Genomic DNA, 57,671 nt, shown 5'->3' with positions numbered 1-57,671 from the left:
ACTGTTGAACATAGAGTTAGGAGAGAAGAGAATAATTTGATCCGCTTTTAGCCATTCGCGATATTTATATAGTAAGTAGGCGATTCGTTGCAGCGCAGCGGACGTTTTACCGCTACCAGCAGCTCCTTGCACGATAAGGAGTCGGCCTTCATCGTGACGGATAATTTCATTTTGCTCGCGCTGAATTGTAGCGACGATGCTTTGCATATGTTTGTTTGTTCCTTTACCGAGCGCTTGTTGCAGAATTTCATCGCCAATTGTAAGGCTCGTATCGAACATAGAATCAATTTCGCCATTTTGAATAATGTATTGTAATTTTTTCTCCACATTACCGTGAATTACGCCGCCTGGTGTACTGTATTCAGCTGGTCCTGGCGGATAATCGTAGTACACACTCGAAATAGGTGCGCGCCAGTCATATATAAGAAAGTTTTCTCCGCTAGCATCAGTAAGTGTAGCAACGCCAATATAAATTTGCTCTGCAGCAGATTCTCCTTCTTCTTTGAAATCAATTCGTCCGAAATAAGGTGCTTTATGCATGCGTTTTAGTGCGGCAAGTCGATTAAAGGTGTGCTTATGGGTAATTTGTGTGACAGCTAGTGACTGAGCTTGTTGTCTTAAGTTGATAACTGTTTCAAGATAATCATCAAAAGTATCAGTATTCACTTTCACGTCATCCCAGAAGTGTTTACGAATATGGATTACTTCTGCCCGGCGTCTGCCAGTTTCGTTTTCCAGTTTATCAATTTGCTGCGTAATCGTTTCGATTACGGTATCCAATCTTTTTTGCTCTAAATCAAGTTTTTTGTTCATACGGTAGCACTCCTTTAAAAGTGAAAAATAGAGGTTGACTGAAGAAAGAAACTATGGTATATTTGATATACGGATAAATATGTTTTATTTAATTTGCAAAACGTGTTTCTGTACTAATTTAACATAGTTTCTGAATTTAATCAATGATAATAAGATAAACCTTGGTTCCGTGTGTAATGGAATCAAGGTTTTTTTGTTGTAGAGTATAGTCTGTTTAAGTTAAATTTTTAGCATTTGTTAGTTGAAAAAAGGGATAACAAAAAATCAATTTTGCGGTGGAATATATTCACCTGTTGTTACATGAAAACCAGCTGCTTTCATCTTTGTCTGTTCTTTATTCCAACCTATTACTAGCATTAGGGGGATGTTCATCTCAGTGTCTTTTTTTAGCAGAAAATTATAACCTTTTGCCCAATCTTTACCGGGATAGATATCACCTGATTCTAATGCTTTTTTTAGTAACTGGGGAGAATCGTAGTTAATATCTTCTAATCTGATGAACTCTTCTTTAGGATAAGGCGAAGTACCTTTCCTGGTTACATCCTGTGCTTGAACAATTTTCCCCTCATAGATAGTAATTAAAAATATTTTATTAGTATCTGGCACTCCAAAATCAATATTCCAGTATTTTCTTTTACCGTTACTTCCAATTGCCTTCCCGGGCTTATCTTTGTCAATATTAACTGCCTGTAAAAATTGAGCATTTTTATCCCATTTAAGTGCAGGAGTAGATGCTAACTCAATAGCTTGTTTTAATGATAATTCTTGGTGTTCAAAGATTGCTAATGTATCTTCAATGGACTTTATTGAACGAGCAGATGTTTTTTCGGCAGTTCCGATAGAAAGTATCAAAAGTAAGACGATAAGGCTTATTTTTTTCATTTTCGTACACCTTTTTAGCGTATATTCTTGCCGAACTGTTTGAAATTATCCTACACGTTACCTATTTTTTAATTTAGATGTTCGTTCCCGTTGCATACCGATCTAAAGAGGGAGAGAGTCTTACTACCTAAAATAACTGGATTAATGCAAATTAAAAAAGCTTGGGGCTACCCAAGCTTTTTTCACTTCATTATTTCTTTTCGTCTTTCTTAGCGTCAGCTTTTTGCTCTTTGAAAAGATCTTTCAAATCTTTATCGTCAACTTTTACGTCAGCTTTTTTGATTTCTTTCATCATAAGGTCGTTCATGAATTCGCCATCTTGTGCTTTCTTTTGAACGATTTCTTTTTTGATGTCAGCTTTAGATTGTTCAAATGATTTTTCTGGCTCTTTAATGTCTGTTACTTTAATGATGTGGTAACCGAATTGTGATTTCACAGGTTCGCTTACTTCATCTTTTTTCAGCTTATAAGCAGCCTCTTCGAATTCTTTAACCATTTTGCCAGGTCCGAAGAATCCTAAGTCGCCACCTTTTTCTTTTGAACCAGTATCTTCAGAGTATTGTTTTGCTAACTCTTCGAAAGATTTACCTTGTCCAAGTTCTTCTTTAACCTTTTTAGCAGTTGCTTCATCTTTTACAAGAATGTGGCTTGCTTTAATTTCAGGCTTGTAATTATCTTTCAATTCTTTATCAGTGATTGTTTTCTCGATAGCTTTTTCTTGCGCTAGTTGAGCACGCACACCAGTTTTTAACGTTTCTTCTTTAATACCTTGTTGTTTTAATAGTGTATCGAATTGATCACCGTATTGTTTTTTCATTTCATCGAACTTTTTGTCTACTTCTTTGTCTTCAACTTTGTAGTTTTTAATAAGTACTTTTTCCATAACCATGTTATTTAGTACTTGTTTACCAGCTTGTGTCTTCATTTGCTCGTAGAATTCTTCTTTTGTAATGTCACCAGCTTTAGATGTAACGATTTTGTCTGATGATGATGTTCCACATGCTGATAATGCGATTACACTTGTTGCGGCTAAGGCAAGCATAGCTTTCTTCATTCGATAAACACTCCTACTATTATGTATTTTTAATTTATCCTACACCAATGAATTTTAGTTCATCAGAGCCCGGTTAAGTCTCACTGATACTTTTGCTTTTTATGTTGGTAAAGCGCACTTAACAGGGCTTACCGTGGCTTAAGGATAAAGTTAAGATGCGTGTCATTTATTTCATAGTATAAGCAATATGTACAGAATTTAATATATCATATTTCGACGTGTTTTCATATTGATAAAGAAAAATTAACCAGTACGTGTCAGATTTTGAAGGTGTGCCATATTGGGCGTATGCCGCATATACAGAAAAGAGGAGGGGATGGGGATGAATTCTCAACTTATTTTATTACTTGTACTGTTTATTTTATTGGTTATAGTAGGTATAATTTGCTTATAGAGGAAAAAAGTGAGGAAGGGGCTTTCCTTCCTCACTTTCCATGAAATATAATTTCTATATAACTAGAAATTAATAAAATTGTTATACATACATTAATAACCCGAAACACACCGGGTTGGCGGCTCGCAGATATTTGTTTTCGTTCACACAGTGTATGTGTCATGAAATTCGTGTAAAATATAACAAGAAGTGCGAATGCGACAAAAACAACTGTTATAAGTGTCATGAGGCGAGACCTCCTTTTGGCTAAAATACATATACTTTATATATTGTATCATACGATATTTTGTTCGTGTTATAAAATTCAGAAATAGAAGACTTTGTGTTAGAAAGTGAGGGAGAAAATGGACGTTGTTAGAAGATTAGAACAAGCTGAATACTACGTAGACCTACTATTTAAAATGATTGATGAAGAAAAGTGTCCATTTTATTCTTTGATCATAAAGAAAAAAGCTCGTAAAAAAGATGTTGAACGTATACTACATCTTTGTGAAAAACTGAACGAACAATATGTAGCGGAGAAAGCAGAAGGCCTTCTTTTGTTCGATGCGCTGTTAGATCAATTTGAAAAAGCGCTTCCACATCAGCTCGAAGTACACGAAACTGCGGAAGCGCTAGCAAAACAAGGTTTATTCAAACCGCTTATGAATGAATTCTTAAGCATGATTGCGAAAAAATAAATAGATTATTTCTTAACTAACTTCTGATCGGATTCTGTAAAGTTCTCTTCAATATCTTCTAATGATTTCTCAAAAATATCGATGAAGTCTTGTCCGTAAATGTTACGCAAGATAGCAATCAGTTCGATATTTTCTGGGAACTTCCCATAAAAATTACGAAGTGCAAGAGCCCCATTAAACACTGAATTATTTTCAGGGTCATACTCCTCCATTAAGCGAAGTAGTAATTCTTCCCCTTTGTCTGTAATTTCGATGTACGTATTTCGTTTATCATCTTCTTTTTTCGAGAATACAAGATAGCCGCGTTCTTCCAGCTTTTTCGAGAAGTTAAACGCCGTTGATACGTGCATAACTCCAAACTTAGCAATCTCAGAAATAGAAGCCCCTTTTAAATGATAAGCGATTGTTAAAATATGATGCTCATTAATGTTTAAATCATAAGGTTTAATCCACATCTGCCAATCTTTCTCTACACATTTCCATAACGCTTTCGATAATTGAGCAATGCGTTGGCTGAAAATCATCGCTTCTTTTACCGAGTAATCTTTTTCTCCACTTTTCATATACTCACCCACTTTAACATTCTTTTTCATTACTATCTATTATGCCAGTAAAATAAAAATTAATAAAGTCTTTTTGTGAGAATTGTGAAAATTTTTTAAAAAAATGACATTCTATACAAATCATGCATAACTATGGAAGCGGTTTATGAGTCGTGAATACATGTGTTGTCCATACATGTTAAGTGATAACATATATTGTAAATGCATAAAAACACGGCATATCTATGTGATATGCCGTGTTAAGGTCAATTTATATAAAAAATATTTGTTATATGCAAAAAACTAAGCAGGAATTTGTTTACGCTTTTTCCGGAACAGCTTCTTGTAGTTTCTCAATTGATTTTTGAATGTCCAAAATCTCTTTCTCAATATGTCGTTTGTTTTGAGAAATATCTTGCTTCCAGTTAGAAAGTGTATCGTGCATATCGTCTTTTAATTCTTGGAACACTTCTTTACCTTCTGAAGCAGTTTCAACGATTTGACGTTTTAATAATTTTGTATCAGCTGTAATATCAGCTAACGTCTTTTTAATATCATTTCCTTTTTCTTTTAACTTGCCGCGCATGTCTTTGCCAGAAGAAGGAGTAGAGAAAAGAACAGCTAGTCCAGCAACTGCTCCGCCGCAAATGACACCTGTAATAAAGGATTTAGCTTTTGACATAAAAGGAGACCTCCTTATTTTTTGTTCGTATTCATGATGTGAAAAAATATGCATATCTTTAAGACGAGGGAAAGAATAGTACCCAGTCCCCAGCATCTTAAGTGGAGAAACAAGCCGTGCCATATTTAATCACGTTAGGAAAGTGGCTTGTTATGTATGACTACTTATTATAGTGTCACTATTTCACACTATTTGCAATTGTACTTGCGATGTTTTGTAAATTTTCCATTGTATATTCATTTTGATGTGATTTCCAAACAGCACCGAAACCATCGTTTTCACCGTAGCGTGGAATTAAATGAAGGTGGAAGTGGAACACAGTTTGTCCAGCTTTTTCACCGTTATTGTTAAGGAGGTTAAAGCCAACTGGATTAAACTCTGCTTTAATCGCGTTTGCGATTTTCGGAACGACAGAAAAAATGTGTGATGCGATTTCTGGCGTTAACGCAAAAATGTCTTGTTTGTGAACTTTTGGAATAACAAGAGTATGTCCTTTTGTTACTTGACTAATATCTAAAAATGCAAGCACATGTTCATCTTCGTATACTTTTGAGCAAGGGATTTGCCCGTCAATGATTTTACAAAAAATACAATTATCTGCTGTATGATTCATCGATCTCATCCTTTCAAATATCCTTAGCCGTATTTTACCATAATTACATAAGAGAACAAACACGAAAAACAGGAAGCTGACTCAGCTTCCTGTTTTCTGAAGAGGGATTGAAAAAGCATTATCGTAATTTACGTTTCGCAGACACCTCATTTATTTTAAGAAATGCACGGTAAATCGGCTAAAGTTTCTGCCGTAGACACCCCATTTTCAAGTGAAATGAATTGCAATCTTTTTAAATGAAATTGTTTACTTTTTAAAACAGTATATGCTCTTTCGGAGACACCCCGTTTCGAAAATAAAACAAATAATCTGGTTATGTGTAAATTCCTTTGTCCAACTTGGACACCCCATTTCATGATGACTTCACTATGTTGTTGTACTCATCAATAGGTGGTCGCTTTTTCAATGTGTTCCTTCTTCCTTAATTATGATGTCCGCTTTCGGGAAAATATATGCGAACAAATTTAAATTTTTTTGAATGCATCGATACTATGTAGTACAGCGTAATTTTTGGTAAGATGAATATAGAACGAATATAAATGAAGAAAGTGGTGTCGTATGAGCGAGTTATTGCGTGTAGAAAATGTTACAGGAGGATATACGAAACGACCTGTATTAAAAGATGTTTCGTTCTCTGTGAATAAAGGTGAACTTGTCGGCTTAATCGGTTTAAATGGAGCAGGTAAAAGTACGACGATTAAACATATTATCGGTTTAATGGAACCGAAAAAAGGAACTGTCACAATTAATGGGAAAACAATTCGTGATGATATGACAGCGTACCGTTCTAGTTTTTCGTTCATCCCAGAAACACCAGTATTATATGATGAGCTAACGCTAGAAGAACATTTGAAGTTAACAGCGATGGCTTACGGTGTTGATGAAAAACAATATGAAGAACGTGTAGGACAATTATTACAAGAATTCCGTATGAAAAATCGTTTGAAATGGTTTCCGTCTCATTTCTCAAAAGGGATGAAACAAAAAGTAATGATTATGAGTGCGTTTTTAGTAGAGCCATCTCTTTACATTGTGGACGAACCGTTCGTTGGGCTTGATCCGTTAGCAATCCAATCACTCCTTCAAATGATGGACCAAATGAAAAAGAGTGGTGCAGGTATTTTAATGAGTACACATATTTTAGCGACGGCAGAGCGTTATTGTGATTCGTTCATTATTTTGCATCAAGGCGAAGTGAGAGCGAAGGGAACATTATCTGAGCTGCAATCACAGTTTCATATGCCAGGTGCAACGTTAGATGATATTTATATTGCATTAACGAAGGAAGAAGATTATGAATAGCACAGCGTTATGGAAAGAACGATTTCGTTACTTTTTACAAGAAGTTCGTACATATAGTAAATACGTATTTAATGATCATTTAAAATTTATTTTCGTATTCATCATCGGCGCAGGAGCGTATTATTACCAACAATGGTTACAAACGTTAACACCTTCGTTTCCGACTGCGCTCGTTATGGCAGTGTTACTTGGATTCGTATTAACGGCCGGATCCATTCAAACGTTGTTAAAAGAAGCGGATCTCGTTTACTTACTGCCAGTGGAAGAAAAGTTAAAACCATACTTCACAAAGGCATTTCTTTTTACGTTTATGATTCAGTTATACATAATTGCAATCGTAGCAGCCGCGCTTGCTCCGTTATACTTCCAGCAAATGAAACAAACAGGAGCTGGTTACATATGGATCGTACTCGCATTTGTCATTGTAAAAGCGTGGAATTTATTTGTAGCGTGGGAAAAGTCATTTTTAACAGATCAAAATATACAAAGAGCCGATTGGTTCATTCGATTTATTTTAAACGCCTTATTTGTTTATTTCCTTGTAGAACGTACTTCCGTTATGTTTATTGCCGGAATCATCCTTCTGATGGTGTTATACCTCGCTATTCTGCATCAAATGGTGAAGGGGAAACCACTAAACTGGGAGTATTTAATTTCTGAAGAAGGTAAGAAGATGATGCTGCTGTACCGCATCGCGAACATGTTCGTTGATGTACCAGCATTAAAAGAGAGAGTAGCACGTAGAAAATGGCTTGATTTCATTCTTTCGATGATCGGTGAAAAGCGTACATATTTATACTTATATACGAGAACGTTCTTAAGATCTGGTAATTATTTTGGCTTATATGTGCGCCTGCTCGCTCTTGGCGGAGTTATTCTTTACTTCATTCCGTTTTTATATGGACGATTTATCGTAAGCCTTATCTTCCTATACTTAATCGGTTATCAGCTATTAACTTTATGGAAACATCACCGCATGAAAATTTGGCTTGATTTGTACCCAGTAGGCGGAGAAGAGAAGAAGAAAGATTTTCTTACTTTATTAAATGCAATTCTCATTATTGGTAGCGTTGTATTTACAATCATATTTGCACTTGCTACGAAAGATTTCATGATGACAGGAATTTTACTAGTCGTAAGCATAGTATTTAGTATCGGTTTCGTTTATCAATACGGGGCAAAACGTATTGAGCGTTTAAATTGAAGGGAATGAACCTATGATTACATATGAAGAAAAGGTTATAAAAGAACTGGAGCAGTGGAAAGCTACATTCATGAAAGATTCTTCTATGATGACACGGTTCTCAAAGAAAGTGCAGACGAAAGTACAGCAGCTTATTCCGGCGAAAGTGCAAAAAGTATTAACAGAAACGATTCGGATGATGGTGCAAACAATTAGTGCCGGATCAAACTTTATAAAGCCGAAATTAAAAGAGACGAACTGGTCATTGCAAAGACGAGATGATGAAGTACGTAAAAAAATGGATGAGTATAAAAAAATAGCAGCGGCAGAAGGAGCGGGGACGGGAGCAGGCGGTATTCTCCTTGGCCTTGCTGACTTTCCGCTGTTGCTCGGCATTAAAATTAAATTTTTATTCGACGCAGCAACATTGTACGGATTTGATACGAGCGATAAAGAAGAGCGCCTTTTTATTCTTCACGTTTTCCAACTTGCCTTTTCAAGTGACGACCACCGAAAAGAAATATGGAAAGCAATCGAAACGTGGGATACAGAAGAAGAAAATCATATGGACTGGGAAAAGTTCCAAACAGAGTACCGAGACTATATCGATTTAGCAAAAATGCTTCAGCTCGTACCAATAATCGGTGCCCCGGTCGGCGCATATGCAAACTATCAATTACTGCAAAGACTTGGAGAAGTAACGATGAATTGTTATCGTATGCGATTGTTGAATAAGGATTAAAAACAAGGCGTCCTACATGTGTAATGTAGGACGCCTTTTCTTAGAAGCCAAGTCCGATATAGCTAACTCCAACTATAATCAATACGACAAAAAGTACAATGAGTAATGAAAATCCACTTTTGCCAGCTTGTCCAGCTTCACCGCCGCCATTACCACCACTACCGCCTTTACCACCAAGTCCCATATGATATCCTCCTTATTGTTATATATTGCTTTTGTTTTATATTCTTCTCCATTTACCAATAAATTCCTCCTGGAGCGCTAACTAACTTGAAAATCATTTCGTTTCATTTTATAATTTACTTACCGACCGGTAAGTAAAAATAAGTGAGGTACAGTATGACAAAGAATTTACAAACATCGCAAAACATTGTAGAGGCTTCATTTAAACTTATGGCAGAGCACGGCATTGAGAAGATGAGCCTTTCCATGATTGCGAAAGAGGTAGGTATTTCAAAACCGGCCATTTATTATCATTTTTCTTCTAAAGAAGCGTTAGTCGATTTTTTATTTGAAGAAATTTTCTCTGGGTATCATTTCGTGAGTTATTTCGATAAAGAGCAATATACGAAAGAAAACTTTGCAGAAAAGTTAATCGCAGATGGTTTACATATGCTCTCTGAGTATGAAGGACAAGAAGGAATACTGCGCGTCATAAATGAATTTATCGTAACTGCGGCGCGAAATGAAAAGTATCAGAAACGCTTATTTGAAATACAAGAAGAGTTTTTAAATGGTTTCCACGAATTATTGAAGAAAGGCGCGAGACTGGGCGTTGTGTCACAAGATGCAACGGAAGAAAACGCTCATACGCTAGCGCTTGTAATTGATAATATGAGCAATTACATACTCATGGGATTTCAGTTAAAGTATAAGGAAATTTGGATTCGAAATGTGAAAAACGTCATGAAGGAGGAGTAAAGATGAAAATGCAAAAAAACTGGTGGCTCGGTTTTCTTGGATTCATTGGGGTATATAAAATTCCAGGCATGATAGAAGCTTTTCAAGCGGATGGAAATTGGATGAAGTTAATCGGTTTCATTTGGCTACTTTGGTTCGGATATTTTATTCCTGAGAAGAAAGAAGATTAAATTTCAATTTTATGTAAAGTTATGTAAAATATAGATTGAGACTATTCATATAGTAGATTACTAGATTTGGAGTGGTTACATGGATCCATTGAAAAATGAAATTCACCCTGACATGGTCAAGGTGTGGAAAGTTCGGGCTGTAATAGAAGAAGGGATCGGTATTCTTGTCATTTTAGCTTACCTTTTCCTCATGATAAAGTTTGATTGGTGGGCGTGGATTTTGTACGTGTTAATCGGTTTAACAGTTGCGTTAGCACCATTGGAGTACTTCGTATTCCCAAAACTACGTCAACGTTATTACAGCTACCAACTAAATGAAGAAGAACTTGAAATTCAACACGGTCTTTTCGTCGTAAAGCGCGTATTAGTACCGATGATTCGTGTACAGCACGTGACGATTGAACAAGGGCCGATTATGAGAAAATACAGTTTAGCAGAATTACACATTTCAACAGCAGCAACTTCTCACAGCATCCCAGGCTTAACGATGTATGAAGCGGAAATGTTGAAAACGAAAATCGCAGAATTAGCGAAAGTGAGTGATGAGGATGTATAAGAGGCAGCATCCAATCACGATGTTACTGGAATTAAAAATAACAGATTTTATACCACTCTTTATTTTCATGTTTAGCTTAAATGGAAAATTCCCGTTTTGGTATTTAATTCCCGCTGCATTCGGTTTACTCACCGTTTTTTCAGCGTTTGAAAAATGGTATTACACAACATACTGGGTTGAAAATAACGTATTACATGTAAAACAAGGCCTCTTTGTGAAGAAGGAGAGCTACTTAAATAAAGAACGTGTTCAAACGATTAATACAAGTTCTAACGTGTTATATCAAATGCTTGGCTTAAAGAAAATCCAAATCGAAACAGCTGGTGGGGGCGATGATGCAGAAGTTAGCTTAGCTGGTATTACAGTAGAAGAGGCAACTGAGCTTATTGCTTTGCTAAACGAGCCAACTCCAGAAGTGAAAGCAGAAGAAACGTTAGACGAAGTAGTAGAACATACAGTAGAAAAAGAAATTGTTACAGAGGAAAAACAATCGACAGAATACAAGTTAACTTGGAAAGAGATTTTATTAGCTTCTGTTACATCTGGTCAGTTTGGACTATTATTCTCATTAATCTTTTTCGTGTACCACCAAGTAGATGAGTACATTCCGAAATGGATAGAGAATGGCGTAAAGTCGTATGTAATGGACCACGATATATATGGCTTGATTTTCATGATAGCCATTTTGATCGTCCTTTCATGGATTATATCGACAATCGGTTATGCGCTAAAACATGGAGATTTCACAGTGAATCGAAGAAATGATGAGGTCCGCATTTCACAAGGATTACTTGAGAAAAAAGAACTCGTCCTAAAATTGCACCGTATTCAAGGTATTACGATAAAAGAAAGTATTTTACGTCAGCCATTCGGCTATTGTGCTGTGCAAGTAGAAGTGATTCAAAGTAAGGGAACGGGTGACGAAAAAGAAAAAGTTACACTCCATCCAATCATTCGAAAAGACCGAGTACAACAGTTACTCGCACATTTACAATTACCATACGAACTGAATACAAATATTATTTCATTACCAAAAGCAGCATTACGCCGCTATCTCATTGATAGCTTCATTTTCTTCGCAATGATAGCTATCCCGCTTATTGGAATAAGTATATACTTTGAAAAGTACTTCATTATGTGGGCACTCATTCCGCTTGCGATCCTCATCTTTATACTTGGATACGCAACATTTAAAACAAATGGTTACAGTGTAAATGGAGAGCAAATTACGCTTGTATATCGTAGTGTTGGAAAATATACAGGACTTGTTAGAAGAAGACACGTCCAATCAATGGAAAAGACGCAATCCTATTTCCAGCGCCGCGCGGATTTATGTACGTATAAGTTTTCGAGCGCATCATCGAGTTATAAATTAGAGCATACGAGAGTAGAAGATGCGGAGAGAATGCAGGATTGGTATAAGAAGAGAATAAGTGAGAATTAAATGGAATGGCTCGTCTTTTGCGGAAGGCGGGCTGTTTTTTTGTGTAAAGCTGATGGAAAATAATTTTAATTTCATATTTTCATTTTATTAATTCTATTTATTTTAATAATGTTTCTTCAAATATACGATGGTAAGGAGAAATTTTTTTGTTTTTATGAATAGAGTTCGTTCCTAAAACATTTATTATAGGGACGTTAGTATTCTTTTAAAAGTATTCATATGATGGGGTATAGGTGGTTTATAAATCAGCAGTTTGTATTTATTACAACTTAGGATTAGAAAAGGCTGTATAATCACCCGTTAAATCGCTCATAAACGTGTCAATCGGAAGGTGGATGTGTTTCTTTTCTTAAATAAAATACTGGCAGTAAATCGATAAATATAAGTGAAAATAAGAAAAATGTCTGAAATACAGACAAGACAATACATATATTCGAGATTGTGGTAAAATAATTGTAGACCAACTTTATCCTAATTAGTAAAATTTTAGATTTCGTTTGTGATATATTTAAGCATTTGTTGTTAAATGTTGTTTTAATAATATATTTATAAGGTGGAATGGTCATGAAAAAGGAAGAATTTTTGTTGTATTCCGAAAATAGAATATTACCAACATTTATTGAATTAGAAGGAAGATATTATCCTGCATATGCTAGTAAATTACACCCTTTTTGTATAACTACTTTTGGAGAGCATAATATTACCATCACACTTTGTGAGGCGCTTAAAATTAAAAAAAAGAAAGAGCCGGTAGAAGAGTTTCTGTACAGCGAAATTAGCAATATAGAGATTTCTGTTGTTAAGAAGCTCACCGCTGTTCTTTTCCTTCCTGGGACTCGAATTAATTTAGACCTAATTCTCAATTTAAAAAATGGAAGACGACTACATTTAGAGTGCGAAACTATACGTGTTTTGCCACAAATCATAAATCTTTTTTCTAAAAAAAGTATAACGGTTAAAGATCCTTTGGATTTAGAACATATTTTTCTGTCTAAAGATTCTATTGAAGAAGTCTATGAATATTTAGAGAGTAATCTTGAAAACATGGCTAAGGAAAAAGGAATAAGTATATTTCGATTAAAGCAAACTGAAGATTAATTATACATTTTAATGGATTGGAGGATTTTTAGTGGTTGAGTTTATAGGAAACCGTTTGATTATTTATTTTGTAGTTTAAGACTGATAACACTAATATACATAAATAATAGGATTCCTTTTTGATAATCAAGTGAATTAAATACTATGTAAGAAAATAACGTTGCGAAAGTTTGGAAGCAAAACCAAATCATGTTTGGGTAGATGATTCTAAATCTCCATACTATAATACGCTGCAGGAAAAGCCTGTAAGAGGTAGATGGAAATCAGCTGAAAATATGTATATCCCAGCATATGATTATAGCTTCGTAATTAATTATAATACGGAATCACGTACACCATACAAAGGAAGCGCGATCTTCTTCCATGTTTCTACTTTATGGACAGAAGGATGTACAGATGTAGATAAACAAAATGTGATTGATATTTTAAGATGGATTGATCCAGGGAAAAAAACTGTTATTATTCAAACCCCTGAAAATGAACTGATAAATTATTAAGTTAATAACCTAAAAAAATTCAAGTCTACTTTCATTAGTAGGCTTTTTTGTTAAGTATGCAATTTTTGTTTTGTTGGTGTAATCAAATGCCCATAGAGCTAGCAAAATGGATTGCCCCTAAAATAATAAAAATGATATAAAATTTTCGTCCTTGGAGACAACTAATTATTAATTTGATGATTCAGCTGATTTTTTTATGTAGTTATTGAAAAACACCATAGTTTCTAGAGAGTGAACAGGGATTTTGAATTGATTCAAAGTTGACGGAACAAAATAAAACAAATTGAGCAAAAAAACTTGCAAAACTAAAAGAGGAGTTATATATTAATTGATGCATCAAATATTGATGTATCAATTAATGTTTCAATAAGTAAGAAGGAGGAATTTTCGAAAACGTGTTATTCAGACGATGTCGGATTTTTATATAAGCTATAAGATTAAAGCGAAGATAGAGGGGGCACAATACTATGGAAATAATCGCAGCTATTTTAGTCGGGATCGTAGCATTAGAACATTTATTTATCATGATCCTCGAAATGTTTTTTATGAATTCAAAAGTGGCAAAACGTGCTTTTCAATTACCCGAGCATTTAGAAGGAGATCGAAACGTAGCCATTATGTTTGCAAACCAAGGTTTATATAATGGATTTTTAGCCGTTGGTCTCATTTGGGGACTTATACTTGGTCTCAATTCAATTGGTTATATGGTTCAATTATTCTTTGTAATGTGTGTGGTCGTAGCAGCTCTGTTCGGCGGTTTCACATCTAATAAATCAATTATTGTAAAACAAGGACTTCCAGCTATATTAGCGTTGATTGCCCTTTTAATTGTGATATAGAACTAAAGCGTTTGTATAAAAGAACTCATTTTTGAAAAATACGTTATTCTTTCTTCCTATAGGCTCATAGGAAAGAATAGCGTATTTTTTCTTTTTAAGGGGGTATATCCTTCAATTTAATCAAAAATGTAAATTCTTTTTTTAGCGCGATTGTTATGAAAATACGTATTACATTAAGGATTAGAACCGGATTAACGCTTTAAAATATAGAAGGTGGGGAAAATAATGTAAAAAAACTATTGTATGTTTAAAAACCGTGTGTTACATTTGTGTTACAAAATAGTTACAAATTGTAACTTATATTACAGTTTGTTTTCTTTTTGTTTTTCGGTATGTTACAAATCGGAGTGTGTATCAAATCGTCAGAGGATATATGAAGTTCAAAAAGTTTTTCTATGTGTATAAGAGTGTGTGTAGTAAAGAGCTTGGTGAGAACTTTGCGCACATTATTAAAATTCCTTTCTGTCTTTAAAAGAAGAAAACCAACTATTTAGGAGTTTTAAGTAATGATAGTAAATGAAATGTACTTCCTTTCCCGCACATAAAGTACATATTTACGCTCAGTCTAATTACTACACAGACTTTTATACATATAAAGCTATTGTTTTAGGGGATATATAGGAGGAGAAAAAATGAAAAAGTTATTAATGGTAATTGGACTTACACTTTTAATGTTAGCTGGATGTAGTAATGGGAATTTTGACAAAGTAATGGATGAAGGAAAGACCGCGTTAACGAATAAAGAATATAAAAATGCCTTATCATCATTTGAAAAAGCACTAGATGAGAAAAAAGACGATTCAGATGCAAAGGTGCTTGTAGAACAAACAAAAGCAATGATTGAAGCTGTGAAGTTAAAAGAAGAAACAAAGGTAGAAGAATCAATCAAGTCATTTGAAAAAGTAGAGAACATGAAGGATGGAAATAGTACGTTAGTAAAACAAGCGAAGGAAGAACGAACAGCATTATTAGCTATCGTCGAACAAAAAAAGAAGTATAGCGAGCAACTAGTGAAAAGTGAAGAGTTAATAAATAAGAAAAATTACGCAGAAGCGAAAGATATATTAAATAAGCTAGTTTCAGAAACAAAAGATAACAAAAATCTTGAAGAATATAATAAAAAGGCTTCGGGATTAATTACTAAAATTGGTGAAGCAGAAAAGAATGCAACGGTAGCGAAGGCAGAAAAAACTAATGTAGCAACGAATCAAAAGGTAACAACAGAGAAGCCTCAAAAGGTAGAGACAGAAAAGAACCAAAAGGTAACGACAGAGAAGCCTCAAAAGGTAGAAGCAGAAAAGAACCAAAAGGTAACGGCAGAGAAGCCTCAAAAAGTAGAAACAGAAAAGAACCAGAAGGTAACGACAGAGAAGAACCAAAAGGTAGAAACAGGAAAGACTCAAGATGCATTTACTTTTGAGAAAGCGAAAGAATATATTAAAAATGAATATAAAGAAGACTATGATTATACGCTAGAAAATACGCAAGTAGAGAATGGAAAGAAATATTATCAAATTAGAGTGCGTACGACATATAAAATAGAAGGCGCAGCTGGATCAGGATTTACTGGCGTATTTAAAGTATTTGAAGATGGTACAATTGTTGAAGTGCACTAAATTAATGGAAAGGTATCCTCAAAGTGTTTGAGGATACCTTTTTAGCGTAAAAAAAGCATCTAGCAAAAGTACTAGATGCAAATAAAAACACAAGGGAAGACAAAATTCTTCCCTTTTCCCGTAAGTAATTATATCAAAAAATTTATAAAAAACTAGCTTTATTTTTAATATAATTGATGTGTGAAGCTATGAAAGTATAAGATTACACTATTTTTGTAGTGTTTTGCTGAAAAAGGAGCCACGTATATGATTAATTTTAAACCAGAAAATTTGAACCAACTATTAAAAGTAATGTTAATTAGTGCTAATAAGTCTTACGATGCGATTAAAGAGTATGAATGTACGGGAGAAGCAGTCGTATTCTGTGTAGACTTCGAATATATTGACGTTTCTCTTATGATTGTAGATATGTTAGGAAGATCAGCTTCTAAATTTAACATTTTGCCATTTGCTAAACTAGATACGAATGAGATAGATTACATTCAGTTTCAAGTGTATTCCATTAATGAAGGGAATTTTAAAGAAATAATCGATACGATGTAAAAACTATAATTTTACAAATATGTATATACCAACTAATATATAAGTAATAAATTCATATAATTGGAGTGATGAAATGCAGCCGTTAGAAAGGGAGATTCATTCTAATATGCTGAAAGTGTGGCGAATTCACGCTTTAATTGGGGCGGCAGTTATACTAGCAGTCGTAATTGCATATTTCTTTTTTATGATCAATTTTAATTGGTGGGGTTGGTTGTTTGGCTTGTTAGTAACAGGCGCTATTTTATTTATTCCGCTTGATTATTTTGTGTTTCCAAATTTACGTCAGCGCTATTATAGTTACAGATTAAATGAAGAAGAGATTGAGATTCAAAAGGGAATGTTCGTTGTAAAACGCGTGCTCATTCCGATGATTCGCGTGCAGCACGTAACGATTGAGCAGGGCCCGATTATGAGAAAGTACAATTTAGCAGAATTACATATTTCAACAGCAGCAACTTCTCATAGTATTCCAGGTTTAACGAAAGAAGAAGCAGAGCAGCTGAAAAGACAAATTGGAGAACTTGCGAAAGTGAGTGATGAGGATGTATAAGAGGCAACATCCGATCACAATATTGTTAGGTATTCGAATTGCAGGTTTACTGCCTTTTATTTTTCTCGTTCTATTTCGTTCAGATGGTGAAGTAGAACCTTGGTATTTCTTACATCTTGTCCTTTTGGCCGTATTATTTATTATGGCTATTTTCTCAGCTATAAAATGGTATTTTAAAGTGTACTGGGTTGAAAATAATATTTTACATATTAAACATGGCGTCTTTGTAAAGAAAGAAAGTTACTTAAATAAAGAACGTGTGCAAAATATTAGTACGTCTTCTAACATCATCTATCAAATATTTGGACTGACGAAATTAAATATTGAAGTAGCGGGCGGCGGTACTGAGCCAGAAGTGATGTTGGCAGGTATTAGAGAAGCAGAAGCGAAGGAACTCATTGCTTTATTACATAAAGAAAGAAGTGTTGTGAGTGAAGAAGGGCCTGCGGAAGAAGGAAGTAAGACGGTATATCAGTTAACAACGAAAGAGATTTTAGCAGCATCTATTACATCTGGTAGATTCGGATTAGTGTTTTCTATGTTAGTCATCCTTTACACAGAGTTTAATCAATTTCTACCAGAATGGCTTATCAATAAAGTAGAAGCGTATGTGATGGATAACGGTGTATATGAATTAATCGTTATGGCGGCGATTTTAATGGCAGTTTCGTGGGTCATTTCAACAGCGGGTTATGCATTAAAATATGCGAACTTTAAAATTGAGCGAAACGGAAATGAAGTTCGCATCGTGCAAGGTTTATTTGATAAGAAAGAGTTTGTTTTAAAATTACACCGTATTCAAGCGATTACGGTGAAAGAAGGCATTCTCCGCCAGCCTTTCGGATATTGCTCTGTCGAAGTAGAAGTCATTCAAAGTATAGAAGCGGCAGGAAATGAAGTGATGTTACATCCTTTTATGAAGAAAAAAGATGTGCAGCAGTTACTCGCATATTTACAGTTGCCGTATGAAATGGAAGCGGAAATCGTTCATTTACCGAAAGCAGCATTACGTCGTTATGTCATCATGGGATGGATTACAAGTGCCGTACTCGCTGTGCCAATCATAGGTGCGAGTATATATTTTAAACAAAATATTGCGTTATTCACTCTCATACCACTATGTATTATATTTACGTTACTTGCATACGCGCGGTATACAAGTAGTGGTTATATGATACGAGACAATCAGTTAGTCATGGTATACCGAGGACTCGCGAAATATACAGGAATCATGCGAAGAAGGCATGTGCAAGCAGTCGCATACAGTCAGTCGTATTTTCAAAAGAAAGACGAGCTATGTGCAGCTGTCGTATCAGTAGCGGGGCATCGTTATAAAGTGAAACATATGCAAAAAGAAGATGCGCTTCGTATATATAATTGGTATAAAGAAAAAGGAAACACCGGTGTGTAACGGTGTTTCCTTTTTGTGTCGTCATTTGTCGATAAGTCGATATATCTCAAAAATCGCTGATATAATTTGAGTTGCGCCGATATATTTTAAAAATCGCTGATATATTTCGAGTTGCGCCGATATATTCGAAAAATCGCCGATATAATTTCATGTACCGTATCCTTGGAGAAACCACGATACAAAAAAACTAAACTAACACATCAAAAGTAGTCACGAAAGACGGACGAGAGAAAATACTCTTTTGCTGTTCTGCATGTGGATGCGCCTGAGCTGGAGCTTGTCCTTCTGCTTGGGCAGGACGTTTTTTATGAGCGTTTTCGAATGAACGTGATTCTGTCCAGTCTTTAAAGTTTTGCTCTGTTTCCCACATCGTTAAGATGACATATGTATCGTTACTTAATGGGCGTAGAACGCGGATTGCTTGGAATCCTGGTTCGTTTTCAATAAGGCCTGCGCGATTTTTAAAACGGTTTTCAAATACTGGGCGACCTTCGTCTGTTACAGAAATGTTGTTACAAACGATGTAGCCAGGTTGTCCTTTAAATTCTCCAACAGCGTCTAGTACGTCATACTGAAGTGATCCTTCTACAGATTCTTCTGTATTTTCTTTATAAAACATATTTTTTTCATCATTTTTTGCAGTGAAATGTGCCTGTTCTAGAGGTGTTTCGTATGAAATAATAGCCTTCATTTTAATGCCCCCTTACTTATTTGTTTCTATTATATCAACTCTCTTAAAAAACTTCGAAGATTATATACATAAAGATACCTCTTTTTCAAATAATAAATGTACCATCATTTGGAAAGAAGGCCGATGTATGAAGAAAGTAAAGTGGACTTTATTAGGTGGGTTAGCAACGCTTGTATTAGCGATTGTCCTTTATAAACTAATTGTGTTAGCTGGTGGCTATATGATGGATGAAAAGCAGCTCGTTTTCCACTCTTCATCACGTATCGTTGACCAGAAGGGGAAAGAAATTACGAAATTATACGTAGAAAATAGAGACTTGGTGCCAATCGAGCAAATTCCGAAATATGTGCAGCAGGCGTTCGTTGCGGTGGAAGATTCTCGTTTTTATGAGCATCAAGGAATTGATTACCCGTCTATATTTCGTGCTCTTTATAAAGACACGTTAGCTGGAGAGAAGGTCGAAGGCGGTAGCACGATTACGCAGCAACTTGCTAAAAACGTTTTTTTAACTCGTGAAAAAACATTTACGCGTAAGTTGAAGGAAGTCGCAATTTCCCTTCAATTAGAGCAAAAATATACGAAGCAACAAATTCTTGAAATGTATATGAATCATATTTATTTTGGCCATGGAGCTTACGGTATTCAAGCAGCAGCAAAGTTATATTTTAATAAAAATGTAGAAGATTTAACAGTAGAAGAAGGAGCAATGCTTGCAGGTCTTCCGAAGTCGCCAAACGGTTATTCACCTTATTTTTCTCCAGAGAAGAGTAAAGAACGCCGCGATCTCGTATTGTCACTTATGCATAAACAAGGCTATTTGACTGCCGAAGAAAGCGTACGTTATCAAGGAAAGACAATCGCTCTCTATAAAAACTTAGATGAGAATGAGCTCGCATATATGCCGTATATTGATATGGTCATAGATGAAGCAGCACGTTTATACGGATTGTCTCATCAAGAAGTGCTTCGCGGAGGGTATACGTTTGTTGTACCGATGGATGAAAAGATTCAAAAGGTAGCATATAACCAGTTTCAAGATGCAAGGAATTTCCCTGGGAAAGAAGAGGGAGCGCAAGGTGCTTTTTTATTAATGGATAATCGTACGGGCGGCATTAAAGCGGCGATTGGCGGAAGAAAGTACGTTCCGAGAGGGTTCAATCGTGTTTTTGCAAAAAGACAGCCCGGTTCTGTGCTAAAACCACTTATCGTTTATGCGCCAGCACTCGAAACGAAAAAGTATAATCCGTATTCTTTATTAAAGAATGAAAGACATTCTTTTGAAGGTTATGAACCTCGAAATTATAACCATGAGTATTCGAAAGAAATGACGATGTACGATGCGATTGTAGAGTCAGCAAATGTACCAGCAGTTTCTTTATTAAATGAGTTAGGGGTAGAAGAAGGAAAGCAATATTTAGAGAAAGGAAATGTTCACATTGCCGATGCTGGTTTAAGCACAGCGCTTGGCGGATTGAAAAATGGTGTTTCAACATTTGATCTTGTGAAAATGTACCGTGCGTTTTTAGCAAATGGTGATATTATTGAGCCGCACGTTATTGATAAAGTGTTAAATAGACACGGCGCAGTCATTGGAGAGTCGCCAAAAGTAGAAACGAAAATTTTCTCGAAACAAACGGCTTGGTATATGACGAAAATGTTAGAAGGAGTTGTAAAGGAAGGGACAGCGAAAGCCGGTGTATATAACGGAGCGTTAGCTGGGAAAACAGGTACAACTTCCTTACCAAATGACGATAATGGGGCGAGGGATATGTGGTTCGTTGGCTATACGCCAAATTTAGTAGGCGCTGTTTGGATTGGTTATGACCGCATAGATGAAGAGCATAAGTTGCAAGGAGAAAGTGCGTCAGCAACAAAATTGTTTAAGAAAATTTTAACGAAAGCAAATGTAGAACAGAAAGAGCAGTTTAGGAAACCAGAAGGTGTGGAAACAATCGGTGCTCCGATTCGGCTGCGCAAGATTGAAGATGTGAAAATGAAATTAGCATTTAGCCCTTTCGGTTTATTTAAAGCGAAATTAAGCTGGACACCACTTCCAGATGAAAGAATTATGTATCGTATTTATAGAGTGGAAAATGGAATTCATACGCATGTAGGTACTGTAAATGGTGCCGGGGAATATGAGGAAAAGTTCGTTAACATCTTTTCAAAACCGAGTTTTTACGTTGTACCATATAACACACAAACGAATCGCGAAGGAGAAAAGTCAAAAGTAGCTAAACCATAGTTTTTCTCTGTGTTATAATAAGAATGTTGTGAAAATAGTAAGCGTTTTTAAGAATGTTTGTGTCAATTTAATGAACAACGTACATAATATTATGCATTTTGTTTTTACAAGCTGTATAGTAAAAAAAGATAAATATCGAACGTATTCGAAGCATTGTGGTAAGGAAGGGAGCTAGGGTCTTGGTAAGAACTATAAATGAGACATTTTTAAAAGCATGTAGGGGGGAACGTACTGATTATGTACCAGCATGGTATATGCGTCAAGCAGGTCGTTCGCAGCCGGAATATAGAAAGATAAAAGAAAAGTATTCTTTATTTGAAATTACACATAATCCAGAGTTATGTGCTTACGTTACAAAACTGCCAGTTGATCAGTATAACGTAGACGCAGCAATTCTTTATAAAGATATTATGTCACCACTACCTGCAATTGGTGTGGATGTAGAAATTAAATCAGGTATTGGCCCAGTTATTGATAATCCAATCCGTTCTTTACAAGACGTAGAAAAACTAGGGGAAATCAATCCAGAAGATGACGTACCGTACATATTAGATACAATTCGTTTATTAACGACTGAAATGCTAGACGTACCGTTAATCGGTTTTTCAGGAGCTCCATTTACATTAGCGAGCTATATGATTGAAGGCGGTCCATCTCGTAACTACCATAATACGAAAGCGTTCATGTATGCAGAGCCAAAAGCTTGGTTCGCTTTAATGGATAAGCTAGCAGATATGGTTATTACATATTTAAAAGCGCAAATTAACGCAGGGGCAAAAGCAGTTCAAATTTTCGATTCTTGGGTTGGAACAGTAAACGTAGCAGATTACCGCGTATTTATTAAACCAGCAATGGAGCGTATTTTTGCAGAAGTTCGCACGATGGGTGTACCGATGATTATGCACGGCGTAGGAGCTGCACATTTAGTAAATGAATGGCACGACTTACCGCTTGATGTAGTCGGTTTAGACTGGCGTTTACCAATTGAAGAAGCACGTGCACGCGGCGTTCACAAGGCGGTACAAGGTAATATGGATCCTTCGTTCTTACTTGCGCCATGGTCTGTTATTGAAGAACATGTAAAAGGTATTTTAGATCAAGGGATGAAGCAGCCAGGTTATATCTTTAACTTAGGTCACGGTGTATTCCCAGAAGTAAATCCAGATACATTAAAACGTTTAACTACATTTATTCATGAATACTCTAAAGGGCAGTTAGCGAAGTAAAGGAGAATTGCTGTATGAAAAAGAAAATGGGTTTGCTTGTAATGGCATACGGAACGCCATATAAAGAAGAAGATATTGAACGTTACTATACACATATTCGCAGAGGAAGAAAGCCAAGTCCTGAAATGCTAGAAGATTTAACAGAGCGTTACCGTGCAATTGGTGGTATTTCTCCTTTAGCTACTATTACATTAGAGCAAGCTAAGAAGTTAGAGAAGCGTTTAAATGAAGTACAAGATGAAGTCGAGTACCATATGTATCTTGGCTTAAAACATATTGAACCGTTCATTGAAGATGCGGTGAAAGATATGCATAACGACGGTATACAAGATGCAATCGCACTTGTTCTTGCGCCGCACTATTCTACGTTTAGCGTAAAATCATACGTTGGACGAGCACAAGAAGAAGCTGAGAAACTTGGAAACTTAACAATTCATGGCATCGATAGCTGGTATAAAGAACCGAAATTTATCCAGTACTGGGTTGATGCAGTGAAAGGTATATATAACGGTATGTCAGACGCAGAACGTGAAAAAGCAGTATTAATCGTATCAGCTCATAGCTTACCAGAAAAAATTATCGCAATGGGCGATCCATATCCAGATCAATTAAATGAAACAGCGGACTATATTGCAAGAGGCGCTGAAGTAGCAAACTATGCAGTAGGTTGGCAAAGTGCAGGAAACACACCAGATCCTTGGATTGGTCCAGATGTACAAGATTTAACGAGAGAACTAAATGAAAAGCACGGTTATACTTCATTCGTATATGCACCAGTTGGATTTGTTGCGGAACATTTAGAAGTTTTATATGACAACGACTTTGAGTGTAAAGTGGTAACGGATGAAATTGGCGCGAAATATTATCGTCCAGAAATGCCAAATGCGTCGGACGCATTTATTGATTGTTTAACAGATGTTGTATTAAAGAAAAAAGAATCTGTACTGTAAGAAGAAAGGGGGAGCCTGCTTGAGGAAAAAAGTTGTGATCATCGGCGGTGGCATCACAGGATTAACAACAATGTATAACTTACAAAAAAATATTCATGAAAAAAACTTGCCGATTGATACATTACTGATAGAAGCATCGGGTAAACTTGGCGGAAAAATTCAAACCGTTCGAAAAGATGGATTTACAATTGAGCGCGGACCGGATTCTTTCTTAGCACGAAAAGAAAGTGCAGCTAGATTAGTGAAAGAATTAGGTCTTGGCGATGAACTTGTAAATAATCAGGCCGGTCAATCATTTATCCTTGTAAACAATCGGTTACATAAAATGCCGAATGGATCAATGATGGGAATTCCAACGCAAATTACGCCGTTTCTATTCTCCGGGCTGTTCTCCCCAATTGGTAAACTAAGAGCTGGTTTTGATCTATTAATGCCGAGGTCAAAGCCAGTATCTGACCAATCACTCGGACAATTTTTCAGACATCGTCTTGGAAACGAAGTGGTTGAAAACTTAATAGAACCGTTACTATCGGGTATTTATGCAGGGGATATTGATGAAATGAGCTTAATGTCAACATTCCCGCAAATGTATCAAATTGAGCAGAAACATCGCAGTATTTCACTCGGTATGCGTACGCTCGCTCCGAAAGAAGAGAAAGCTGAACCGAAAAAAGGAATCTTCCAAACAGTGAAAACAGGTTTAGAATCTATCGTAGAATCTCTCGAAGCAAAGATGCATGAAGGTACGATAATAAAGGGAACTCGCATTGAAAAAGTTGCAAAACAGGGTGATGGCTATACGATTACTCTTAGTAACGGAAAAGAAATAGAAGCGGACGCGGTCGTAGTGGCAAGTTCACATAAAGTATTGCCATCTATGTTTGCACAGTACAAGCAGTTTCGTTTCTTCCGCAACATTCCGTCCACATCAGTTGCGAATGTAGCAATGGCTTTCCCGAAATCAGCCATTCAGCGAGATATTGATGGTACAGGATTTGTTGTCTCTCGAAATAGTGATTACACAATTACAGCATGTACGTGGACGCATAAAAAGTGGCCACATACAACGCCAGAAGGAAAAACGCTTCTTCGATGTTACGTTGGACGACCTGGTGATGAAGCAGTTGTAGAACAAACAGAAGAGGAACTCGTTCAGCTCGTACTAGAAGACTTACGAAAGACGATGGATATTACAGAGAATCCAGAGTTTACAGTCGTAAGCCGTTGGAAAGAAGCAATGCCCCAATATACAGTAGGCCATAACGAGCGAATGAAGAAACTCACAACATTTATGGAGAAAGAGTTGCCAGGTATATACTTGGCAGGTAGTTCTTACGCTGGTTCTGGTCTGCCGGACTGTATTGACCAAGGTGAGAAGGCTGCAAAGCGTGTATTATCTCATTTGGAGAAAGTAATAGATGCTGAATTAATTGCACAATAAAAAGAAACGCCTTCAATCGTATTGAAGGCGTTTTGTTTGTTATATAAAATATTTATTCACCAATAAACATATATAAGTTATTTGGCTTTATAACGGCATCTCCTGCATAAATAACCCATTCTGTTAAGTCATCAAAATCTAAATGATAACTATTTCCTTCACTCATATCTTCTATAAAATATGGTTCATTAATGAGTATTCCTTGAATAAAGTCTTCTGTAATATGTTGCATTTCAAACCACATATGCTCGCTTTTACCCTCTTCATAGGAAACGCCAAACTTAGCGAGAAAACGAAACTCCTCATTTGATTGTTCAATTTGAAAAATGTTGCTGAAATACCCGAAAGTATTTTTTGCATTGTAAGCCATACGAGCCGTTTCACTATTTGTTTTATAGAACATGAGCCCTGTAGCTTCCTCGTGTTCTTTGAAAAAGCTTTCGATACATTCTTCTGAAGTATCAAATTTGAACAAGAGAACAGATGGCGATTGATGGTATTCATCTCGGTCATCCATCCCGCCTAAGAATGTGTTTTGTGCATCTATTGGTTGTAGCTTCACTTCTTCATCCTCAATTGAAGATAATTGATCTATACTCGTTTTATGCCCAATATAAGATAAACCTTTTTCCCACGGCACAGCTACTGTATGTATAGAACCTTGCTGACTATGTGCGATAACGATAGGCTCATTCATAGGAACTTGTCCATTTTCAACGGCATTATTCGCAAATGTTTGAAAGAGGTCACCAATGCCATAGTAGGAAGGAATGCGATTTGGAATAATTAATTCTATTTCTGTTACGCCTGCTCTTAAAAGGCCGTGTGTATGAAACCAATATTGCGTAGGCTCGCCTTCTTTATCGTCTTCATAAACGGAATGAATAACGTACAAGTCAGGAATGTCAGGTAATAATTCATTTTCAACGTGATATTCAATATAGCTTCTAGATATTACCTTCATTGCTGCACTTGAATCAATTACAAATAACAAATCTGGCGCAAGGTTCCATAAAAACTGTAACTGCTGGAAAAAGCAGTCCAGCACATCGCCTACAAATAGCGTACGGGTGAAAATTTCAGTACCGAAAGCCGCATCTTCAAAATTACGATCTACGATTGTAGAATCTTGTCTATTGTACAGTTTATATTCTTCTGGGTCATTCGCCTCATCAATATGCAGTTCATACGGTATGACTTTTTCATCCATATGTAACTCAACAATAAGGCTTGTCTCATCACTATAAACAACTTTTAACTCATCAACTTTAGTAGCGATAGTTTCTAGCCGTTGTTTTAACTGCTCAATTGTAATTCTAGTCGGTATAACAGCAATCATATCTGAAAAATGACGTTCTAATGTTCCATTCATAGCTGCGCGGTATGTTTCTGTCTGTACTTCCATCCAATCACTCCTATTCAAATGAATCCATTTTACATGCCAATGAAATATCGATATTTTCTGTTTTCTCTCTCTAACATTATAGAGTGCATTCGTAGAAAGTGTAAAATTATTATTTTGTATGATAGTTTGAAAACGAGTAAATTAGATTAATTTTTTGTAAAACTTGTCGAAATATCATTCTATATAACGAATCATTTGATATGATAGAAATGCTGAGAAAATATGAAATAGGGAGAGGAAAATGGCTGTGAAGAAATTGTTAAGTGTCTTTTTATCATTCATACTATTGCTTTCATTTACTGGAACTTTAGTACAAGCAGAAGAAACTACTTCTATGTCAGTAGAAAAAGCAATTCAAGTATTTAAGCAGCAAGGGAAAACGAAGGGGACAGTGGAAGGGTATATCGTCGGATATACGCAAAGTCCTTCGAAATACACGAAAGATCCGGCTAAGTTTGATGATACAAACGTAGCAATTGCTGATTCGCCAAATGAAACGAATCCAGACAAAATCATGCCTGTTCAGTTACCAAAAGGCGATGTGAGAGCGGCAGTAAACGTGAAAGATCATCCTGAAAATATCGGGAAGAAAGTTAGTTTAACAGGGACGCTTGAATTATATTTTAGTAGCCCAGGTTTAAAATCAGTAACAGCTCATAAGTTTCAAGGGGAAGAACAAAACCGTGTTAGTGATGTAGTAGCTTCACCGAATGGAGGAGAAGTTGCGAAAGGAACAGCAGTAACGTTAACAACGAATACAGAAGGAGCAACAATCTACTATACGTTAGATGGCTCTAACCCTACAAATAAAAGCGTTCGTTATAACGGACAAATTGTAGTGAATGAAAATAGTGTGATTAAAGCAATTGCAGAGAAAGAAGGGCTTACTTCTTCAGCGATTTCAACATTTTCATTTGTTATCGTAAACAATGAACAGGTTCGTATTCATGATATTCAAGGAAAATCACATCTTTCTCCTTACAACGGGAAGAAAGTATACAATGTGGAAGGCGTTGTAACAGCGCTTGATAAAAATGGTTTTTATATAGAAGATAATCAGCCAGATAATGATCCAGCTACTTCAGAAGGTATGTATGTGTACAAAAAGGATGCGAATGTAGCAGTAGGAGATCTTATTCAAGTTGATGGAGTAGTAGAAGAATATGTTGGACCTGGATATGCAGAAAGGTTTGAAACAGACTTAACGACGACGGAAATTAAAGCGAGCCGCGTTGCTGTAATCGCAAAAGATCAAGTTTTACCAGCACCGATTGTACTTGGAGAAAACGGTGTGAAAATTCCTGATCAAATTATCGATAATGATGCATTTGGTTTATTTGATCCAAATGAAGATGCAATCGATTTTTATGAAAGTATAGAAGGTATGCGCGTTACGATGCCAACGCCAAAAATTATTGCACCTCAGAAAAACGGGAATTTATATGTAACAGTGAAAAATGGCGGAAATAAAGTCGTAACGAAATATGGCACACCTGTATTAGATGAAAATCAATTAAACCCAGAGCGTCTTTCTGTAAAAGTACCTCGTAATTATGTAGCAAAAGTAGGAGATGCTTTCACTGGAGATATAACAGGAGTAGTCGGATATGATTACGGTGCGTTCCGCATTGCGCCAATAACGGAATTACCATCTGTAGTAGACGGCGGATTTAAGCAAATAGGAGCAAATATTCAGCCGCGTCTTGATAAGTTAACGGTTGCTACATATAATATTGAAAACTTCTCGGCGAATAAAAAAGAAACAACAGATGAAAAAGTAAAAGCGTTAGCGTATTCTATTAAATACAATTTAAAAATGCCGGATATTATCGGTGTAGAGGAAATGCAAGATAATAACGGAACGGTTAATGACGGTACAACAGATGCTTCGTTAAGCGCAAAACGTATCATTGATGCAGTGTTAGAAATTCGCGGGCCAAAGTATGAGTATGTAGAAATTGCGCCGCATAATAATCTAGACGGAGGAGCACCAGGAGCGAATATTCGCGTCGGTTTCTTCTACAACCCATCACGCGTGAAATTAGCAGCAGTACCGAAGTTACTTGATAAAAATGTCGTTCGCATTGGAGACGAAAACCCATTATTTGAAAGTACACGTAAACCACTTGCGGCAGAATTTACATTCCAAGGACAAAACGTTGTTGTCGTTGCCAATCACTTAAACTCAAAAATAGGAGATGCAACGCCATTTGGAAAAGTGCAGCCGCTCGTATTAAAGAGTGAAGAAAAACGAGTTCAATTAGCACAAGAAGTAAACAATTTCGTACAAGGTATTCAGAAAAAGAATACGAATGCACCGGTTGTTGTGTTAGGGGATATGAACGATTTTGAGTTTGCTAAACCACTAAAAGCACTAGAAGGAACAATCTTGAAAAATATGTTAAACACAGTGCCGAAAGAAAATCGCTACACGTATATTCATGAAGGAAATGCACAAGTGCTAGATCATATTTTAGTAACAAACAACATCGCACCGCACACAATTGTAGACCCAGTACACTTAAACACAAACATTATGAAAGAGCACGGACGTGTAAGTGACCACGACCCAGTACTTGCTCAAATTGATTTGAAGAAGGCATCTTAAAGTAGGGGAACGCTTAGGTAACTAAGCGTTCTTTTTTGTTTTTGCATCGTCATATAATTACAAAGAAAGAATCCCTTTTTTTGTAAAACGGCGTATAATTGATTGAATATTCATGCCTTTATGAAGGAGGTTTGGATGTATGGTAGCTCAACTAAACGGGAAATTAATGAATCAACTAGCGATTTTTTTTAGCATTTTTATAATCATTAAGTTTGTAGCTGATGTAACAGGTCTTACGCAATTGCTAGGTATGTATTATTTAGGCACACTAAGCACAAACATCGTTTATACGTTATTCGGTCTAGCGGTGATTTGTACTATATTGGGCATTAAAAAGGAATTAAGTAAGTATGCAATCATTTCAGTATGTTCAGCGATAGGGATTCAAATCTTATACGCAGTAGTTTTTGTGATTTTATGGATGGTGGCAGGGACACCGTAAAGTATTTTTGTTTTTTATAGAAAAGCCTACTATTACTAGAGGCTTTTCTATTTTTTATTCAGTAAAATTATAATGATATTACAGAGAGTAATACATAGGAAAATAATAGGTAGGATCTTCTTTTCTTTAGAACTAGCAAATGATCGTCATTATGATTGATAGAATAATAGCCTAAGATTATATATAGACAATCCTTTTTTTATAAAAATCATGGTAAAATTAATTGAATATTTAGTTTTTGAGGAGGTCAATGATGCAAGCACAACTAAATGGAAAATTAATAAATCAGCTTGCAATTTTTTTTAGTACAATCGTCATGCTTCAATTTGTAGCGGAGGTAATAGGACTTACGCAAAATTTAGATATTACATATAACTTAATACATACAGCAGCATCTTATATAACGTTTAGTTTAGCAGTTATTTTTACTTTAATTGGCGCAAGGAGAGAATTAAGTAAATATGCAATTATTTCATTATGTTTAGTTGTAGGTATTAAAGCGATTTATTTTGTAGGGGTCGTTATTTTATGGGGATTGGCTGGCACGCCGTAAAAGGATAGTAAATAAACCTCTAATTTCCAAGATAGTAAGGAAATTAGAGGTTTATTATACTTGAAATGATTTTCTACACCGATCTCTTCTTTGCAATCTTCTTCTATATTTTTTTCTATCCCGCTTTACCCCTCGTATATACATAAGTAAGCTAACGAAAAGAAAGAAAGCACATTGCACCGTTAAAATGTACGGTGACATTCCATCCAATGGTTGTTTTGGATCATATAAATGAATTGGTGCTCCGCCTATTGTAGGGAAGACTGTATTTAGCAGGACGTAAGGGATGGAGGTAGCTGCAAATGGAAATAGAAGCGACATATAATCTTTTTGTGACCATGCAGATGCAGCAAGTCCTAAAAGAGCCATTAAACCTGCAAATAAAAAGTTAATTCCAATATATACAGTAATGTAAATAATGGGAGAAGCCTCATATAAGTTTGCAAACATCCCATTAACATTTATGATGCCTGAACCAGCCGGCGTTTCTCCGTCTGGAATGGTTAATTTGCAAAATAATAAAGATAAGATGAATGGAAGCGTATAAAGAAGTCCGCCGCAAAAGAATGTAACAATATATTTCGTTATTGAATAAGAGAATAAATTAATTCCTTTACTTACAAACTGTTTAAAGCCATCAGATTTATCCGAGTTGTAACTTGTACTAAAGGGAAGGCTCGCAATAATTGGCATTAATAATAAATAAACATCCATTTCATTGTCACGAAATCCAATCCATTTTATATCTGTTGATATAGGTCCGCTTGCAGCGTCCCCTAAATAACGAATGACATAATAATAATGATAAATACAAATAAGAACGAATCCACTAAACATAATAATTAAAGAAACACGATTACAAAAAGCTTGCTTTATATTTAAACGAAGTGCACGCATCATGACTGAAAAAGCCTCCACTGTTTTGATAAAGTGAAACTTTAATCAGTGGGGGCTTCATCCCCCGCTGATTATTAGTCTTCACCAATCGGACTTTTATGGACAGCCCGATCCCCACCTAAATTCTTTGCTTTCGCTGAATTTTGAGGTGGGGGTCTTACTGCCCATTAAAGTCGGATAAACTTGTCTATTTTCTATATTACTATTAAATGTAAAGATTTTCTTGTTTTTTTATTTGATTATTTGAAAAAAGAGAAATTTGTTGTTGGGAAGTAAGGTTTAGCTGTATATCTCAAGAACACCTTTTCCTTTTCTCTTTTCTTCTGATAAACTATGGACAGTATGATACAATTTGACTGGAATTTTTTATACTGGAAATAATAAAAAAGAGAACTTGTATAGAATGTAAGCGTGTGGTAATATCAAAGATGTACTAATTGACTATATTATCCAATTGGTCATTTTTGGAGGTGACGATGTGGCGATAGATCGAAAACGTTCTATTATTGAGGCTGCAACAAAGTCTTTTTCAGCATTCGGTTATAAAGCAACAACGATGGATCAAGTAGCGAAATTAGCGAATGTAGGAAAAGGAACGATTTATACTTTTTTCAAAAATAAAGAAGAGCTATTTGGCGAGATTATTTCTAATTTAATTACAGAAATGAAGCAAGTTGCAGAAAATGCAATTCGTTCAGATGTTTCATTTTTTGAAAATGTACATAGAGCATTATATAGCATATTAGAATTCAGAAAAGAACATCAGCTCATGATTAAGTTAATTCAAGAAGAGCGCGATATGGGAACGAAAGAAGTACAAGAAGTGATGCAACAAGTAGATGTGGAAATCGTTTCTGTCATTCAATCGTATTTAAAGATTGCGATTGATAAAGGTGAAATTAGCAAATGTGATCCAGAAATTACAGCATTTATTATGCTTCGCTTATATGTATCGCTTATTTTTGATTGGGAAAAAAATCATGAGCCGCTAGAAAAAGAAAAAATTGCAGAATTATTTGAACTTTATTTATTAAAAGGATTGTCAAACTAAGATAATCCTTTTATTATTATAAAAAGTGACCAATTGAACAAAGTGGTCATATATTTAATTTAGGAGGGATAATAGAAATATTCACTTCATATTAAGGAACAGTTGCATAGTATAAATTCGGGGATAAGGCATATGTATGAATCAGTATAGCCTTTTTGTTTGGATAAAAATGACCAATTGAACAATTTGGTCATTTTAAAAAAGGGGGAGAAATGATGAAAGGAAATCAGTTACTTCGTAAAGAGTTCACACAAATTATAAAAAGTAAAAAAATATTAATTCCAATTATCGCGGTTCTATTCGTACCAATTTTATATGCAGGTATGTTTTTATGGGCCTTTTGGGATCCGTATAAACAGTTAGATGATTTGCCAGTGGCGGTAGTCAATTTAGATAAAGGTGCAGTATTTGATGGGAAACCAATTGAGGTCGGAAAAGGGCTTGTTGACAACTTAAAAGATAATACAAGTTTTAAATGGGAGTTTGTAAGTGAAAAAGAAGCGAAAAAAGGAATGGAAGGTAGAAAGTATTACATGTTAGTACGTATTCCAGATGACTTCTCAAGTAATGCTACAACGTTATTAAAAGACGATCCGAAACCATTAAACTTAGAATACATTCCAAACGAAAGCTTAAACTTCTTATCTTCACAAATTGGCGGAACAGCCATTGAAAAAATTAAAGGTGAAGTAGCAAGTACGTTAACGAAAACATATGCAGAGAAAATGTTTGATTCCATTCAAGACGTCTCAAAAGGATTAGCAGATGGGGCGGAAGGAGCAAGTAAACTACATGACGGATCAAGTGAGCTGCATGATGGTTCAAGTAAAGTAACAGATGGACTTCATACACTTCAAGGAAAGTCTGGGGAGATGAAGGATGGAGTTCAGAAATTAGCAGATGGATCTAATAAGTTACAAGATGGATCCGGAAAAGTGACAGCAGGTTTAAATACGTTAAATAGCAAAAGCGGTATAGGGAAATTACAAGATGGATCCGGAAAAGTAACAGACGGTTTAAATACGTTAAATAGTAAAACAGGTGAAATGCAAAAAGGAATTAGTGAATTGCATGATGGATCTGAGAAAGTAACTAACGGTTTGAGCATATTGGTAAGTAAAACAGGTGAATTAAAAACAGGAACAACTGAACTATCAAATGGTATGGAAAAACTTGCAGGAGGGCAAAGGCAATTAGAGGAAGGTTCTCAAGAGATTCAAAAGGGTTTGCAAGAGTTAAATAATAAAGTACAAAGCTCTGTTGCAGGATTAGGGGAAATGCAGTCGAAAGTTCCTTCTATATTGAATACAGTAAATGAGAAAATAGATGGAGCTGGGGCGAATGTAAATCAGTTAAATGAACTTACACAATCAACAGCAGGAGATGCAAAAAATGCAGCGCAAGATGTAGCGAATTTACAAAAGCAAATTGAAAGTTTACCAAAAGAATATCAAGAGCAGTTACAACCATTCATAACAAATGCGGTAAAAAGTACAGCCACAGTTCAGCAAAAAGCTGCCGGAGTAGCAGGCGGAACAAATAAATTAAATGAAGAAGTAAAACAATTAAAAGGCGAAATCAGTGAAAAGACAAGTGGGATGCAAAGCAAAATGCCGAATCCAGAAGATGTAGGAAATTTAACGAGTGGTATTAAAAAATTAACGAATGCACAAAACGAATTTGTAAGTAGGTTTCATGGATTAGGTGAAGGATTAGGTAATGCTAAAGTAGGTGCAGATAGATTAAAAAACGGATCAGGGCAATTAATTGATGGGGTAAATCAATTGTTTGATGGATCTGGAAAAGTAACAGAAGGCTTAGGAACATTATCTGTAGGAGCAAACCAAATGGCAGGTGGAATAAATCAATTAGCAGATGGCTCAAGCCAAGTGACAGGCGGTTTAGGAACATTATCTGTAGGGGTAACAAAATTAGCAGATGGATCTAATCAAGTAACAACTGGCATAGGTACTCTAAATGGTGGTCTAAATAAAATGTCAACCGGCTCAACCCAGCTAATCGACGGAGTTAATAAACTAGCAGACGGTTCCGGAAAAGTAACGGATGGCCTCGTGAAAGTAAATGATGGTTCAGGTGAACTTGCTGAGAAACTAGGCGAAGGGGCAGAGAAAACAGGTGAAGTAAAAGGAACGGATAAAACGTATGATATGTTTGCAAGTCCTGTAAAAGTGAAGACGGAGAAAATGGCGGAAGTTCCAAACTACGGAACTGGATTTACACCGTATTTCTTATCACTCGGTTTATTTGTTGGGGCATTATTATTATCTATCGTATATCCATTACGTGACACAGTTGGTGTTCCAAAATCAGGATTTAGCTGGTTTATTAGTAAGTTCGGCGTTTTACTATCAGTCGGTATTATTCAAGCTGTAGTAGCAGATATCATATTACTATTCGGATTAGGTGTAGAAGTACAAAGTATTCCGTATTTCATACTCTTTAGCATTGTTACAAGTTTAGCGTTTATCGCATTAATTCAATGTTTAGTAACAGCATTCGGTGATGCAGGGCGTTTCATCGCCATCATCACATTAATTATTCAGCTTACAACGAGTGCTGGAACATTCCCACTAGAATTGATTCCGAAGTTTTTACAACCATTTAATGCATGGTTACCGATGACATATTCTGTATCAGGATTGAAAGCAGTCGTATCAAGTGGAGACTTTGACTTCATGTGGCAAAACGTAGGAGTACTGATGATTTTCATCGTTGTGTTATCACTTGGAACAATTGCATCATTAACGTGGATGCATAAACGACAGTTTAAAAATATTGCTGAAAATCAATCGGTTGAAGCGTAGAAAAAAGCACCTTTTTGGTGCTTTTTTTATTGTAATACAGGGCATCTTTTTTGTAGTTCGGATATGAATCTTTCTAAAAACTATAGAAACGAAAGAAAAGGAATTACAACAATTTACAGAGAAACATAGAGTAGAGGAGCTGATACGATGAAAGGAAATCTTACTTATTATTTTATCTTAAATCCGCTAATCATCTTTCTTGTTTACGCCCTTTCACCTATCTTGTTTCATAAAGAAAAATATATAAATATGAAAGATGCACTAGGAATACTTGTAGTTTACTATGTGCTTATTAGTGGGTATTACTTTATGGATGTTGTAAGTGAAAGAATGAAGAAGAATAGTAAGGACAAACAATAAAGTTTTATTTTATAAAAATTAATGGAGGACAATAAAATGACTGAAAGTGACATGAAATTTAGGGATACAACTATTCGTAACTTTTTCGATAAAGAGGACCGTTTAAAATCGATTCCAGGTCAAAAGAAGAAAAAACTAGTATTGTTAGAGCATTTAATTAGCAAATTAAACGCTGAAAATCAATATACGGAAAAAGAAATGAATACATTTATAAAACAATATCACGATGATTTTTGTACAATTAGACGCGAGTTTATTGTGCACGGGTTTATGGATCGTGAGGATAATATGTACCATGTAAATAGAAGAGAAGTTTGGACGAAGTGGGAGGAGCTAAAATAATGAATTAGAGGGGAATCCTCACGTTATCTATTCTTCTTTGTAGTTTTTAGAAAAAGGTACGAGGTGATTTAGTGATACGATTAGCAGAAGAGGTTGATGCAGAAGCAATTATGGATATTAGAAAAGAAATTATATTATCGAAAACTACTACAAAGTTTTTTATAGTATCTCCAAAGAAATTACCAAATGATATGAATGCAGAAAGAGAAAAGATACGGAAAAGTCATGAGAAAGGTAATCTTTACATAGTTTATGAAGTAGATAAAAAAGTGGTTGGCTTTTTACTTTTCAATCGATATGAATTAGACCGCTTACGACATGCAGGCACAATGGGAATGGGAATTAAAGAGGCGTACTGTAATCAGGGCATTGGTACGAAGCTAATTGAATTTCTTATTCGTTGGGCTAAAGAGCAGAAAGGCTTAGAGAAAATTTGCTTAGGCGTAGTTTCTATTAATGATAGGGCAATTAAGGTGTATAAACGTATGGGATTTGTAGAGGAAGGCAGACAAAGAAAGCAAATTAAATATGAAGATGGATCATATGGAGATGATGTATTGATGGGGTTTTATATTGAATAAAATAAAGGAGTTTTCTATTGATAGCAAGTGGGATTTTATAAGTAATTGTATAAGCGGTGCATATGTTAGTGAAGAGACTGCCAATATTGGCAGTCTCTTTTTAGTGGAAATGTTAACACTTAGAAAACCTTAAGTTCCAATCTTTCTTTCTGACGAAGATGATGTGCAAAATGCATAGAAATAAGTTGAAACCATTCTGCTGCATGTAAGTAACCAAGCCCAGGATGTTCGACTTTACAATCACTTGGGATAGAAGAAAGTGTTGGCTCAATGTCTTTAACAATTGTAATTAATTCTAGAAGCTGTTTCTGTATGTCTTCTTTATTAGAGGGATTTTCAGGTGTATATCCAGGATGATTTGGTACTTTGATTTGTATATCCGGGAAAGCACCAAGTTTATATACTTTTTCACCCATGTCCGTTTTCTTGTTAGTTGCTGATGGTGTTTCAGTTTTACATTTCGCAATTGCATCTAACTGCATATATGTAGAGGCAATTAAATGACTATACATTTGACCGAGGGACCATTCTTCGCTAGACGGTTTCGTCCTAAATTGTTCTATAGAGTACCTTTCTAATTCCTCTATGTAATACGTTGCTAATTCCTCAAATTTCTTCATATTGTTAACCCCTTTTTATAAAAATGTATTTGCTAATACCTAATATAAAGGATGGCTACTGACAACATTATGTCAGTAGTGAAATTAAAGTTTTAACATTTTTTTTGCTTCATCACGGATTTTCTCAGAAAGAATTTTTGGCTCAAGTACTTGCACTTGGCTCCCCCAGCTAAATACCCATTGAAATACTTCGTCTATGTTTCTTGATTTCAAAAAAACGTGAAAACTGTTATCTCTATGCTCGTATGAATCTATAAAAAAGTAGCGGGACTCAATAATCTTATGTGCAATATGAGATGGAAACAATAAATGAACCGTAACAGTCCGATTGCTTTCAGGTTTATAGTTTTGTAAAGAAAAATCTTTCGGCTTTGTAAAGAATTCTTGTTCTTGCTGTAATGTATCCATTCGATCTAAACGAAAATTGCGTATTTGTTTTCGAAGTAAACAGTGGGCAACGATGTACCAAATTCCTGAAATATTGACTAAGCCATAAGGATGAACGGTCCGCTTTATTTTTGTAGTTTCTCTCGGTTTCCGATAAGAAAAAGAGATAGCTTGTTCTTTTTGAATAGATTCTTGCAATAGAAGAAGTTGATTTTCTAGTTTTTCTTGTTCAGATTGCTGATGTGAAAATATAGGAGAAAGGAAACGAAAAGTTTCTCGTAATTCCTGGGCTTTCTTTTGTTGATCAGCAGGGAGAACAATTTCAAGTTTCTCTTTTGCTGATCGTGCATGTACAGAAAAAGAAGAAGTGAAAGTTTTCTCGATATAATCACCGCCTAGTAAAAGAGTAACAGCCTCTTCAGGCGTAAGCTGAATGGGGGGCAAGAAATAACCATCCATTAATGAATAACCGTGACCAGGCATTGAATAAATAGGAACACCCGATTCGTTAAGTGCATCCATATCTCGATAAATCGTTCTTATACTTGTCTCAAATTTTTCCGCTAAGCTTTGTGCTGTAACAGTTTGTCTTCTTTGTAATTCAATTAATATAGCTAATAAACGATCGGTCCGATTCATGAAATATCTCCTTTTATCTTTAATAAATATGCCTCCTGTAAACTTCTAAAAGTAATATAAAATCCCCTCCCATTAACATACTTTTCCCTATGTATAATATTAATATAGTAAAATCATAAGAAGCCGTATTGCAGTTTCCAATAATATACTATATAATCAATTTAAGAAAACGTTTTCATGCAAAGGGGGAGAATTTCGTGTCGACTATAGAGGACGTGGCGAAATTAGCGGGGTTATCAAGGACAACGGTTTCTAGGGTGATTAATAATCATCCATATGTTTCAGATGAGAAGAAAAAAAGGGTTCAATTAGCAATGAAGCATTTAGGCTTTGTTCCTAATTCTGCGGCGAGAAGGCTTCGTAAACAAAAAACGGAAACAATTGCGGTGCTAGTTCCAAGGATTACAAATCCTTTCTTCAGTAGATTTATTGAAGCAATCGAGATTGCTGCTTCTGAACATAAATATAAACTGATTATTTGTCAAACAAGATATTTACCGGAAAAAGAGATGGAGTATTTACAATTATTATCTACGAAACAAGTAGATGGGATTATTCTATGTTCACTAGAAAATCCGTGGGAAGATGTAGAGCCGTACTTACAACACGGTCCAATCGTGTTATGTAATGAATATATTGAGGAAGCAAATATTCCAACAGTGAAGTTTGATCATGCGCAAGGAGCATACATAGCTGCTAAGCATGTGTTAGAACAAGGATATCGTAATCTTATTTTTTGCCGTGGTAACGAAACCAAAGTGGTTAGCCAACAGCGAAAAATGGGCTTTTTACGTGCCATAACGGAGAAGAGCCGCCAAGTAGAAGCGATTGATTTTCTTGAAAACGCTTTCTCTTGGGAAGATGGAAAACGAATATTCCATGAAGTATTAAAGGACAAAAAAAATCCTACCGCGATTTTGGCAGGAGGCGATGAGGTAGCAGCTGGAATTATTTCAGAGGCGAAACGCCATGACTGGAGCATTCCAGATGATCTCGCTGTTATCGGTTTTGATAATCAAATTTTATCACAGATTACAGAGCCAGGTATTACGACAATTGAACAGCCAATCGATGAGATGGCCCGAAAAGTTGTCGACCTGATGATGGATAAAATCCATACGAAAAATTATCGAAAAAAAGAATTGTATGAGTTTGAACTGGAGCTCTTGGTGAAAGGTTCAACGATGAAGGATACGATGTTATTAGCCTAGTAGACTATGTCTGCTAGGTTTTTTTCTGTTCACAAACTACTATTCTTCGTGAACGCAGTCATCACATTTGTTATGGTATGCTTCGTGTTGCTCATCAATTTCTTTCCCACAGTGCGCACAAGTTTTCGTCGGTAAATTTCTGAAAAACTCCATTGGTTGATCGATCATGTCAATCCCTCCATTTCCATTTCTTACTATCATTGTATTAGTACAAAAAACAAAAGTCAACAACTGTTTTATAACAAAATTGAAAATTAATGAAAAAGTTTAGGAAATGGATTATAGTTAACAATGTAGAATGTAAGTGAAACATGCATTTCTACTCGGTTTTAGAAAGGATGGATACATATGAAAATGACTGTTGTCGGCTTTTGGGGCGGCTTTCCAGAAGCGGGAGAAGCAACGTCGGGATATTTGTTTGAACACGATGGTTTTCGTTTACTTGTAGACTGTGGTAGTGGTGTACTAGCACAGCTTCAAAAATATATAACACCATCTGATATAGATGCAGTTGTACTTTCGCACTATCATCACGATCATGTTGCAGACATTGGGGTATTGCAATATGCGAGACTAATTACGAGTGCGACAAAGGGACAACTACCGGAACTACCAATATACGGTCATACGTTTGATGAGAGTGGATTCCAGTCTTTAACGCATGAACCGCATACGAAAGGAATCGCGTACAATCCAGAAGAAACACTTCAAGTTGGACCGTTCTCGATTTCATTCTTAAAAACTGTTCATCCTGTTACATGCTTTGCGATGCGTATTACAGCAGGTAATGACGCTGTAGTATATAGCGCAGATTCCAGTTATATTCCTGAATTTATTCCATTCACAAAAGATGCTGATCTTTTCATTTGTGAGTGTAATATGTATGCACATCAAGAGGCTGCAAAAGCAGGGCATATGAATAGTACAGAAGTAGCAAGTATTGCGAAAGATGCGAATGTAAAAGAACTTTTATTAACGCACTTACCGCATACAGGCAATCCAGCTGATTTAGTAACAGAAGCAAAACAAATTTTCAGTGGCCATATTACGCTAGCGCATAGTGGCTACGTATGGAACTCATGAGGTGATACGATGTTATTTATTGATAATAAAGGGATTACAGATCCTAGAATAAACTTAGCGATTGAAGAATATTGTGTGAAGAATTTAGATATTAACGAAACATATTTACTTTTCTACATTAATGAACCTTCGATTATCATTGGTAAAAACCAAAACACAGTAGAAGAAATTAATGCAGATTACGTAAAAGAAAAAGGTATTCATGTCGTTCGTCGTCTATCAGGCGGAGGCGCAGTATATCATGATTTAGGAAACTTAAACTTCAGTTTTATTACGAAAGATGATGGAGACAGTTTCAGCAACTTCAAAAAATTCACAGAGCCTGTAACGAAAGCGCTTGGTAAATTAGGCGTAAATGCAGAACTAAGTGGTCGTAACGACATTTTAGCTGAAGGCAGAAAAATTTCAGGTAACGCGCAGTTCTCAACGAAAGGTCGTATGTTCAGTCACGGTACGTTACTATTTGACTCTGAAATCGATCACGTCGTATCAGCACTGAAAGTAAAAATGGATAAGATCCAATCCAAAGGAATTAAATCAATCCGTAGCCGCGTTGCGAACATTACAGAGTTCCTAAACGAAGAAATGACGACAGAAGAGTTTAGACAACTTCTTCTAGAAACAATTTTCGAAGGAGAAACAGAAATTCCAACGTATGAATTAACAGAAGAGGATTGGAAAGAAATCCATAAACTTTCTGAAGAGCGCTACCGCAATTGGGATTGGAACTACGGAAAATCTCCGAAGTTCAACTTACAACATTCACACCGCTTCCCAGTTGGACAAGTTGACGTTCGTCTTGAAGTGAAAAAAGGAACAGTAACAGAATGTAAAATTTACGGTGACTTCTTCGGTTCACTAGATGTGCATGACATTGAAGAACGTCTAACAGGCGTACAATTTGATAAAGATGCATTCACTGCAGCTTTAGAAGGCGTAGATATCGCACGTTACTTTGGTAATATTACAACAGAAGATTTCTTACATTTGTTCTTCTAAAAATAAGGGAGGCTACCGTAACTGGCAGCCTCTTTCTTTTTGCGTAGATTGTCACGTTTTGTCGGTAAGTCGATATATTTTAAAAATCGCTGATATATTTCGAGTTGCGGTCGATATATTTGGAAAATCGCCGATATATTTCGAGTTGCGCTGATATATCTGAAAAATCGCCGATATAATTTTATATACGATAAAATCACAGGACATCTGCCTCTTATAAAAGAATATACATATTCAAAAGGAGGCGGATCGAAATGAAAAGAGTAATGTACGTTGTATTATTGCTCAGCTTCGTTATTGGAATAGCAGCTTGTAACGATGAAACGTCCTCAAGTCGCATACTTTTATCGATTGGAAAACCAGCGAAAGATAATGTTATATATTTTACGCATACAGATAACAGACGAAAGATACAGGAAATACAAGACATGTTTCAAAATAAGAAGTGGAAAAGAAATGAAACATTCAGCACTGTTAATAAGACACCAGATGTCGTCTTTTCAATAGATGAAGACAATGCAGGGTTACCGGCACTATATGTTACGGTGTATTTTCATGAAGATGGAGCGGACGCGATTAACTTGTTTGGAGAGCATACGACGTTAAATAAAGAGGAACTTACTAAACTTAGAGAAAAGATGAGTGCATATTATCCTAAAATGATTTTTGGTCTAGTTTCATAAATTACTTGCAAATGAAATTCCCTTATCCTTCCAAAGTAAATGAAGAGGAGGTGATCTGTTTATATGCAGTTAATGGAATAACACTTGCCACTTTAATTTTCTTTTAATATAATTAATTTAGAATTTTTAAATATTCTAAATTTTATAAAGGTGGGGTTTGTGTGAATCTCGTTCAATCTTTGGCTGAAACGGCGAAAAAGAAGGGGGATAAACCGGCTTATATATTTATGGATCAGTCGGTCTCATATGACCAATTAAACAAAATGGTCACAAGGTTTTCTAGCAATTTAGCAGAAATGGGCATTGGAAAAGGGGACAATGTTGCATTAGTTGTTGGAAATTCACCACATTTTTTGGTCGGTTTATACGGAACAATGAAAGCGGGAGCAACTGTTATTCCAGTTAATCCAATTTATACAGCAGACGAAATGCATTACATTTTACAAAATGGAGATGTAAAAACAATTATCGTACTCGACGTCCTTCTACCTGTTATACAATCTCTTACAACAAGACTTCCTTCACTTGAAAACATCATCATATGCGAAACCTCATCAGATTTTAACCATACAGAAACCGAAAAAATGAAAACGTTTACTAGAATGATAGGGGCTGGAGATGTAACTTACGAAGGCCCAGAACTAGATGAAGAAGATGTAGCGGTTATTTTATACACTTCGGGCACAACTGGAAAACCGAAAGGCGCTATGTTAACGCATAAAAATTTATATAGTAATGCGAGCGATGTGGCGTCGTATTTACAATATACGGCTGATGATCGCGTCGTTGCAGCACTGCCAATGTTCCACGTATTCTGTTTAACAGTGGCGGTCAATGCACCGATTGTGAACGGGGCAACGATTTTAATGTTACCGAAATTTAGCCCGAAAGAAGTATTCCGTATTTGTCGCACGTATGAACCGACGATTTTTGCCGGTGTACCGACAATGTACAATTATTTATATTTATTCGAAGAAGCGAGCGCAGAAGATGTGAAGACGCTTCGTCTTTGTATTTCAGGTGGTGCTTCAATGCCTGTTGCTCTTCTGCAAAACTTTGAAAAACGTTTTGACGTTATCGTTTCAGAAGGATACGGTTTATCAGAAGCATCACCAGTTACTTGTTTCAACCCGCTAGATCGCCCGCGTAAGCCAGGGTCAATCGGTACAAATATTTGGCATGTAGAAAATAAAATTGTAAATGAACTTGGGGAAGAAGTACCTGTTGGTGCAGTTGGGGAATTAATTGTTCGCGGGCCTAACGTTATGAAAGGATATTATAACGCACCAGAAGATACAGCTGCGACATTGAAAGATGGATGGCTGTATACAGGAGACTTAGCGAAAATGGATGAAGAAGGTTACTTCTATATCGTTGATCGCAAAAAGGATATCGTCTTAGTTGGCGGTTATAACGTATATCCTCGTGAAGTAGAGGAAGTATTGTACATGCACGAATCAGTGGCGGAAGTTGTTGTAATCGGTGTTCCTGATGAAAACTTAGGAGAAGCAGTGCGAGCGTACGTCGTTCTGAAACAAACGAACGTAACAGAAGAAGAACTTATGCATTACTGTGCGTTACATTTAGCAAAATATAAAGTACCAAAGAGTATTGAATTTTTAACAGAACTGCCGAAGAATACGACAGGCAAGTTGCTGAGAAGAGCTTTGAGAGAAAAAGCGATGCAAGTTTAAATATAGGGGCAACCATCTTTATGAAGATGGTTGCCTTTCTATTTTTTAGCATTGGTTAAGCTATGGTGCCATATATTTAAACCGTAATATGACTAATAAGGAGGAGATATAAGTGGAACAGAAGGAATTACGTTTGCGGCGAGTACAATATCTTATTTGTGACATTATGGATGAAATGAATACGGAAAGTGAGAAGAAAAACCTAGAGGTTTTGCAGCAAGTCATTGATCATCTTTCAGGAGCGATAGGTGATTTAGTTGATCCATCAAGCTCTTATTCTATTGATTATTTAGAACGAAAAGTTCATACGGCGCATTATTTACTTTTTAATAACGAGCGGAAGGCGTACTTATGTAGAAAATAATAGTATTATTTTTATTTGACATTGATAATCATTATCGATATGATGGTTATGTTGGATATATTTATATAAAGGGAGATGTCATATTGATAATGATTAAGAAAAAATATATGAATGCATTTGTTATAGCAGCAACGTTAGCAGTTCCATTTAGCGGTATGATGGCACCGATTGCGAAAGCAGAAGCGGTAGTAGAAATGAAAGCAGCTAGCAAATTAGCAGATGGCACGTATGACGTTATTTTAAAGACTTATAAAGATCAAACGAATGATACATCTGTTGCGTCTACATATTTAAAAAATGCAAAAGTAACGATTCAAGGTGATAAAAAAATCGTTACGTTAACAGTTCAAGATAGTAGCTATTTCCAGTATCTTAGAGTAGAAGATACGAATAAAGTAGGGACATTCCATGATGTAAAAGTAATTTCCGAAGATAAAGCAAATAACGGTACGAAAGTTGTTCAATTTGAAATTGATGAGTTTTCGAAAAAATATAATATGCAAATGCATATATTAATTCCAGCAATTAAATATGATCATACATATCAAGTACAGTTTGAAATCGATGCGAGTGCAATTGAACAGAAGCCTAAATTCTCTGACGTACCAGCATGGGCACAAGAATCAGTTCAATATTTAGTAGATAAAGAAGCAGTACACGGTAAGCCAGATGGTACATTTGCACCAGCTGAAAATATTGATCGTAGTTCCGCTGCAAAAATAGTAGCAACTGTTTTAGGATTAGAAATTAAGAAAGATGCAAAGCCATCATTCCCTGATGCACAAAATCACTGGGCAACGCCGTATATTGCTGCTGTTGAAAAAGCAGGTATTGTAAAAGGTGATGAGAAGGGAAACTTTAATCCGGGCGGGTTAATTAACCGTGCATCAATGGCTTCTATGTTAGTAAATGCATATAAATTAGAAAGAAATGAAAATATAAAACTACCGAAAGAATTTGCTGACTTAAACAATCATTGGGGTGCGAAGTATGCCAATATTTTAATCCAAGAAAAGATTTCAATTGGAACAGATAATGGCTGGGCTCCAAATAAAGCGGTAAGTCGTGCGGAAGCAGCACAATTTATTGCGAAGGCGGATAAGTTGAAGAAATAAATGAAATAGAATGAGAAATGAAGGCGCACAACGTTCACTTTTGTGAATGGATTGTGTGCTTTTTTGTTGTGGGTTTCATTAATGGGATAGAGGTAGATAAAGTATTGCCTCTTTGGATAAGGGGGAATACTTTATTTTAATTTAGAAGAGAGAATAAAGGAAAAGTTTGGTTTGATAATATTCGTTTACTAGAAGGGAACGCTCTTATTAAAAACGAGTACGACAACGATGGCAATGTTGTTGCGACGTATGATGAAGAAGGACAGAAGAATACATTCACATACGATGCATCAGGAAATAAAAAGAGCGAAACCGATGAAAAAGGAAATACAAAACTATATGATTACAACAAAGATAATCTATTAACGAAGGTTACCTTGAAAAACGGTACTTCTGTAAGCTATCGTTATGATCATAATGGAAATACAACAGAGAAATCTGTCATGTTTGGTGGGAAAACACAAACACACAAATATGAATATGATGTAGATAATAAAAACACAGTGTATATCGATGCGTTGAACCGTCGTATTGAAAATACGTACGATGAAAATGCAAACAAGATTAAAACGAAAATGCCAAACGGTTCTATCTTAGAATCTGTATATGATACTGCAGATCGCGTCATTGGTGAAAAGCGAAATGGAAAAGATTCATTTACATTTGAACGCGATCAAAATGGACAAGTTACGAAAGTAAAAGACCATGTTAACGGTGTAGAACGCACGAAAACATACGACAAGGCTGACCGCGTTACAAGCGCAACAGATAGCCGAGGCGGAAAAATTGACTGGGCATATCATGACAAAGCAAACAGTAAGACAGAAAAATTAAAAGAACAAACAGTAACGCAAGGCGGATACACAAATAAAGTATCGTATGACTACAACACGTTAGATCAAAATGTTCGTGTGACAGATGGCTCGCAAACATATCGATTTGATTATGACGATCAAGGAAATGTTCGTACGTACACAGCTGGAAATGGTTCAGGTTCTACATTTAACTATGACCATGCGAACAAAATTAAAGATTTAGTAGTAGGTACATCAAACAGTATTCTACTTTCTGAACGATATGAATATGACCAAGCGGGTAACCGTACGAAGATTAAACATGAAGGTGCGGGCGGAAAAGTAACAGAAACAAACTTTGTATATGACCCGATTAACCAACTATTAAATGAAGCATTACCAAACGGAACAACTAAATCATACACATATGATGGATTTGGAAACCGTACAAGTGTGAAAGTTGTAGAGAATGGAAAAGAAACAAAGTCTATAGCGGCAACATTCAATGAAGGAAATCAGCTTGTAAAATTCGGAAATGAATCGTTAACGTATGATGCGAATGGTAATCGTACATCAGATGGAAAGTACAAGTATACATGGAATGAAGACGACCAAATTGTAGCTATCACCAAACAAGGTGAAAGCGATGCATTCGCAACATACAAATATGATGATGATGATCGTCGTATTGAAAAGAATATAGATGGCAAAGTAACACGTTACTTCTATGATGGAGATAGTATTAATCCATTATATGAAACAGATGGAAGTGGAAAAGTTCTTCGTCATTATGTGTATTCAGCAGATGGTGTACGCTTAGCGATGAAATCAAAAGGACAAACGCTGTACTATCACTATAACCCTCGTGGTGATGTCATTGCGATGACAGATCAAAATAGAGAAGTTGTAGCAACGTATGAATATGATTCGTGGGGTAACGTATTAAAGAGTGACGCAAAAGGTATCGCAGCAGACAATCCATTTGGGTATGCAGGATACATGTATGATAAAGAGATTGGTATGTATTACTTGATTGCGAGATACTATAATCCGGAGCATGGTGTGTTCTTATCGGTGGATCCTGATCCGGGTGATGAAGATGATCCGATTACGATGAATGGGTATACGTATGGTGATAATAACCCTATAATGAACATTGATCCAGATGGGCATTTAGCATGGTTTGTTCCAATTGCTATACATGGGGCTAGAATAGCTGCTCCTCATGTAGGTCGCTATGTAGTGAAAATGGCAGGAAAAAAACTAGCTAAACGTTATGTAAAGCAACCATTAAAATATAAAGGTAATATAGGAAAGCCTAGAATTAATGTAACATATAATAAGCCCTCAATTAAGGATGGACCCAAAAATGGTATAACGTATTATTTTAAAAATAAAAAATTAGAACAAAAAAGATATTATGATGCAAAGGGAAGATCATGGAAAGATATAGATTATTCAAATCATGGAAATCCTAAAGCGCATCCTGTTGTACCACATAAACATTATTGGAAATGGAAAAACGATAAACCAAAAAGATCTACATGGTATTCGTTAAGAAAGAAATGGTGAGTGATAACATGCGTTTTTATGTAGAAGGAGATATATGTCATTTAGATGAGGTATTATTACCTTTAGATTCAGAAATCAAAAAATATGATTGGTTTTTTACTGATATGGAGGCACATGTATTCAAAAAATCTGAAGAAATAGAAGAGGAGGACGGAGCAGGTACTATATTTGAAAAAGGTTATTTATATATAACTGGTGAAGAACTGTATGATTTTTTTAAAAAATACGGGGTACTAATTATTTTCGGAGTAGTAATTGCGGTAGAAAAAACAAATACGGATGTGTTAAAAAATCCGCCTGATCCACCAATTATTCAAGATAATGAACGTTATTGGGAAAGGGATTATTTTTTGACTATCCCTGATTCTGTTATGGAATTTGGTTTTTTTGATAGTACTTGCTTGATTTTTGCAAGTACTAATGAATCAATTATACAGAAATTTAAGGACCAATTCCCAACAGCTATTTCATACTCAGATTACCTAGAATTAGAATAATATAAATTTTTGAGAGATGTTGATAATTAATCATGGTTTTCATAGGATTGAAACTTAAAAGCAGTTATCCAAATGTAGTATTATATATAGAAGGTGAATTATAAAAGCATTAGTGAAATTTAAGAGGAAATCCATGGAGTTTGGGAGAGATGTATATAATGGGTTATTATCCCCATAGGCTTGGTACTTCGTATTGATGTAGCAAACGGTCCCATTTTTATTGCGAATGAAGAGTTATCATATGGTGTAGAAGAATTAGAGGGTGAAAAATAAATTAAGAAACGATTAGCTGAAAGAAGAGTCCAGAACGACTCTTCTTTCTTTTTAGTCTAGAAGTTCGGAAACGAATCGTTAACATATGATGCGAATGGCAATATAAAAAGATTTTAGCATATAAAAAGAAAAATAATGGAAAGCGTCCTCCACTAAATAAAAGTGACTATTAAAAGGGTGAGTGATTATGAGTTTTTTTTTAGTGGTGAATTAGAAGGGGATATTGCTGAGGAATTTATAAATATAATTTCAGAAATCGGTAGTGAACTTGAAGGATTAAATAGTAATGATTATGGTAGTGAAGTAGAAGAAATAGCTATAATCCCTATAGTAGCTAAAATAACTCCGGAATATGAAGATGCGGGCTTTTTTAAAGAAAGAAAGCTCTTTAAAAGGAAGAGTAAAGAAGCAGATTTTAGATTAAGGATTGACTATGAAACATTTTTATCTGCAGATTATGCTACGAGAAAAATATTGATAATTAGAAATATTATTCAATCTATTAGAATATTAGGGGAAAAGGCTAAGTCTGATTTTAATGCAATAAAGTTAGAGAAAGATATTTTACAAATTTTTGATATCAACGGGAGTATATAGTAGGGCATTTTACAGATGAATATTATGTAGTATCTTTACGTTCGGAAAAAATGAGTGTTTTTTTGCTATGCCGAAGAGCGTGTTATGGGTAGAATAAACCTGCAAAACATGAGGTTCCTACTTTTTTTGTAACCTTTATGTTTAGAAATAATAAGAGGGTTTTATTATTAGAAGAAAATAGTTTCAATGAAAAACAGTTAGAGTGTTATAGGAGAGAATAAATGGAATCAGTACTATTCAATGAATTAAATTATACGTTACAAATCGGGAGAATTCGTATGTTTATACCGGATTTTAGTTCAAAAGAATATATCATTTTTGAGGATTTAGCCGGGCTTTTAGATTTAGAGACAAATTATGATGCAATGGTTTTCATACGAAATCAAGTTAAAGAAGCGGGAATAAAAGGTAAAGTCCGTTTTGATTCAGAGAGCGATTGTGTAGAGATATATTCAACAAATGGAAAGACAATGTTACAAGTTGCGATTTTGGTGAATAAGCTTATAGACGAAGAATTTACATTTGAGAATAAAAGAGAGTATGAGCAGTTCATAGGATCTTGGAAACGACCTAAAAAACAAAAATGGAAAGTTGGGGATGTATTTTCTATCTCTTTACCAAATGAAACATATTTTTTCGGACAAATTGTTGAATTGATGGAAGACGTGTTTCCTTTATGTGTTATATTTGATTTGCATTTGAAAACAGTGCCTACTAAAGAGGATATCGATAATGCTAACATTTTAACAGCTTTGATGCTTAATGGAATGGTATTTGACGATTATACTCTTAAGGTTATTTTTGAAATGGAAATAATGGGAGAAATCAATGAAAACACTAGGAGAAATCCAGTTCGAAATGTGACTTGGTCTACTTCTCATTTAATAGATTTCTGCATGGAATACAAGTTAGAAGAGAAACAAAAGTTTGTAGAAGAGATATCCGCTAATAAAAATTTTGTAATTGAGTATAACTGAACGATAACAACTGTTATCCGTATTATAAAGTGGAGGCAAATGTATGAATAAATTAGGATTTAGAGTTATTCGCGGAGAAGAGGGATATAGCCATTATTTTGGTGGAGAAACTTGGAAAGTTCCTATATGTCCGCAATGTAATGAACAAGTGCATCAAATATTTACCTTTGATTTGAATGATTCTAGATTAGAGGAACTTAAGACAGAAGAATTAAGAGAGTTGCCATTAATCACTTGCTTAAATTGTTCCTTATATGAAGATATACAAAATTTCAAAATAAATATAATGGAACGTTCTATACATACCATTACTCAAAGTGAGATGTTTGATTGGAAGTATGAATTAATTGATAAGATACCAGTTCCTTTGCCGAAATATGATATGAAATTAGTAACGATGGAGAATTATGATGTCCCTTGTGATGAAGATGAAAATGACCAAGCTTTAGATGCTATGGGAAGAGATTATATTTGTAGAATACTTGGAGCCCCCCTATACATAGAAGATTCTATAGAGGCAACGTGTCCTTGTTGCTCGAAAAGTATGAACTATGTGGCTATGTTGACCGGAGAAGATTATGGGAATGAAGGGGGACTTACAGGAGGAATAACGTTTCAAATAGGAGAGAGTTTTTTATATTTCTATCTATGTAAAGAATGTCTAATCATACAAACTTCCATGCAGAGCACTTGAGTTTGTTCTGCATGGAAGTTTTATTTGATTGAGAAGAGAGCGCACCATTTATAAATGTAGAAAAAGAATAAGGGATAATAGAACTTTTATCAATGGTTTGAGTTACGTTAGGATGTATAAAAGAGGTGGTATCAATGTTGAAACGAGAACCTTCAAAGCTCATAATAGAAGGAAATCAACTTTACATACCTTGGGTGCATTGTATCATACAGGATAACTGTAAGGTGAAGTATATAAAATAATAATTGAGAGTAAGCGTTAAACTTATTAATATTAAGGGAGTTTGACGCTTATTTTTTATGTTTAGAATCAATGAGAGGGTTTTTATCTATATGAAAGATATCGTATGTAAAGAGTTAACCAGTTTTAAGTCTATTGTTGAAGCTTATCAATTTAGAAAAATGAACGTGGACTATAAACAAAATATAATTTTATTAGTACAAGATCATCAGGATCGCCCTTGTATTATTTATTTGGATAAAAATAATGGGAGTATAAGTAATATTAATTTAAATGTAGATATAGATGTTGAATCTGTGATACGTATGCAACGAATCGGAGAGAGATGGCTATTTATATTTAATTATGAAGGTGAGAATGCAGTTATTTATAATCCAGACGGAAGTGAATATTGTAAGTTTTATGCCGGAGAAGGGATTCAAGATTGTCAGGTTGATGTGAATGAAGATATTTGGGTTAGTTATTGTGATGAAGGGATTTTTGGAGAGTGCCCAATTGGAGCAAATGGTATAGTTGCTTTTGATTCTACAGGTCAATTAATTTTTGATAGTTATGATCAATATGTAGAAAAATATAATATACCTTATATAGATGATTGTTATGCAATAAATGTGTTAGATGGAGACGTTTGGCTCTATTATTATTCCGAATTTCCTTTAGTTCAAATGAAAGATAAAAAAATTCATATGTCTTGGAATGAAATAAATGTAATTAAGGAAATACGGTCGGAAAGTTTTGCGGTTGCTCAGGACAAAGTAGTATTTATTACGCAAGATGAAAAGTTGGTTGTTTATGATTTAAATAATAATCATGTGTATGATATGAATCTTCGTAATGAACTTGGAGAACCGATTCAATTTGGTACTTATTATAGCCGCGGATCTGTTATGTATTTTCAGATGGATGATAGGCTGTATTATGTTGATACAATTAATATATGAGATGATAAAAAAGCGCACTCAACAATCTGGGTGCGCTTTTTCATAACCGTTATACATTCCTCCTCATCAACTCCCCAACTTGCGTCGCAACACACTCAACATCACTATCAATTTCGTTTAATACGTAAGATTCCAAAATGCCCATTACAGCCGTTCCTAAAAATTTTAAAATGATGTGTTTATCGATGTTTTTATTTATTGATGCGTTTGTGTTTAACTTTTTCTCTATTTCACCCATGATGAAAGTTAATAACTTTTTTTGAAACGATAATGTGCTGTTACTTTTAAATAACGCCGCGAAAAATGGTTTGTGTTCTTTGAAGTATTCAAACCATATGATCGTTCCTTCTATAAACCCTTTGTTTTGTTTCTCATAGCATATTTCTTTTAATTGGTCTAAATGATCGTCCACAATTTTATCTAATAAATTGTACTTATCTAGATAGTGTAAGTAAAAGGTTTTTCGCCCGATGTTTGCTTTTTCGGTAATGTTTTTTACTGTAATTTCGTCGAAACCATCTGTAATTAACATTTCTATAAATGCCGATTGAATGGCGTTTTGTGATTTTATAATTCTTCGATCGATTTTCTCCATATGGTGTTCCTCCGTTGTTGATACACATATTTCGTTATGTGTGTATTATCACCCAAATGTGTAAATGTGGTCATTGAAACAAGGTGCTACTCATTTTATTATAAATATACACGTGAGTAATAACTCTCACAAGTGTAAAATTAAAAATAAGATAAAGGTGGTTTTATATATGGCAGTTACGAAGAAAAATGTACGGTTTTATGCAAGAGGTTTACAAGTTGCAGGTATTTTGAACATTCCTGAAGATGCTGAGGAAAAGAAACAAAATCCAGCGATTGTTTGTGTGCATCCAGGTAGTAGCTGTAAAGATCAAACAGCAGGATTGTATGCCGAGAAGTTAGCGGAACAAGGATATGTAACGCTTGCGTTTGATGCATCATATCAAGGTGAAAGTGAAGGTGCACCGAGATATATGGAAGAGCCAGCTACGCGAGTTGAGGATATTCGCTCAGCAGTAGATTATGTAACGACTCTACCTTATATAGATGAAGAACGTATCGGTGTGTTAGGTGTTTGTGCAGGCGGTGGTTATGCGGTAAATGCTGCGATGACAGAGCGCCGCATTAAAGCGGTTGGCACAGTTGTTGGTGCAAATATCGGTCGTTTAAATCGTGAGTCTAACCCGATTGGTGTGTTAGAGGCAATTGGTAAACAACGTACTGCTGAAGCGCGCGGAGCAGAGGTAATGATTACAAATTGGATTCCTAAAAATCAGGAAGAGTTAGCGGTAGCAGGTATGACAGATATAGATATTGTAGAAGCAGTTGAGTATTACACAACGCCGCGAGGTCAAAGTGTGAACTCGCCAAATAAGTTAAACTTTACGAGTATGGGATCGGTAATTGGTTTTGATGCGTTCCATTTAGCAGATACGTTATTAACGCAGCCGCTGCAAATTATTGTCGGCAGTAAACAAGGTGCATTCGGTTCTTATAAAGATGGTCATGAGCTTTATAAGAAAGCAGCTTCAGAGAAGAAAGACTTACTTGTTTTGGAAGGTGCGAGTCACTACGATTTATATGATCAACCAGAACCAGTAAAAATTGCAGTTGAAAAATTAACAAGTTTCTATAACGAAAATCTGTAAAAGGAATGTTGTTTTGAATTGCACCTCTAATTGTTAGATTTGCGTCTAGCAATTAGGGGTTTTTATTGTGAAGATTGAAGTGCTTAATATTTACGCTATAAGTGCATAACAAGATATAATAGAAGAAATGAATAAGGAGGCTAGTTGTGAAGAATCTTCGTTATCTCAATATATTTACGATATTAATTATATACACACTACTTATGCTCTACATAGGCTGGAACGGCTGGGTTTGGCTTCATGCGGTATTTGGCTGGGAGTCTTGGGGATATTACGCTTTCATAGTTGGCTTCATTTCGTATGCGTACATTCTCGTGCAAGTGTTTAAGTTTTTGCCATTTCTACGAACGATAGGTTCAATTTGGTTTGCGGTTATACAATACGCGCTTATGTTATTGCCGTTAGCTAATATTACAGTCTTTCTTTTACAGTTTGTAGTAGAGAAAGAAGCGGCAATTATTTGGACAGGGGCGGTTGTGTTAGCTGCATTTATTTTTATCTTTGCGTACGGAGTATTTAATGCATATAGCCCAGTAGTAAGAAAGTATGAGGTGCACATTCCAAAAAAAGTAGAGGGACGTAAAAGCTTACGCATTGCGATGGCTTCTGATATGCATTTCGGTAAATTGTCTGGCGTTTCACATTTGAAAAGGCTTGTTCGTCATGTAAATGAAATGGAGCCGGATATTATTTTACTGCCAGGAGATATTATCGATGATCATCCAGGTGTGTTCATTCAAAAAAATATGGGACATATTATGAAACAAATGACAGCTCCACTAGGCGTATATGGTGTGTTAGGAAATCACGAATATTACGGACAAGCAGTTCCAGAATTCCTGCAAGAGATGGATAAGATCGATATTCGTATTTTGTTAGATGAAGTGATCACTATTGAAGATGCCTTTTATCTCGTTGGAAGAAGAGATAAAACAGAGCGAGATCGTCAAAGCTTTGAAAAACTTATGAGTACAGTAGATAAATCCATGCCAGTTATTGCAATGGATCATCAGCCATTCGAGTTAAAACAAGCAGCGGATGCTGGCGTAGATTTACTATTATCCGGTCACACGCACCGCGGACAAATGGCACCAAATCATATTGTAACGAGAAGAATGTACGAACTAGACTGGGGCTACGCACAAAAAGGTGCATTTCACGCAATTGTTTCTTCAGGCTTCGGATTTTGGGGACCGCCGCTTAGACTTGGAAGTAGGTCGGAGATTGTGCAGGTGGAGGTTACGTTTGAATAAGTTTATGTAATAGGGAGCTAATGGCTCTCTATTTTTACAAATAAAAAAGGCTCCGTATAAGGAGCACTCAATAAAAATAAATGAATTAAAACAAATAACAGACATGTATAATATACAATATTCATAATTTAAAATCAATATATTTGAATTTAATATTTTTTTGGTGTCGATTTCATAAAAGAGTTACGATTATAAGATAAAGGGGGATTATAAGTGATCTTATCAGATGTGCTATACGGAGAATTTGAAGTGGATCCAGTAGTAGAAGAATTAATTGTAAGTAAGTCTGTGCAAAGGTTAAAAGGTATTCATCAAACTGGCGCAAGCTACTTAATAAATGAGGAATGGAATGTAACGCGCTTTGATCATTCAGTTGGTGTTATGTTGTTAATTAAGAAACTCGGTGGCTCAGTAGAGGAACAAATTGCTGGTTTACTGCACGACGTATCGCATACTGCTTTTTCTCATGTGATTGATTATGTTTTTGATAACAAAAATGAAAGTTATCATGAAGAAATATTTAGTGCTGTTGTGAAAAATTCAGAAATTCCAGCGATTCTTTCAAAGTATGGTTATAACTATGAAGAGATTTTGTTAGATGATTCGAAGTGGACATTACTGGAAAGGTCAGCGCCAGAATTATGCGCAGATCGAGTGGATTATACGTTACGAGATATGTATACATACGGGTATATTTCTTTAGAAGAAGCTCACAGTTTTTTAGAAGATGTAATTGAAGTAAACGGACAAATGGTCCTTCAAAATATCGAAATAGCAGAGTGGTTTACAGAAACGTATTACAAAGAAGTCATCGATTTCTTTATGCAACCAATGAATATTTATGGAAATGATATGTTAGCAAAAACGCTAAAGTTAGCTCTACACAAAAAGGTTATTCATGCAGATGATTTTCTTCTTGAAGATGATGAGCTAATTTCGAAATTGCAGCAATGTAGTGATTCAGAAGTACATGCTTTAGTAAGCAAAGTTCATCCGAATGTAAAGGTAAAAGAAGATAAAAACGATTATGATTTGTATCAGAAAAATAAAGTACGTCTTATTGATCCACCGTTACTTTGTGAGGGGGAAGTCGTTCCATCGTCTGTTGTGTCAGAAAACATAAGACAGATGAGTGATAGCGCTTATGAAAAAGCGGTGAGAGGGATGTATGTGAAAGTGATTTCGGATGAATAGAAAGAAGGTATCATCACATAAGATGATACCTTCTTTTTATTCATCTAATATTTTCCACTCATTTCCCCAATCCTTCATCGCGTCAAAAATAGGACGGAGTGTTTCGCCTTTTTTTGTTAGTGAATATTCTACGTGAGGTGGCATAGTTGAGTAGATTGTTCTCTTTATAATATTTTCTTGTTCAAGTTCTTTTAAGCGAAGAGATAGAGTGCGTGGGCTAATACCGTTTAGGCATCTTTCAAGCTCAGCAAAACGTTTAGGACCATAGAACAAATCTCTTAAAATTAAGAAAGTCCACTTTCCACCTATTACAGACATTGTTTTTTCAATGGGGCATTTTAATAAAATTTTTTCATTTATATTTTCCATATAAAGGCTCCTTACTATATAAAAGTATAGGTACTATATAAAAAATCAGTACTTTTATAATTAAAGTACTTTATTTATTATAGTCCTAAAGGGATATATAGGTAAATTACTAATTTTTGAAAGGGGAGTAAGCAAGTGAATGGAGTAGCTAGCAGAAATTTAGATGTTCAAACAGAAGAGAAATCAGGTATTATCATTTTAATCGCTTTGGCAATGGGATTTATTATGGCAACATTAGACGTAACAGTAGTAAATGTTGCAGTGGTGAATATTCAAGAAACATTAGGACTAACATTATATAGTTCGACATGGATTGTTGACGGATATATTCTATCTTTTGCGGCATTATTATTAGCTGGAGGGGCGCTGGCCAATCGATTTGGAGCAAAAAGAATATATTTAATTGGTTTAATTATTTTTGTATTCGCCTCTCTTTTATGTACGGTTGCTACAACGGGGAACGCTCTTGTTATTGGGCGGATAATTCAAGGCGTTGGAGCGGCTTTATTTATGCCAAGTTCACTTAGTTTATTAGTAGTATCGTTTCCGGATGAAAAGAAGAGAGCTAAAATGTTTGGGATATGGTCCGCAATTGTCTCCATTGCTTCTGGTACGGGCCCTTTTATTGGTGGCCTTTTAGTAAATACATTTGGCTGGCGGAGCATTTTTATTATAAACCTTCCAATTGGGATGATTGGTATTTTAATGGCCCTTGTAATTATTCCAAACATTTTACCGAAAAAGGAGAAAATAAACGTATTAAATCATTTAATCGGTATAATTGCAATAACATTATTGGCGTTTACTCTAATTGAAGGGCCAAGTTACGGATGGTCCTCGCCTCAAATTTTAGGCGGAGTAGTGGGGACAGTATTAACTACTATTCTCTTTGTTTATGCAGAACGAAAATCAAAAAACTCAGTTGTACCAAGAGTGTTGTTCCAAAACGAGACATTTATCTCGGCGAATATAGTTGGATTTCTAATAAACTTTGCGTTATTTGGCGGCATATTTATGTTTGGACTTTTTTTACAAAAAGCATATGGAGCAAGCCCATTTGTAGCAGGATTACAACTATTGCCGATGATGAGCGTATTTGTTATTGGGAATGTATTATTTGCAAAAATGGTGAGTAAGTTTAGCTCAAAATCGTTACTATTCATAGCGTTATTTATAGCTAGTATAGGGTCTTTATTATTAATGCTTCTAGTAAATAATGTGAGTTATTTAGGAATTGCAATCATTTATAGTGTTGTTAATCTTGGAATCGGTATAGCAGTACCTGCCATGACTACAATTGTAATGAAATCTGCTGGTCGTGAGAATGGGAATATGGCTGGAGCAACTTTAAATGTAAATCGTCAAATTGGTGCATTAGTCGGTATAGCAATTATGGGAATCATTTTAAATGAATCATCCAATTGGTACAGAGGGGCAAGCTACAGCTTTTTAGTTATTGGGCTTTCCTATTTATGTGCAGTATTTTTAGTTTGGAAGTTTGTGGAGAGGGAATAAAAAAGTAGAGCATCTAGGAGTGAACTGCACCCCAATTGTTAGACACAGTCTAACAATTGGAGGTGCAGTTTTTCTATGGCTAAATTTACAGCTGATGAAAAAATACAAATCGTTCTACGTTATTTGAAC

The 57,671-nt window shown here is 35.5% G+C and carries 58 protein-coding genes and 2 pseudogenes (1 of these 60 running past the window's edge); 44 read left to right on the top strand and 16 right to left on the bottom strand.

Features of this window, described 5'->3' with window-relative positions; all coding sequences use genetic code 11:
- From helD to ACTFNE_RS22820, 4 genes are all read right to left on the bottom strand, one after another.
- Nucleotides 1–813: the start of an RNA polymerase recycling motor HelD gene (gene helD / locus ACTFNE_RS22835; protein WP_270705519.1), read on the bottom strand. It extends 1,518 nt beyond the left edge of the window; only the first 813 of its 2,331 coding nucleotides appear in the window; the start codon lies at nucleotides 811–813; its stop codon lies beyond the left edge, outside the window.
- A gap of 264 nt (nucleotides 814–1,077) precedes the next feature.
- On the bottom strand, nucleotides 1,078–1,695 hold the full coding sequence (locus ACTFNE_RS22830; protein WP_270705520.1) for a hypothetical protein: 618 nt from the start codon (nucleotides 1,693–1,695) through the stop codon (nucleotides 1,078–1,080).
- Between the two features lie 190 nt (nucleotides 1,696–1,885).
- Nucleotides 1,886–2,749, bottom strand: coding sequence for a peptidylprolyl isomerase PrsA (gene prsA, locus ACTFNE_RS22825; RefSeq protein WP_000710071.1), 864 nt, complete (start codon nucleotides 2,747–2,749; stop codon nucleotides 1,886–1,888).
- A 425-nt stretch (nucleotides 2,750–3,174) separates the two neighbouring features.
- Entirely contained in the window at nucleotides 3,175–3,369 is a 195-nt protein-coding gene (locus tag ACTFNE_RS22820; RefSeq protein WP_000172692.1) for a hypothetical protein, read from the bottom strand.
- A 118-nt stretch (nucleotides 3,370–3,487) separates the two neighbouring features.
- Between ACTFNE_RS22820 and ACTFNE_RS22815 the strand changes: the two genes are divergently transcribed.
- Nucleotides 3,488–3,823, top strand: coding sequence for a DUF1878 family protein (locus ACTFNE_RS22815; protein WP_000383660.1), 336 nt, complete (start codon nucleotides 3,488–3,490; stop codon nucleotides 3,821–3,823).
- A gap of 5 nt (nucleotides 3,824–3,828) precedes the next feature.
- Here ACTFNE_RS22815 and ACTFNE_RS22810 read toward each other — a convergent pair whose 3' ends face one another.
- The 3 genes from ACTFNE_RS22810 to ACTFNE_RS22800 all read right to left on the bottom strand — a co-directional run bounded on the left by ACTFNE_RS22810 (nucleotide 3,829) and on the right by ACTFNE_RS22800 (nucleotide 5,660).
- Entirely contained in the window at nucleotides 3,829–4,386 is a 558-nt protein-coding gene (locus tag ACTFNE_RS22810; RefSeq protein ID WP_000834918.1) for an HTH-type transcriptional regulator Hpr, read from the bottom strand.
- A 298-nt stretch (nucleotides 4,387–4,684) separates the two neighbouring features.
- Nucleotides 4,685–5,047: a YtxH domain-containing protein gene (locus ACTFNE_RS22805; protein ID WP_000030300.1), complete on the bottom strand. Its 363-nt coding sequence runs from the start codon at nucleotides 5,045–5,047 to the stop codon at nucleotides 4,685–4,687.
- 178 nt (nucleotides 5,048–5,225) lie between these two features.
- Nucleotides 5,226–5,660 (bottom strand): HIT family protein, encoded by a 435-nt coding sequence (locus ACTFNE_RS22800; RefSeq protein WP_001016840.1) that lies wholly within the window; start codon nucleotides 5,658–5,660, stop codon nucleotides 5,226–5,228.
- 558 nt (nucleotides 5,661–6,218) lie between these two features.
- On the opposite strand from ACTFNE_RS22800, the gene ecsA reads away from it, so the two are divergent.
- The 3 genes from ecsA to ecsC are packed head-to-tail and all read left to right on the top strand — an operon-like array spanning nucleotide 6,219 to nucleotide 8,887.
- Nucleotides 6,219–6,962, top strand: a complete 744-nt coding sequence (gene ecsA / locus ACTFNE_RS22795; RefSeq protein WP_001292602.1) for an ABC transporter ATP-binding protein EcsA — start codon at nucleotides 6,219–6,221, stop codon at nucleotides 6,960–6,962.
- Nucleotides 6,955–8,166, top strand: coding sequence for an ABC transporter permease EcsB (ecsB, locus tag ACTFNE_RS22790; protein WP_061131493.1), 1,212 nt, complete (start codon nucleotides 6,955–6,957; stop codon nucleotides 8,164–8,166). The genes ecsA and ecsB overlap by 8 nt, the downstream gene beginning before the upstream one ends.
- 13 nt (nucleotides 8,167–8,179) lie before the next feature.
- Nucleotides 8,180–8,887, top strand: a complete 708-nt coding sequence (ecsC, locus tag ACTFNE_RS22785; protein ID WP_000634125.1) for an ecs operon protein EcsC — start codon at nucleotides 8,180–8,182, stop codon at nucleotides 8,885–8,887.
- A gap of 40 nt (nucleotides 8,888–8,927) precedes the next feature.
- On the opposite strand, the gene ACTFNE_RS22780 is transcribed toward ecsC, so the two are convergent.
- Nucleotides 8,928–9,071, bottom strand: a complete 144-nt coding sequence (locus ACTFNE_RS22780) for a YjcZ family sporulation protein (RefSeq protein WP_000522746.1) — start codon at nucleotides 9,069–9,071, stop codon at nucleotides 8,928–8,930.
- 155 nt (nucleotides 9,072–9,226) lie between these two features.
- Here ACTFNE_RS22780 and ACTFNE_RS22775 point away from each other — a divergent pair, with 155 nt between their 5' ends.
- From ACTFNE_RS22775 to ACTFNE_RS22725, 11 genes and pseudogenes are all read left to right on the top strand, one after another.
- Nucleotides 9,227–9,808, top strand: coding sequence for a TetR/AcrR family transcriptional regulator (locus ACTFNE_RS22775; protein ID WP_000164849.1), 582 nt, complete (start codon nucleotides 9,227–9,229; stop codon nucleotides 9,806–9,808).
- A gap of 2 nt (nucleotides 9,809–9,810) precedes the next feature.
- Entirely contained in the window at nucleotides 9,811–9,978 is a 168-nt protein-coding gene (locus ACTFNE_RS22770; RefSeq protein ID WP_000783813.1) for a hypothetical protein, read from the top strand.
- Nucleotides 9,979–10,057: 79 nt separating this feature from the next.
- Complete coding sequence (locus tag ACTFNE_RS22765; protein ID WP_000371355.1) at nucleotides 10,058–10,534, top strand: PH domain-containing protein; 477 nt, start codon at nucleotides 10,058–10,060, stop codon at nucleotides 10,532–10,534.
- Nucleotides 10,527–11,978, top strand: a complete 1,452-nt coding sequence (locus ACTFNE_RS22760) for a PH domain-containing protein (RefSeq protein ID WP_270705546.1) — start codon at nucleotides 10,527–10,529, stop codon at nucleotides 11,976–11,978. Before ACTFNE_RS22765 ends, ACTFNE_RS22760 begins: the two co-directional genes overlap by 8 nt.
- A gap of 564 nt (nucleotides 11,979–12,542) precedes the next feature.
- A complete protein-coding gene (locus tag ACTFNE_RS22755) occupies nucleotides 12,543–13,076 on the top strand; it encodes a hypothetical protein (RefSeq protein WP_270705522.1) in 534 nt (177 codons plus the stop codon).
- Between the two features lie 182 nt (nucleotides 13,077–13,258).
- A pseudogene (locus ACTFNE_RS22750) lies at nucleotides 13,259–13,573 on the top strand (L,D-transpeptidase family protein); the annotation flags it as partial.
- Between the two features lie 467 nt (nucleotides 13,574–14,040).
- Nucleotides 14,041–14,412 (top strand): DUF1304 domain-containing protein, encoded by a 372-nt coding sequence (locus ACTFNE_RS22745; RefSeq protein WP_000402491.1) that lies wholly within the window; start codon nucleotides 14,041–14,043, stop codon nucleotides 14,410–14,412.
- Between the two features lie 632 nt (nucleotides 14,413–15,044).
- A complete protein-coding gene (locus ACTFNE_RS22740; protein WP_046198652.1) occupies nucleotides 15,045–16,028 on the top strand; it encodes a hypothetical protein in 984 nt (327 codons plus the stop codon).
- A 246-nt stretch (nucleotides 16,029–16,274) separates the two neighbouring features.
- Nucleotides 16,275–16,571: a hypothetical protein gene (locus ACTFNE_RS22735; protein WP_046198651.1), complete on the top strand. Its 297-nt coding sequence runs from the start codon at nucleotides 16,275–16,277 to the stop codon at nucleotides 16,569–16,571.
- Nucleotides 16,572–16,644: 73 nt separating this feature from the next.
- Complete coding sequence (locus ACTFNE_RS22730; protein WP_001182705.1) at nucleotides 16,645–17,121, top strand: PH domain-containing protein; 477 nt, start codon at nucleotides 16,645–16,647, stop codon at nucleotides 17,119–17,121.
- Complete coding sequence (locus tag ACTFNE_RS22725) at nucleotides 17,114–18,532, top strand: PH domain-containing protein (protein WP_046198650.1); 1,419 nt, start codon at nucleotides 17,114–17,116, stop codon at nucleotides 18,530–18,532. The genes ACTFNE_RS22730 and ACTFNE_RS22725 overlap by 8 nt, the downstream gene beginning before the upstream one ends.
- A gap of 187 nt (nucleotides 18,533–18,719) precedes the next feature.
- Here ACTFNE_RS22725 and hmoB read toward each other — a convergent pair whose 3' ends face one another.
- Nucleotides 18,720–19,223, bottom strand: a complete 504-nt coding sequence (gene hmoB / locus ACTFNE_RS22720; RefSeq protein WP_046198649.1) for a heme-degrading monooxygenase HmoB — start codon at nucleotides 19,221–19,223, stop codon at nucleotides 18,720–18,722.
- Between the two features lie 127 nt (nucleotides 19,224–19,350).
- On the opposite strand from hmoB, the gene ACTFNE_RS22715 reads away from it, so the two are divergent.
- The 4 genes from ACTFNE_RS22715 to hemY all read left to right on the top strand — a co-directional run bounded on the left by ACTFNE_RS22715 (nucleotide 19,351) and on the right by hemY (nucleotide 25,085).
- On the top strand, nucleotides 19,351–21,468 hold the full coding sequence (locus tag ACTFNE_RS22715; protein ID WP_046198648.1) for a transglycosylase domain-containing protein: 2,118 nt from the start codon (nucleotides 19,351–19,353) through the stop codon (nucleotides 21,466–21,468).
- A gap of 179 nt (nucleotides 21,469–21,647) precedes the next feature.
- Complete coding sequence (hemE, locus tag ACTFNE_RS22710) at nucleotides 21,648–22,694, top strand: uroporphyrinogen decarboxylase (RefSeq protein ID WP_000252614.1); 1,047 nt, start codon at nucleotides 21,648–21,650, stop codon at nucleotides 22,692–22,694.
- A 14-nt stretch (nucleotides 22,695–22,708) separates the two neighbouring features.
- Nucleotides 22,709–23,644, top strand: coding sequence for a ferrochelatase (gene hemH / locus ACTFNE_RS22705; RefSeq protein ID WP_270705524.1), 936 nt, complete (start codon nucleotides 22,709–22,711; stop codon nucleotides 23,642–23,644).
- A gap of 19 nt (nucleotides 23,645–23,663) precedes the next feature.
- Nucleotides 23,664–25,085: a protoporphyrinogen oxidase gene (hemY, locus tag ACTFNE_RS22700; RefSeq protein WP_270705525.1), complete on the top strand. Its 1,422-nt coding sequence runs from the start codon at nucleotides 23,664–23,666 to the stop codon at nucleotides 25,083–25,085.
- 52 nt (nucleotides 25,086–25,137) lie between these two features.
- On the opposite strand, the gene ACTFNE_RS22695 is transcribed toward hemY, so the two are convergent.
- The gene (locus ACTFNE_RS22695) at nucleotides 25,138–26,490 is read right to left on the bottom strand and encodes a DUF4026 domain-containing protein (RefSeq protein ID WP_046198646.1); all 1,353 of its coding nucleotides are present in this window, start codon (nucleotides 26,488–26,490) and stop codon (nucleotides 25,138–25,140) included.
- A gap of 241 nt (nucleotides 26,491–26,731) precedes the next feature.
- On the opposite strand from ACTFNE_RS22695, the gene ACTFNE_RS22690 reads away from it, so the two are divergent.
- The 3 genes from ACTFNE_RS22690 (at nucleotide 26,732) to ACTFNE_RS22680 (ending at nucleotide 30,093) form a co-directional block, all read left to right on the top strand.
- Complete coding sequence (locus tag ACTFNE_RS22690; protein WP_270705527.1) at nucleotides 26,732–29,098, top strand: DUF6359 domain-containing protein; 2,367 nt, start codon at nucleotides 26,732–26,734, stop codon at nucleotides 29,096–29,098.
- Between the two features lie 139 nt (nucleotides 29,099–29,237).
- On the top strand, nucleotides 29,238–29,540 hold the full coding sequence (locus ACTFNE_RS22685; protein WP_046198644.1) for a hypothetical protein: 303 nt from the start codon (nucleotides 29,238–29,240) through the stop codon (nucleotides 29,538–29,540).
- Nucleotides 29,541–29,793: 253 nt separating this feature from the next.
- Entirely contained in the window at nucleotides 29,794–30,093 is a 300-nt protein-coding gene (locus tag ACTFNE_RS22680; protein ID WP_001148847.1) for a hypothetical protein, read from the top strand.
- Nucleotides 30,094–30,147: 54 nt separating this feature from the next.
- On the opposite strand, the gene ACTFNE_RS22675 is transcribed toward ACTFNE_RS22680, so the two are convergent.
- Entirely contained in the window at nucleotides 30,148–30,993 is an 846-nt protein-coding gene (locus tag ACTFNE_RS22675; RefSeq protein ID WP_000984154.1) for a membrane protein, read from the bottom strand.
- Between the two features lie 475 nt (nucleotides 30,994–31,468).
- Here ACTFNE_RS22675 and ACTFNE_RS22670 point away from each other — a divergent pair, with 475 nt between their 5' ends.
- The 5 genes from ACTFNE_RS22670 to ACTFNE_RS22650 all read left to right on the top strand — a co-directional run bounded on the left by ACTFNE_RS22670 (nucleotide 31,469) and on the right by ACTFNE_RS22650 (nucleotide 36,149).
- Nucleotides 31,469–32,041: a TetR/AcrR family transcriptional regulator gene (locus ACTFNE_RS22670; RefSeq protein ID WP_000963375.1), complete on the top strand. Its 573-nt coding sequence runs from the start codon at nucleotides 31,469–31,471 to the stop codon at nucleotides 32,039–32,041.
- Between the two features lie 215 nt (nucleotides 32,042–32,256).
- Nucleotides 32,257–34,866 (top strand): YhgE/Pip domain-containing protein, encoded by a 2,610-nt coding sequence (locus ACTFNE_RS22665; RefSeq protein ID WP_270705548.1) that lies wholly within the window; start codon nucleotides 32,257–32,259, stop codon nucleotides 34,864–34,866.
- 147 nt (nucleotides 34,867–35,013) lie between these two features.
- Nucleotides 35,014–35,226: a hypothetical protein gene (locus ACTFNE_RS22660; RefSeq protein WP_000678008.1), complete on the top strand. Its 213-nt coding sequence runs from the start codon at nucleotides 35,014–35,016 to the stop codon at nucleotides 35,224–35,226.
- A gap of 36 nt (nucleotides 35,227–35,262) precedes the next feature.
- Nucleotides 35,263–35,568, top strand: a complete 306-nt coding sequence (locus ACTFNE_RS22655; RefSeq protein ID WP_002194411.1) for a DUF2087 domain-containing protein — start codon at nucleotides 35,263–35,265, stop codon at nucleotides 35,566–35,568.
- Between the two features lie 71 nt (nucleotides 35,569–35,639).
- Complete coding sequence (locus tag ACTFNE_RS22650) at nucleotides 35,640–36,149, top strand: GNAT family N-acetyltransferase (RefSeq protein ID WP_270705529.1); 510 nt, start codon at nucleotides 35,640–35,642, stop codon at nucleotides 36,147–36,149.
- Nucleotides 36,150–36,268: 119 nt separating this feature from the next.
- Here ACTFNE_RS22650 and ACTFNE_RS22645 read toward each other — a convergent pair whose 3' ends face one another.
- Nucleotides 36,269–36,769, bottom strand: coding sequence for a DinB family protein (locus ACTFNE_RS22645; protein ID WP_270705530.1), 501 nt, complete (start codon nucleotides 36,767–36,769; stop codon nucleotides 36,269–36,271).
- Between the two features lie 84 nt (nucleotides 36,770–36,853).
- Nucleotides 36,854–37,795, bottom strand: coding sequence for a helix-turn-helix transcriptional regulator (locus ACTFNE_RS22640; RefSeq protein WP_001082268.1), 942 nt, complete (start codon nucleotides 37,793–37,795; stop codon nucleotides 36,854–36,856).
- 197 nt (nucleotides 37,796–37,992) lie between these two features.
- On the opposite strand from ACTFNE_RS22640, the gene ACTFNE_RS22635 reads away from it, so the two are divergent.
- A complete protein-coding gene (locus ACTFNE_RS22635; RefSeq protein ID WP_000103718.1) occupies nucleotides 37,993–39,006 on the top strand; it encodes a LacI family DNA-binding transcriptional regulator in 1,014 nt (337 codons plus the stop codon).
- 39 nt (nucleotides 39,007–39,045) lie between these two features.
- On the opposite strand, the gene yhfH is transcribed toward ACTFNE_RS22635, so the two are convergent.
- Nucleotides 39,046–39,174 carry a protein YhfH gene (gene yhfH / locus ACTFNE_RS22630; RefSeq protein ID WP_000567010.1) on the bottom strand — a complete coding sequence of 43 codons (129 nt, stop codon included), beginning with the start codon at nucleotides 39,172–39,174 and terminating at the stop codon, nucleotides 39,046–39,048.
- A gap of 180 nt (nucleotides 39,175–39,354) precedes the next feature.
- Here yhfH and ACTFNE_RS22625 point away from each other — a divergent pair, with 180 nt between their 5' ends.
- The 12 genes and pseudogenes from ACTFNE_RS22625 (at nucleotide 39,355) to ACTFNE_RS22570 (ending at nucleotide 51,529) form a co-directional block, all read left to right on the top strand.
- Nucleotides 39,355–40,089, top strand: a complete 735-nt coding sequence (locus tag ACTFNE_RS22625) for an MBL fold metallo-hydrolase (protein WP_000784663.1) — start codon at nucleotides 39,355–39,357, stop codon at nucleotides 40,087–40,089.
- Between the two features lie 9 nt (nucleotides 40,090–40,098).
- Entirely contained in the window at nucleotides 40,099–41,088 is a 990-nt protein-coding gene (locus ACTFNE_RS22620) for a lipoate--protein ligase (RefSeq protein ID WP_000897258.1), read from the top strand.
- Between the two features lie 254 nt (nucleotides 41,089–41,342).
- The gene (locus ACTFNE_RS22615) at nucleotides 41,343–41,771 is read left to right on the top strand and encodes a hypothetical protein (protein ID WP_000832616.1); all 429 of its coding nucleotides are present in this window, start codon (nucleotides 41,343–41,345) and stop codon (nucleotides 41,769–41,771) included.
- 161 nt (nucleotides 41,772–41,932) lie between these two features.
- The gene (locus ACTFNE_RS22610) at nucleotides 41,933–43,465 is read left to right on the top strand and encodes a fatty acid--CoA ligase family protein (RefSeq protein WP_270705531.1); all 1,533 of its coding nucleotides are present in this window, start codon (nucleotides 41,933–41,935) and stop codon (nucleotides 43,463–43,465) included.
- Nucleotides 43,466–43,577: 112 nt separating this feature from the next.
- Nucleotides 43,578–43,829, top strand: a complete 252-nt coding sequence (locus tag ACTFNE_RS22605) for a hypothetical protein (protein WP_061131511.1) — start codon at nucleotides 43,578–43,580, stop codon at nucleotides 43,827–43,829.
- Between the two features lie 89 nt (nucleotides 43,830–43,918).
- Nucleotides 43,919–44,944, top strand: coding sequence for an S-layer homology domain-containing protein (locus ACTFNE_RS22600; RefSeq protein ID WP_229136452.1), 1,026 nt, complete (start codon nucleotides 43,919–43,921; stop codon nucleotides 44,942–44,944).
- A 17-nt stretch (nucleotides 44,945–44,961) separates the two neighbouring features.
- Nucleotides 44,962–47,310, top strand: a pseudogene (locus ACTFNE_RS22595) (RHS repeat domain-containing protein).
- On the top strand, nucleotides 47,283–47,807 hold the full coding sequence (locus ACTFNE_RS22590) for a hypothetical protein (protein ID WP_254796433.1): 525 nt from the start codon (nucleotides 47,283–47,285) through the stop codon (nucleotides 47,805–47,807). Before ACTFNE_RS22595 ends, ACTFNE_RS22590 begins: the two are co-directional and overlap by 28 nt.
- Nucleotides 47,808–48,257: 450 nt before the next feature.
- Nucleotides 48,258–48,677, top strand: a complete 420-nt coding sequence (locus ACTFNE_RS22585) for an Imm44 family immunity protein (RefSeq protein ID WP_046198634.1) — start codon at nucleotides 48,258–48,260, stop codon at nucleotides 48,675–48,677.
- Nucleotides 48,678–48,898: 221 nt separating this feature from the next.
- Entirely contained in the window at nucleotides 48,899–49,654 is a 756-nt protein-coding gene (locus tag ACTFNE_RS22580; RefSeq protein WP_270705532.1) for an Imm26 family immunity protein, read from the top strand.
- A 43-nt stretch (nucleotides 49,655–49,697) separates the two neighbouring features.
- Entirely contained in the window at nucleotides 49,698–50,348 is a 651-nt protein-coding gene (locus ACTFNE_RS22575) for a hypothetical protein (protein WP_270705534.1), read from the top strand.
- Between the two features lie 332 nt (nucleotides 50,349–50,680).
- Nucleotides 50,681–51,529 carry a hypothetical protein gene (locus tag ACTFNE_RS22570; RefSeq protein WP_270705535.1) on the top strand — a complete coding sequence of 283 codons (849 nt, stop codon included), beginning with the start codon at nucleotides 50,681–50,683 and terminating at the stop codon, nucleotides 51,527–51,529.
- Between the two features lie 49 nt (nucleotides 51,530–51,578).
- Here ACTFNE_RS22570 and ACTFNE_RS22565 read toward each other — a convergent pair whose 3' ends face one another.
- The gene (locus tag ACTFNE_RS22565) at nucleotides 51,579–52,124 is read right to left on the bottom strand and encodes a TetR/AcrR family transcriptional regulator (protein WP_270705536.1); all 546 of its coding nucleotides are present in this window, start codon (nucleotides 52,122–52,124) and stop codon (nucleotides 51,579–51,581) included.
- 169 nt (nucleotides 52,125–52,293) lie between these two features.
- On the opposite strand from ACTFNE_RS22565, the gene ACTFNE_RS22560 reads away from it, so the two are divergent.
- The 3 genes from ACTFNE_RS22560 to ACTFNE_RS22550 all read left to right on the top strand — a co-directional run bounded on the left by ACTFNE_RS22560 (nucleotide 52,294) and on the right by ACTFNE_RS22550 (nucleotide 55,658).
- Nucleotides 52,294–53,211, top strand: a complete 918-nt coding sequence (locus tag ACTFNE_RS22560) for an alpha/beta hydrolase (RefSeq protein ID WP_270705537.1) — start codon at nucleotides 52,294–52,296, stop codon at nucleotides 53,209–53,211.
- Nucleotides 53,212–53,357: 146 nt separating this feature from the next.
- Complete coding sequence (locus ACTFNE_RS22555) at nucleotides 53,358–54,464, top strand: metallophosphoesterase (protein WP_270705538.1); 1,107 nt, start codon at nucleotides 53,358–53,360, stop codon at nucleotides 54,462–54,464.
- 213 nt (nucleotides 54,465–54,677) lie between these two features.
- On the top strand, nucleotides 54,678–55,658 hold the full coding sequence (locus ACTFNE_RS22550) for an HD domain-containing protein (RefSeq protein WP_270705539.1): 981 nt from the start codon (nucleotides 54,678–54,680) through the stop codon (nucleotides 55,656–55,658).
- Nucleotides 55,659–55,694: 36 nt separating this feature from the next.
- On the opposite strand, the gene ACTFNE_RS22545 is transcribed toward ACTFNE_RS22550, so the two are convergent.
- Complete coding sequence (locus ACTFNE_RS22545) at nucleotides 55,695–56,027, bottom strand: winged helix-turn-helix transcriptional regulator (protein ID WP_046198629.1); 333 nt, start codon at nucleotides 56,025–56,027, stop codon at nucleotides 55,695–55,697.
- A 135-nt stretch (nucleotides 56,028–56,162) separates the two neighbouring features.
- Between ACTFNE_RS22545 and ACTFNE_RS22540 the strand changes: the two genes are divergently transcribed.
- Nucleotides 56,163–57,542 carry an MFS transporter gene (locus tag ACTFNE_RS22540; RefSeq protein ID WP_101219594.1) on the top strand — a complete coding sequence of 460 codons (1,380 nt, stop codon included), beginning with the start codon at nucleotides 56,163–56,165 and terminating at the stop codon, nucleotides 57,540–57,542.
- Nucleotides 57,543–57,671: the final 129 nt, after the last annotated feature.

Source organism: Bacillus cereus group sp. MYBKT111-2, from assembly GCF_051915205.1.
In the GTDB taxonomy this organism is placed as follows: domain Bacteria; phylum Bacillota; class Bacilli; order Bacillales; family Bacillaceae_G; genus Bacillus_A; species Bacillus_A paranthracis.
Note: the sequence above shows the minus strand (reverse complement) of the source record. Positions and strands in the feature narration are given on the sequence as shown.

Bases quoted from the DNA above. Each gene is read 5' to 3' on its own strand.
- ACTFNE_RS22830 (WP_270705520.1), bottom strand. From the start codon at position 1,695: ATGAAAAAAATAAGCCTTATCGTCTTACTTTTGATACTTTCTATCGGA.
- prsA (WP_000710071.1), bottom strand. From the start codon at position 2,749: ATGAAGAAAGCTATGCTTGCCTTAGCCGCAACAAGTGTAATCGCATTA.
- ACTFNE_RS22820 (WP_000172692.1), bottom strand. From the start codon at position 3,369: ATGACACTTATAACAGTTGTTTTTGTCGCATTCGCACTTCTTGTTATA.
- ACTFNE_RS22815 (WP_000383660.1), top strand. From the start codon at position 3,488: ATGGACGTTGTTAGAAGATTAGAACAAGCTGAATACTACGTAGACCTA.
- ACTFNE_RS22810 (WP_000834918.1), bottom strand. From the start codon at position 4,386: ATGAAAAGTGGAGAAAAAGATTACTCGGTAAAAGAAGCGATGATTTTC.
- ACTFNE_RS22805 (WP_000030300.1), bottom strand. From the start codon at position 5,047: ATGTCAAAAGCTAAATCCTTTATTACAGGTGTCATTTGCGGCGGAGCA.
- ACTFNE_RS22800 (WP_001016840.1), bottom strand. From the start codon at position 5,660: ATGAATCATACAGCAGATAATTGTATTTTTTGTAAAATCATTGACGGG.
- ecsA (WP_001292602.1), top strand. From the start codon at position 6,219: ATGAGCGAGTTATTGCGTGTAGAAAATGTTACAGGAGGATATACGAAA.
- ecsB (WP_061131493.1), top strand. From the start codon at position 6,955: ATGAATAGCACAGCGTTATGGAAAGAACGATTTCGTTACTTTTTACAA.
- ecsC (WP_000634125.1), top strand. From the start codon at position 8,180: ATGATTACATATGAAGAAAAGGTTATAAAAGAACTGGAGCAGTGGAAA.
- ACTFNE_RS22780 (WP_000522746.1), bottom strand. From the start codon at position 9,071: ATGGGACTTGGTGGTAAAGGCGGTAGTGGTGGTAATGGCGGCGGTGAA.
- ACTFNE_RS22775 (WP_000164849.1), top strand. From the start codon at position 9,227: ATGACAAAGAATTTACAAACATCGCAAAACATTGTAGAGGCTTCATTT.
- ACTFNE_RS22770 (WP_000783813.1), top strand. From the start codon at position 9,811: ATGAAAATGCAAAAAAACTGGTGGCTCGGTTTTCTTGGATTCATTGGG.
- ACTFNE_RS22765 (WP_000371355.1), top strand. From the start codon at position 10,058: ATGGATCCATTGAAAAATGAAATTCACCCTGACATGGTCAAGGTGTGG.
- ACTFNE_RS22760 (WP_270705546.1), top strand. From the start codon at position 10,527: ATGTATAAGAGGCAGCATCCAATCACGATGTTACTGGAATTAAAAATA.
- ACTFNE_RS22755 (WP_270705522.1), top strand. From the start codon at position 12,543: ATGAAAAAGGAAGAATTTTTGTTGTATTCCGAAAATAGAATATTACCA.
- ACTFNE_RS22745 (WP_000402491.1), top strand. From the start codon at position 14,041: ATGGAAATAATCGCAGCTATTTTAGTCGGGATCGTAGCATTAGAACAT.
- ACTFNE_RS22740 (WP_046198652.1), top strand. From the start codon at position 15,045: ATGAAAAAGTTATTAATGGTAATTGGACTTACACTTTTAATGTTAGCT.
- ACTFNE_RS22735 (WP_046198651.1), top strand. From the start codon at position 16,275: ATGATTAATTTTAAACCAGAAAATTTGAACCAACTATTAAAAGTAATG.
- ACTFNE_RS22730 (WP_001182705.1), top strand. From the start codon at position 16,645: ATGCAGCCGTTAGAAAGGGAGATTCATTCTAATATGCTGAAAGTGTGG.
- ACTFNE_RS22725 (WP_046198650.1), top strand. From the start codon at position 17,114: ATGTATAAGAGGCAACATCCGATCACAATATTGTTAGGTATTCGAATT.
- hmoB (WP_046198649.1), bottom strand. From the start codon at position 19,223: ATGAAGGCTATTATTTCATACGAAACACCTCTAGAACAGGCACATTTC.
- ACTFNE_RS22715 (WP_046198648.1), top strand. From the start codon at position 19,351: ATGAAGAAAGTAAAGTGGACTTTATTAGGTGGGTTAGCAACGCTTGTA.
- hemH (WP_270705524.1), top strand. From the start codon at position 22,709: ATGAAAAAGAAAATGGGTTTGCTTGTAATGGCATACGGAACGCCATAT.
- ACTFNE_RS22695 (WP_046198646.1), bottom strand. From the start codon at position 26,490: ATGGAAGTACAGACAGAAACATACCGCGCAGCTATGAATGGAACATTA.
- ACTFNE_RS22690 (WP_270705527.1), top strand. From the start codon at position 26,732: ATGGCTGTGAAGAAATTGTTAAGTGTCTTTTTATCATTCATACTATTG.
- ACTFNE_RS22685 (WP_046198644.1), top strand. From the start codon at position 29,238: ATGGTAGCTCAACTAAACGGGAAATTAATGAATCAACTAGCGATTTTT.
- ACTFNE_RS22680 (WP_001148847.1), top strand. From the start codon at position 29,794: ATGCAAGCACAACTAAATGGAAAATTAATAAATCAGCTTGCAATTTTT.
- ACTFNE_RS22675 (WP_000984154.1), bottom strand. From the start codon at position 30,993: ATGATGCGTGCACTTCGTTTAAATATAAAGCAAGCTTTTTGTAATCGT.
- ACTFNE_RS22665 (WP_270705548.1), top strand. From the start codon at position 32,257: ATGAAAGGAAATCAGTTACTTCGTAAAGAGTTCACACAAATTATAAAA.
- ACTFNE_RS22660 (WP_000678008.1), top strand. From the start codon at position 35,014: ATGAAAGGAAATCTTACTTATTATTTTATCTTAAATCCGCTAATCATC.
- ACTFNE_RS22655 (WP_002194411.1), top strand. From the start codon at position 35,263: ATGACTGAAAGTGACATGAAATTTAGGGATACAACTATTCGTAACTTT.
- ACTFNE_RS22645 (WP_270705530.1), bottom strand. From the start codon at position 36,769: ATGAAGAAATTTGAGGAATTAGCAACGTATTACATAGAGGAATTAGAA.
- ACTFNE_RS22640 (WP_001082268.1), bottom strand. From the start codon at position 37,795: ATGAATCGGACCGATCGTTTATTAGCTATATTAATTGAATTACAAAGA.
- yhfH (WP_000567010.1), bottom strand. From the start codon at position 39,174: ATGATCGATCAACCAATGGAGTTTTTCAGAAATTTACCGACGAAAACT.
- ACTFNE_RS22625 (WP_000784663.1), top strand. From the start codon at position 39,355: ATGAAAATGACTGTTGTCGGCTTTTGGGGCGGCTTTCCAGAAGCGGGA.
- ACTFNE_RS22620 (WP_000897258.1), top strand. From the start codon at position 40,099: ATGTTATTTATTGATAATAAAGGGATTACAGATCCTAGAATAAACTTA.
- ACTFNE_RS22615 (WP_000832616.1), top strand. From the start codon at position 41,343: ATGAAAAGAGTAATGTACGTTGTATTATTGCTCAGCTTCGTTATTGGA.
- ACTFNE_RS22600 (WP_229136452.1), top strand. From the start codon at position 43,919: ATGATTAAGAAAAAATATATGAATGCATTTGTTATAGCAGCAACGTTA.
- ACTFNE_RS22590 (WP_254796433.1), top strand. From the start codon at position 47,283: ATGGTATTCGTTAAGAAAGAAATGGTGAGTGATAACATGCGTTTTTAT.
- ACTFNE_RS22580 (WP_270705532.1), top strand. From the start codon at position 48,899: ATGGAATCAGTACTATTCAATGAATTAAATTATACGTTACAAATCGGG.
- ACTFNE_RS22575 (WP_270705534.1), top strand. From the start codon at position 49,698: ATGAATAAATTAGGATTTAGAGTTATTCGCGGAGAAGAGGGATATAGC.
- ACTFNE_RS22570 (WP_270705535.1), top strand. From the start codon at position 50,681: ATGAAAGATATCGTATGTAAAGAGTTAACCAGTTTTAAGTCTATTGTT.
- ACTFNE_RS22565 (WP_270705536.1), bottom strand. From the start codon at position 52,124: ATGGAGAAAATCGATCGAAGAATTATAAAATCACAAAACGCCATTCAA.
- ACTFNE_RS22560 (WP_270705537.1), top strand. From the start codon at position 52,294: ATGGCAGTTACGAAGAAAAATGTACGGTTTTATGCAAGAGGTTTACAA.
- ACTFNE_RS22545 (WP_046198629.1), bottom strand. From the start codon at position 56,027: ATGGAAAATATAAATGAAAAAATTTTATTAAAATGCCCCATTGAAAAA.